The organism is Actinomycetospora succinea (assembly GCF_004363095.1).
Lineage (GTDB): Bacteria > Actinomycetota > Actinomycetes > Mycobacteriales > Pseudonocardiaceae > Actinomycetospora > Actinomycetospora succinea.
On the sequence record NZ_SNYO01000013.1, the window covers coordinates 113,245 to 159,588 of the forward strand.

At 75.0% G+C, this 46,344-nt stretch carries 46 protein-coding genes (1 of these 46 only partly in view); 24 read left to right on the forward strand and 22 right to left on the reverse strand.

The annotated features are described in order from the left end of the window. On the forward strand, window positions 1–737 hold the 3' portion of the coding sequence (locus tag EV188_RS28900; protein ID WP_133829789.1) for an amidase. 820 nt of this gene lie to the left of the window's left edge; 737 of the gene's 1,557 nt are visible here — the last part of the coding sequence; its start codon lies beyond the left edge, outside the window; it ends in the stop codon at window positions 735–737. Window positions 738–1,097: 360 nt separating this feature from the next. Next, a complete protein-coding gene (locus tag EV188_RS28905) occupies window positions 1,098–1,457 on the forward strand; it encodes a nuclear transport factor 2 family protein (RefSeq protein WP_133829790.1) in 360 nt (119 codons plus the stop codon). On the opposite strand, the gene EV188_RS28910 is transcribed toward EV188_RS28905, so the two are convergent. Beyond that, window positions 1,445–1,672: a DUF2630 family protein gene (locus tag EV188_RS28910; protein ID WP_133829791.1), complete on the reverse strand. Its 228-nt coding sequence runs from the start codon at window positions 1,670–1,672 to the stop codon at window positions 1,445–1,447. The genes EV188_RS28905 and EV188_RS28910 overlap by 13 nt on opposite strands. 10 nt (window positions 1,673–1,682) lie before the next feature. Then, complete coding sequence (locus EV188_RS28915; RefSeq protein ID WP_133829792.1) at window positions 1,683–3,854, reverse strand: bifunctional lysylphosphatidylglycerol flippase/synthetase MprF; 2,172 nt, start codon at window positions 3,852–3,854, stop codon at window positions 1,683–1,685. Window positions 3,855–4,013: 159 nt separating this feature from the next. On the opposite strand from EV188_RS28915, the gene EV188_RS28920 reads away from it, so the two are divergent. From EV188_RS28920 to EV188_RS28935, 4 genes are all read left to right on the forward strand, one after another. Then, window positions 4,014–4,952 carry a cation diffusion facilitator family transporter gene (locus EV188_RS28920; protein ID WP_133829793.1) on the forward strand — a complete coding sequence of 313 codons (939 nt, stop codon included), beginning with the start codon at window positions 4,014–4,016 and terminating at the stop codon, window positions 4,950–4,952. Then, window positions 4,949–5,545, forward strand: coding sequence for a hypothetical protein (locus EV188_RS28925; protein ID WP_133829794.1), 597 nt, complete (start codon window positions 4,949–4,951; stop codon window positions 5,543–5,545). The genes EV188_RS28920 and EV188_RS28925 overlap by 4 nt, the downstream gene beginning before the upstream one ends. 62 nt (window positions 5,546–5,607) lie before the next feature. Next, window positions 5,608–6,411: a helix-turn-helix transcriptional regulator gene (locus EV188_RS32840; protein WP_243742076.1), complete on the forward strand. Its 804-nt coding sequence runs from the start codon at window positions 5,608–5,610 to the stop codon at window positions 6,409–6,411. Window positions 6,412–6,447: 36 nt separating this feature from the next. Next, complete coding sequence (locus tag EV188_RS28935; protein ID WP_133829795.1) at window positions 6,448–6,798, forward strand: hypothetical protein; 351 nt, start codon at window positions 6,448–6,450, stop codon at window positions 6,796–6,798. 9 nt (window positions 6,799–6,807) lie between these two features. Here EV188_RS28935 and EV188_RS28940 read toward each other — a convergent pair whose 3' ends face one another. Together EV188_RS28940 and EV188_RS28945 are read right to left on the reverse strand one after the other, a co-directional pair. Continuing rightward, window positions 6,808–8,403: a Na+/H+ antiporter gene (locus EV188_RS28940; RefSeq protein ID WP_133829796.1), complete on the reverse strand. Its 1,596-nt coding sequence runs from the start codon at window positions 8,401–8,403 to the stop codon at window positions 6,808–6,810. Next, on the reverse strand, window positions 8,400–9,029 hold the full coding sequence (locus tag EV188_RS28945; protein ID WP_133829797.1) for a class I SAM-dependent methyltransferase: 630 nt from the start codon (window positions 9,027–9,029) through the stop codon (window positions 8,400–8,402). Before EV188_RS28945 ends, EV188_RS28940 begins: the two co-directional genes overlap by 4 nt. A gap of 101 nt (window positions 9,030–9,130) precedes the next feature. On the opposite strand from EV188_RS28945, the gene EV188_RS28950 reads away from it, so the two are divergent. Further along, a complete protein-coding gene (locus tag EV188_RS28950; protein ID WP_243742077.1) occupies window positions 9,131–10,084 on the forward strand; it encodes a cation diffusion facilitator family transporter in 954 nt (317 codons plus the stop codon). On the opposite strand, the gene EV188_RS28955 is transcribed toward EV188_RS28950, so the two are convergent. Next, entirely contained in the window at window positions 10,071–11,033 is a 963-nt protein-coding gene (locus tag EV188_RS28955) for a GlxA family transcriptional regulator (protein WP_133829798.1), read from the reverse strand. The genes EV188_RS28950 and EV188_RS28955 overlap by 14 nt on opposite strands. Window positions 11,034–11,142: 109 nt before the next feature. Between EV188_RS28955 and EV188_RS28960 the strand changes: the two genes are divergently transcribed. Further along, entirely contained in the window at window positions 11,143–11,715 is a 573-nt protein-coding gene (locus tag EV188_RS28960) for a hypothetical protein (RefSeq protein WP_133829799.1), read from the forward strand. Between the two features lie 8 nt (window positions 11,716–11,723). Continuing rightward, window positions 11,724–12,218 carry a methylated-DNA--[protein]-cysteine S-methyltransferase gene (locus EV188_RS28965; protein ID WP_243742078.1) on the forward strand — a complete coding sequence of 165 codons (495 nt, stop codon included), beginning with the start codon at window positions 11,724–11,726 and terminating at the stop codon, window positions 12,216–12,218. On the opposite strand, the gene EV188_RS32040 is transcribed toward EV188_RS28965, so the two are convergent. Further along, window positions 12,200–13,444, reverse strand: coding sequence for a hypothetical protein (locus EV188_RS32040; protein ID WP_166660147.1), 1,245 nt, complete (start codon window positions 13,442–13,444; stop codon window positions 12,200–12,202). The two genes, EV188_RS28965 and EV188_RS32040, sit on opposite strands and share 19 nt — an antisense overlap. 123 nt (window positions 13,445–13,567) lie before the next feature. On the opposite strand from EV188_RS32040, the gene EV188_RS32045 reads away from it, so the two are divergent. Beyond that, window positions 13,568–14,374, forward strand: a complete 807-nt coding sequence (locus tag EV188_RS32045; protein WP_166660148.1) for a (2Fe-2S)-binding protein — start codon at window positions 13,568–13,570, stop codon at window positions 14,372–14,374. Here the strand turns inward: EV188_RS32045 and EV188_RS28980 are convergent. Then, window positions 14,371–15,105, reverse strand: coding sequence for a M50 family metallopeptidase (locus EV188_RS28980; RefSeq protein ID WP_243742079.1), 735 nt, complete (start codon window positions 15,103–15,105; stop codon window positions 14,371–14,373). The genes EV188_RS32045 and EV188_RS28980 overlap by 4 nt on opposite strands. Before the next feature lie 153 nt (window positions 15,106–15,258). Here EV188_RS28980 and EV188_RS28985 point away from each other — a divergent pair, with 153 nt between their 5' ends. Next, window positions 15,259–16,158 carry a hypothetical protein gene (locus EV188_RS28985; protein WP_133829803.1) on the forward strand — a complete coding sequence of 300 codons (900 nt, stop codon included), beginning with the start codon at window positions 15,259–15,261 and terminating at the stop codon, window positions 16,156–16,158. 48 nt (window positions 16,159–16,206) lie between these two features. Further along, window positions 16,207–17,667 (forward strand): MFS transporter, encoded by a 1,461-nt coding sequence (locus EV188_RS28990; RefSeq protein ID WP_133829852.1) that lies wholly within the window; start codon window positions 16,207–16,209, stop codon window positions 17,665–17,667. Between the two features lie 175 nt (window positions 17,668–17,842). Here EV188_RS28990 and EV188_RS28995 read toward each other — a convergent pair whose 3' ends face one another. Both EV188_RS28995 and EV188_RS29000 read right to left on the reverse strand, forming a co-directional pair. Beyond that, window positions 17,843–18,853, reverse strand: a complete 1,011-nt coding sequence (locus tag EV188_RS28995) for an aminotransferase class V-fold PLP-dependent enzyme (protein ID WP_133829804.1) — start codon at window positions 18,851–18,853, stop codon at window positions 17,843–17,845. Window positions 18,854–18,868: 15 nt separating this feature from the next. After that, complete coding sequence (locus tag EV188_RS29000) at window positions 18,869–21,121, reverse strand: heavy metal translocating P-type ATPase (protein WP_133829805.1); 2,253 nt, start codon at window positions 21,119–21,121, stop codon at window positions 18,869–18,871. A gap of 568 nt (window positions 21,122–21,689) precedes the next feature. On the opposite strand from EV188_RS29000, the gene EV188_RS29005 reads away from it, so the two are divergent. Then, window positions 21,690–22,871 (forward strand): serine hydrolase, encoded by a 1,182-nt coding sequence (locus EV188_RS29005; protein ID WP_133829806.1) that lies wholly within the window; start codon window positions 21,690–21,692, stop codon window positions 22,869–22,871. A 32-nt stretch (window positions 22,872–22,903) separates the two neighbouring features. Then, entirely contained in the window at window positions 22,904–23,185 is a 282-nt protein-coding gene (locus EV188_RS29010; RefSeq protein WP_133829807.1) for a metal-sensitive transcriptional regulator, read from the forward strand. A gap of 1 nt (window position 23,186) precedes the next feature. Here EV188_RS29010 and EV188_RS29015 read toward each other — a convergent pair whose 3' ends face one another. The 3 genes from EV188_RS29015 to EV188_RS29025 are packed head-to-tail and all read right to left on the reverse strand — an operon-like array spanning window position 23,187 to window position 26,000. Beyond that, window positions 23,187–23,549 carry a hypothetical protein gene (locus tag EV188_RS29015; protein ID WP_133829808.1) on the reverse strand — a complete coding sequence of 121 codons (363 nt, stop codon included), beginning with the start codon at window positions 23,547–23,549 and terminating at the stop codon, window positions 23,187–23,189. Between the two features lie 58 nt (window positions 23,550–23,607). After that, window positions 23,608–24,789 (reverse strand): acetyl-CoA hydrolase/transferase C-terminal domain-containing protein, encoded by a 1,182-nt coding sequence (locus EV188_RS29020; RefSeq protein WP_133829809.1) that lies wholly within the window; start codon window positions 24,787–24,789, stop codon window positions 23,608–23,610. Between the two features lie 53 nt (window positions 24,790–24,842). Next, window positions 24,843–26,000 carry an acyl-CoA dehydrogenase family protein gene (locus EV188_RS29025; RefSeq protein ID WP_133829810.1) on the reverse strand — a complete coding sequence of 386 codons (1,158 nt, stop codon included), beginning with the start codon at window positions 25,998–26,000 and terminating at the stop codon, window positions 24,843–24,845. A 69-nt stretch (window positions 26,001–26,069) separates the two neighbouring features. Between EV188_RS29025 and EV188_RS29030 the strand changes: the two genes are divergently transcribed. Further along, the gene (locus EV188_RS29030; RefSeq protein ID WP_133829811.1) at window positions 26,070–26,639 is read left to right on the forward strand and encodes a carboxymuconolactone decarboxylase family protein; all 570 of its coding nucleotides are present in this window, start codon (window positions 26,070–26,072) and stop codon (window positions 26,637–26,639) included. Here EV188_RS29030 and sigJ read toward each other — a convergent pair. After that, entirely contained in the window at window positions 26,629–27,495 is an 867-nt protein-coding gene (gene sigJ, locus EV188_RS29035) for an RNA polymerase sigma factor SigJ (protein WP_133829812.1), read from the reverse strand. The genes EV188_RS29030 and sigJ overlap by 11 nt on opposite strands. 10 nt (window positions 27,496–27,505) lie before the next feature. After that, a complete protein-coding gene (locus EV188_RS29040) occupies window positions 27,506–28,972 on the reverse strand; it encodes a peptide MFS transporter (RefSeq protein ID WP_208114415.1) in 1,467 nt (488 codons plus the stop codon). Between the two features lie 160 nt (window positions 28,973–29,132). Between EV188_RS29040 and EV188_RS29045 the strand changes: the two genes are divergently transcribed. The 3 genes from EV188_RS29045 to EV188_RS29055 all read left to right on the forward strand — a co-directional run bounded on the left by EV188_RS29045 (window position 29,133) and on the right by EV188_RS29055 (window position 32,569). Beyond that, a complete protein-coding gene (locus tag EV188_RS29045; RefSeq protein WP_133829814.1) occupies window positions 29,133–30,839 on the forward strand; it encodes an L-lactate permease in 1,707 nt (568 codons plus the stop codon). A 126-nt stretch (window positions 30,840–30,965) separates the two neighbouring features. Then, entirely contained in the window at window positions 30,966–31,529 is a 564-nt protein-coding gene (locus tag EV188_RS29050) for a hypothetical protein (protein WP_133829815.1), read from the forward strand. Beyond that, window positions 31,526–32,569 (forward strand): protein kinase domain-containing protein, encoded by a 1,044-nt coding sequence (locus EV188_RS29055; RefSeq protein WP_133829816.1) that lies wholly within the window; start codon window positions 31,526–31,528, stop codon window positions 32,567–32,569. The genes EV188_RS29050 and EV188_RS29055 overlap by 4 nt, the downstream gene beginning before the upstream one ends. A gap of 3 nt (window positions 32,570–32,572) precedes the next feature. Here the strand turns inward: EV188_RS29055 and EV188_RS29060 are convergent, their stop codons facing one another. Together EV188_RS29060 and EV188_RS29065 are read right to left on the reverse strand one after the other, a co-directional pair. Then, window positions 32,573–33,415 (reverse strand): hypothetical protein, encoded by an 843-nt coding sequence (locus tag EV188_RS29060; RefSeq protein ID WP_133829817.1) that lies wholly within the window; start codon window positions 33,413–33,415, stop codon window positions 32,573–32,575. Further along, entirely contained in the window at window positions 33,412–33,885 is a 474-nt protein-coding gene (locus EV188_RS29065; protein WP_243742081.1) for a MarR family transcriptional regulator, read from the reverse strand. The genes EV188_RS29060 and EV188_RS29065 overlap by 4 nt, the downstream gene beginning before the upstream one ends. A gap of 84 nt (window positions 33,886–33,969) precedes the next feature. On the opposite strand from EV188_RS29065, the gene EV188_RS32050 reads away from it, so the two are divergent. From EV188_RS32050 to EV188_RS29075, 3 genes are all read left to right on the forward strand, one after another. Next, entirely contained in the window at window positions 33,970–34,758 is a 789-nt protein-coding gene (locus tag EV188_RS32050; protein WP_166660149.1) for a hypothetical protein, read from the forward strand. A 426-nt stretch (window positions 34,759–35,184) separates the two neighbouring features. Beyond that, window positions 35,185–36,285, forward strand: a complete 1,101-nt coding sequence (locus EV188_RS29070; protein WP_166660150.1) for an alpha/beta hydrolase — start codon at window positions 35,185–35,187, stop codon at window positions 36,283–36,285. A gap of 45 nt (window positions 36,286–36,330) precedes the next feature. Then, complete coding sequence (locus tag EV188_RS29075; RefSeq protein ID WP_133829820.1) at window positions 36,331–37,626, forward strand: Nramp family divalent metal transporter; 1,296 nt, start codon at window positions 36,331–36,333, stop codon at window positions 37,624–37,626. A 51-nt stretch (window positions 37,627–37,677) separates the two neighbouring features. Here EV188_RS29075 and EV188_RS29080 read toward each other — a convergent pair whose 3' ends face one another. Continuing rightward, on the reverse strand, window positions 37,678–38,637 hold the full coding sequence (locus EV188_RS29080; protein WP_133829821.1) for an NADP-dependent oxidoreductase: 960 nt from the start codon (window positions 38,635–38,637) through the stop codon (window positions 37,678–37,680). A 35-nt stretch (window positions 38,638–38,672) separates the two neighbouring features. Here EV188_RS29080 and EV188_RS29085 point away from each other — a divergent pair, with 35 nt between their 5' ends. Beyond that, window positions 38,673–39,164 (forward strand): methylated-DNA--[protein]-cysteine S-methyltransferase, encoded by a 492-nt coding sequence (locus EV188_RS29085; protein ID WP_208114416.1) that lies wholly within the window; start codon window positions 38,673–38,675, stop codon window positions 39,162–39,164. Between the two features lie 353 nt (window positions 39,165–39,517). On the opposite strand, the gene EV188_RS29090 is transcribed toward EV188_RS29085, so the two are convergent. The 3 genes from EV188_RS29090 to EV188_RS29100 are packed head-to-tail and all read right to left on the reverse strand — an operon-like array spanning window position 39,518 to window position 42,162. Beyond that, window positions 39,518–40,321 carry an SDR family NAD(P)-dependent oxidoreductase gene (locus EV188_RS29090; protein ID WP_133829823.1) on the reverse strand — a complete coding sequence of 268 codons (804 nt, stop codon included), beginning with the start codon at window positions 40,319–40,321 and terminating at the stop codon, window positions 39,518–39,520. 1 nt (window position 40,322) lies between these two features. Then, window positions 40,323–41,174 (reverse strand): 3-hydroxyacyl-CoA dehydrogenase family protein, encoded by an 852-nt coding sequence (locus EV188_RS29095; RefSeq protein ID WP_133829824.1) that lies wholly within the window; start codon window positions 41,172–41,174, stop codon window positions 40,323–40,325. A 55-nt stretch (window positions 41,175–41,229) separates the two neighbouring features. Then, window positions 41,230–42,162 (reverse strand): LysR family transcriptional regulator, encoded by a 933-nt coding sequence (locus EV188_RS29100; protein ID WP_133829825.1) that lies wholly within the window; start codon window positions 42,160–42,162, stop codon window positions 41,230–41,232. 119 nt (window positions 42,163–42,281) lie between these two features. Here EV188_RS29100 and EV188_RS29105 point away from each other — a divergent pair, with 119 nt between their 5' ends. Further along, a complete protein-coding gene (locus EV188_RS29105; protein WP_166660151.1) occupies window positions 42,282–43,484 on the forward strand; it encodes an MFS transporter in 1,203 nt (400 codons plus the stop codon). 44 nt (window positions 43,485–43,528) lie between these two features. Here EV188_RS29105 and EV188_RS29110 read toward each other — a convergent pair whose 3' ends face one another. Further along, window positions 43,529–44,461, reverse strand: a complete 933-nt coding sequence (locus EV188_RS29110; protein WP_133829826.1) for an AEC family transporter — start codon at window positions 44,459–44,461, stop codon at window positions 43,529–43,531. Between the two features lie 60 nt (window positions 44,462–44,521). Continuing rightward, window positions 44,522–45,439 carry an AEC family transporter gene (locus EV188_RS29115; protein WP_133829827.1) on the reverse strand — a complete coding sequence of 306 codons (918 nt, stop codon included), beginning with the start codon at window positions 45,437–45,439 and terminating at the stop codon, window positions 44,522–44,524. A gap of 55 nt (window positions 45,440–45,494) precedes the next feature. On the opposite strand from EV188_RS29115, the gene EV188_RS29120 reads away from it, so the two are divergent. Further along, on the forward strand, window positions 45,495–46,256 hold the full coding sequence (locus tag EV188_RS29120) for an SDR family NAD(P)-dependent oxidoreductase (protein WP_133829828.1): 762 nt from the start codon (window positions 45,495–45,497) through the stop codon (window positions 46,254–46,256). The last annotated feature ends 88 nt before the right edge of the window (window positions 46,257–46,344 follow it).

Genomic DNA, 46,344 nt, shown 5'->3' on the forward strand with positions numbered 1-46,344 from the left:
AGGGGCTGCGCGTCGGCGTGGTCACCGAGGGGTTCGGGATCGAGGGCCTGTCCGCGCCGGGGGTCGACGCGAGCGTGCGGTCGGCGGTCGACGTGCTCGCCCGCGCGGGCCTGTCCGTCGACGAGATCTCGGTGCCGTGGCACCGGCACGCGTTCGACGTCTGGACGGTCGTCGCCACCGACGGCGTCGTCGCCCAGATGATCGAGGGCAACGGCTACGGGATGAACTGGGACGGGCTCTACGACCCGGACCTCATCGCGCACTACGGGCAGCGCCGCGCCGACGGCGGGCACCTGTTCTCGGACACCGTGAAGATGGTGACGATGGCCGGGCGCCACGCCCTGACCCGCGAGCACGGGCGGCACTACGCGATGGCCCGCAACCTGCTGCCCACGGCCCGCGCCGCCTACGACGCGGCGCTCGCCGACCACGACGTGCTGGTCATGCCGACCGTCCCGATCCTGCCCAGCGTGATCCCGTCGGCCGACGCCCCGCCCGCCGAGGTCGTGGTGCGGGCCCTCGAGATGATCGTCAACACGGCGCCGACCGACGTCACCGGCCACCCCGCGACGTCCGTGCCCTCGGCCTCGGCGGACGGGCTCCCCGTCGGCATGATGATCATCGGTCGGCGCTTCGACGACGCCACCTGCCTGCGCGTCGCCCACGCCTTCGAGCAGGCGGTCGGCGGCTTCCCGTCGCCGCACGTCGCGACGCCGGCGGCGGTGCCGGCGGGCTGAGCGCGTCCCGCGGAACTGAGCGAGGGGCACCTTCGCTCGGATAGGCGGGCGAGGGGCGCCTCTCGCCGGAACCCGCGAGGCGAGGTGTCTTGCGCGGAACTGAGCGAAGGGCACCTTCGCTCGGATAGGCGGGCGAGGGGCGCCACTCGCTGAAACGTGGCCAGCGGGCGATCATGGCGGGCGCTCGCCCGCGACGAGCACGGTGCGCATGATCGACAGGCTTCGTCGCCTGCGCACCGTGCCCCTCGCGGCGCGACGACACCCACGGCTCCCTCGAGAGATCGATCCGGCGAGCTCGCCGGCCTCCGCCCTGCGCGAACACCGCCCCGCGGACGGCGCGGCGGCCCTAGCGTCCGGCGCATGACGAGTCAGGACGACGTCGCGCTGGTCCTCGGCGCCTACGAGGCGTGGGAGCGCGGCGACATCGACGCCGCGGTCGCGCCGATGCACCCCGACATCGTGTGGATCGAGCCCGAGGAGTTCCCGATGCGCGGGGAGCGGCGCGGCCCGGCGGCGGTGCACGAGTACCTCGACGCGTCCCGGAAGGGCTGGCGGGAGATGCGGTCGCAGCGCCGGGCGAGCGTGGTCGGCGACACCGTCGAGATCGCCCACCACCTCGAGGGCGTCCTGCTCGACGGCACGCCGAACACGGTGGACGTCGTCGACGTGTTCACCGTCCGCGACGGGCAGGTGGTGCGGATGGAGGCCTACTGCAGGTAGTCGTGCACCTGCTTCGCGGTCGCCTCGCCCGGGTCGCCGCCGAAGTCGCGGCCGGCGCGGCGGCGGCGCAGCGCGTCCCAGCACTGGTCGAGCTGCTCCTCGACCTGCGCGAGGCGCGCGCGGTCGTCGTCGGTGATCGCCTCGCCGTGCGCCCGCAGGCGGTGCTCCTCGTCGACCAGCGCGTGGATCGTGCCCAGGGTGTCGTCGTCCGCCATGGTCGAGAGCCTAGCTCCGCACGAGGGCGACGAGGTCCCGCACGCCGGCGTCGGGCAGGTAGGCGCGCCCGATGCCGATACCGACGCGCGGGAGGTCCGCCTCGTCGCGGTAGACGAGGAACATCGGCTCGTAGCGCGGCTGGAACTTCGCCTTGAACGTGTGCAGCGAGCGGAAGCCGTAGTAGGGCTCGAGCAGCTCGCCCATCCGGTCGAGGACGCGGTCGAGGACGTGCTCGCCCTCCACGGCGTCGTCCGAGTCGCCGGCCCGCGCCAATGGCGCGCCCGAGAGCGAGAGGAAGCGCGCGCCCTCGGCCTGGAAGGTCAGGCACGCCGAGGCGATGAGGTACTCGACCACGGCGCGGAAGCCGTCCTGGCTGCGGCGCATGACGTCGAGGGTCCAGCCGACGACCACGTCGTCCGGCCCGTACACCGGCAGCCACGAGGTGACGCCGTGGACCCGGCCCTCGGCGTCGACCGCGAGCCCGGTGCGCACCTCGGGGTCGAGCGCCTCCTCGACGCCGCCGAGGGTGAAGCCCATCTCGGGCAGGCCCTTGTCGCCGACCCACTCCTCGGAGATCGCCCGCACCTGCGCGACGACCGAGCGCGGCTCCTCGGCGAGGTTCACCATCCGGTGCTCGATCCCGGCCTTGCCCGCACGGTTGAAGGCGCTGCGCACGTTCTGCCAGGGCTTGCCCTTGAACTCGAGGCCCTCGAGGTCTATCAGCGTGTCCTCGGCGACCTGCAGGGCGCGCCAGCCGTCCGCGCGGGCGGCGTCGGCGAGCGCCTCGGTGGTCGAGAACAGGCACGGCATCCAGCCCGACCGCTCCGCCAGCGCCCGGAAGTCCTCCAGCGCCGCGGTCCGGTCGGCCGGGGCGACGATGGGGTCGCCGAGAGCCACGGCGACGCCCGCGTGCACCCGGTAGGCGGTGACCCCGTCGGCGTGCTCCAGGTACCGGTTCTCCGGCCACGTCGTCATCCACGACAGCGTCGAGCCGCCGTGGCGGTGCAGGGCGTCGCGGGCGACGTCGGGGCCGGTCGCCGCGCCGCCGGCCCGGCGCCGCAGCCGGCGGCGCGAGGGGACGGCGAACGCCTGCCGGCCGAGGACCAGCCACACCAGCAGCGCCGACCACAGCACCGCGTTGGGCACGAACACCGCGAGACCGACGAGCTCGACCTGGTCCATCTGGCCGGTGCTCTGCGCCCAGATGACGACACCGACCACGAACAGCCCGACGAGCAGGTAGAACGCGCCGAGCACGAGGCCCGCGAGCCACGCCAGACGGCGCCCGCGGCGCAGCCCCTCGGCGAGCACCAGCGAGATCACGACCGACACCAGCGTCTCGAGGAGCGTCGAGTCCGACGCCGTGCTGCCCAGCGGTCCGGCCACCGGCACCAGGAGGGTGAGCACGCGGATCACGGCGATGACGACGAGGCCCGCCGCCGCCACGAGCCGCCACTCGCGGCGTCCCGGGCGCCCGTTCGGGGTGGCGGGGGCGAGGTCCGGCCCGGCGATCCGCCTCCCGAGCGGCAGCGCCACCGCGAGCGCGAGCGTGTGGGCGGCGTCGGCGAGGTGGCCGAGGAACAGCAGCCCGACCAGCGCGACGCCGACGAGCACGAGGCGCAGCCGCAGGCGCCACGGCGCGCTGAGCGTGGCCGACGCGACCGCGAGCACCGCGAGCACGCCGGTCGACAGGCCGCCGGTCAGCGCGCCGGCCAGCGCGACCGCCCACACCCAGCCGGTGGCGGCGAGCGCGACGACGACCCCGATCGCCAGGAGCACCGCGGCCAGCTGGGCGACGACGAGCACGGCCGCCGTGCGCCCCGACCCCAGCCGGCCCTCGGCCCAGCCCAGCCCGACGACGGCGAGGACGAACCCCAGCAGCGCGCCGACCGGGTGGGTCCCGGCCAGCGCTGCGGACAGCGGCGTCCACCAGTGGCCCTCGGCGAGTGCGGGCACCCCGGTCGCGATCGACGACGCCCACGTGCGGTCGGCGAGCGGCGTCCAGAACGCGCCGGTGCCGATCCCCGCGACGAGCACGAGGAGCGCCGTCACCGTCGTGACCGGCCGCCAGCGCGCGACCCCCGTGGCCCGGGCCCGCACGGCGCCGAAGCGTTCGCCACCGGGCTCCTCGGACTCCTCCTCCACCGGGTCCGTCGGCTCGGGCGGGGCGGTCGCCGTCATGGGTTCTCCTGGAGTGTCACGCTGCGCTGTCAGGCGACCGCGTCGCGCGGCTGAATGGGTGAGCTTCCGGACGAGTGTCCGACTCGGCGGCCCCGAAGACAATCCTCTGGGTGATCGAAAGTCTCGACGTGGCGCGCCGCGACGGCCACGATCAACGACGTGGAGAGCGAGGACGCCGGAGACGCCGGGGGCACCGCCGACGCCGGCCGCCGCGACCGTCGGCTGCTGCTGCTCTCGGTGTGGGCGTCCGCGGGCTTCGCCGTGCTGTCGTCGGTGTGGGGCGTGCTCAGCGGCTCGTCGATGATCGTCTTCGATGGCCTCTCGTCGTTCGTGAGCATCGGGCTCTCGATGCTGGCGGTCGTGGCGCTGCGGACCTCGCGGCGCGGCCCGGACGAGCGCTACCCGTGGGGTCGCGAGGCCTGGGAGCCGCTCGTCGTGGTGATCAAGGCGGCCGCGCTGGGCGCGCTCTGCGTCTACGCGGTCGTCGGGGGGATCGCCGACCTGCTCGCCGGGGGCCGGGAGGTCTCGACGGGCTGGGCGCTGGCCTACGCGATCGTCGCGACGGTCGCCGGCGCCGTCGTCACGCTGCTGATGCGCCGCGGCGGGCGCTCGGACCTCGTGCGCGCCGAGGCGGCGGAGTGGTTCGGCGACACCCTGCTCTCGATCGGCGTGCTCGTCGGCTTCGTGATCGCCGTGGTCCTGGTGTCGGCGGGCCGGCCGGACCTCGCCGCCTACGTCGACCCGGCGATGGTCGTCGTGGTGTCGCTGCTGTTCCTGCGCATCCCGGCCCGGCTCATCGGGGGCGGGATGCGCGAGATCCTCGCGATGTCGCCGCCCAGGGACACGCAGGCGGAGCTCGACGAGGCGGTCGAGGCGGTACGGGAGCAGTTCGGGCTCGCCGAGGCGTTCCTGCGGGCGTCGAAGGTGGGCGGTCGCGTCGACGTCGAGGTCGACTACGTGGTGGGGGAGGGATCGTCCGTGCACACGGTGGCCGACGGTGACGTCGTCCGGCAGGCGCTGCACGACCGTCTGGAGGTGCTCGGGCACGAGCGCTCGGTGGTCGTCGCGTTCACGACCGATCGGCGGTGGGCGGTGTGAGCGATCTCGTGGTGCACCTCGGCCGGCCCGAGGACCTCGTGACGGTCGAGCCCGCCGACCTGCTCGACGACGACCTCGGGCGGACGATCCCGGGCGCCGAGGAGATGTTCGAGGTGCTCCTGGCCCGCCGCCGTCCCCGGCGCGGGCTCGACCGCATCGTCATGACCCTGCCGCCCGGCGTCGTGGCCGACGGCGACGTCGAGGCCGTCCGGACGCGCCTCGCCGACGGGCTGCGGCGGTGGTGCCTGCGGCGCCTCGAGAGCGTCGCGCGGGACGCCGGGCTGCAGCGGCGCCTGGCGGTCGCCGCGCTGCGCCCGGGCATCCCGCTGTTCCTGATCGGCCTGGCGTTCTCGACCGACTTCCTCGCCCCCGACGTCCCCGAGTTCTTCCAGAACCTCCTCGGCAACGGCGTCTTCCTCGTCATCGCGTGGATCGGGCTCTGGTACCCCCTGGACTCGCTGTTCTTCGCCCGCCTGCCGCTGAAACGGCAGCGCCGGGCGCTGGTGGTGCTGATGGCGCTGCCGGTCGAGGTGCACGCCCGGCCCTGGGCCGAACGAGTGGTTGCGCGCGACGCATCGGGTGACGGCGGGTAGCGACCCGCCCGCCGACCGGAGGACCCTCTCGCGCGCGAGGGTCACGGGGGACGGGGTCGGCGATGGAGACCATCCAGCGCGAGGGGGAGTGGCTCGAGCTCGTCGCGGACCTGATCACCCGCCCGCTGACGCGCTGGCCCGTCGACCGGATCCTGCCGATGCTCGCGTGCTCGTTCGGCGCGCCGGCGGCCACGTTCTACGCGCAGGACCCGGGCGGGCCGATCGACCAGTACCGGTGGCCGGCCGACCTCTACGAGGACCGACTCGAGGAGGCGCTGCGATGGGGCCGCGAGCAGGCGCCCGTCGACCACCCGCTGCTGCGGTACTACCTCGCGACCGGCCGCGCCGAGGCCGTCCAGGTCGCCGACGTGCCCGAGCGGTTCGCCGACCACGGCGTCCACGAGCGCTGGCGGACCGCCTGCCGGGACGTGTTCAGCCCGGACGTCGTCGCCCAGGCGTCCCTGCCGGTCTGCCTGACCGGCGGGTCCAACCGGTCGTTCCTCGTCGGCCGCCCCGATCCCTACTCGCCGTGCGAGATGGACCAGCTGCGCCGCCTGCAGCGCGTGTTCGTCGGGCTCGACCGCCAGATCGCCGCGCACGCCCGGTGGACGACGCGGACCGGGCCGATGGCCGTCCCGACCGCCGAGGAGGTCGGCCTGACGCCCCGCGAGAGCGTCGTGCTCGACATGCTCGCCACCGGAGCCACCGCCCGGGCGATCGCGCGCCGCCTGACGGTGGGGGAGCGGACCGTCCAGAAGCACCTGCAGCGGGTCTACGCGAAGCTCGGCGTCGCCGACCGCCTCGCCGCCGTACAGCGCGCCCAGCTCCTGGGCCTGCTCCCGCCGCCGGTGGTCGTGCGTACGTAGTTCACGCCCTGTCGCGATCGTCACGTTCCGTCGTGAATGGGGTGGCACCACCACCACCAGGCCCGGGAGGCCACCGTGCTCGCGACCACCGACATCCGTGCCCGCCTCGACGACTGCCGCTCCAAGACCGCCACCGCCATGCGTGACACCGAGGGCGACACCGGTGCCTCCGTCGTCACCGTGGCCGTGGTGCGGGAGTTCCTCAGCAAGGCGGACAAGGCGGGCCAGGTCCCCGACGACGAGGCCCGCGACGCGGTGATCGAGCTCGAGCAGGCGGCGGACAGCGCGAAGGCGGCCGCGGCGGCGGACCCGGGCCTCGGCGGGGCGGCCCGGGAATCCGTCGAGGCCGCCCACCTCGCGATCTGCATCCTCAAGACCGAGGTCTAGCCACACCGCTCAGCGGTCCAGCATCGCCTCCTCGTAGTCCAGCTCGCGGAGCATGTCGCGCAGGATGCCCTCGTCGATGCGGCCCATGTCGCGGAAGCGCACGAACGTCTCGCGCTCGGCGCCGAGCATCGCGCGGCGCAGCCGGGTGAACGCGACCGAGGGCGCCTCGCCGATCTCCTCGTCGGGGCGCCCGAGGCGTTCCCACGCGCCGTTGGAGCGGTGCTGGGCCCACGTCCGCAGCTGCTCGGTGACGTGCTGCGGGGTGCCGTCGTCGGTCAGCTCGTCGAGGCGGCCCAGCGCGGCCTCGGCGGCGGCCTGCTTCGCGGCGGCCTCGTCGAGCACGTCGCGCTGGGCGCCCTTGTCGCGCACGTGCAGGCGCCGGATCAGCGTCGGCAGCGTCAGGCCCTGGAGCAGCAGGGTGCCGACCGTGACGACGAACGCCGCGAACACGACGACGTTGTAGCCCGGCATGGCCTGGTCGCCGTTGATGCCGTGCGGGATCGCGAACGCCGCGGCCAGCGTGACCACGCCGCGCATGCCCGCCCAGGAGATGATGAAGGGCACCCGCCAGGGCATGGGTGGTCCGCGCCGTCGCACCTTCGGCAGCACGCGCGGGAGGTAGATCGTCGGGAAGACCCACACGAAGCGGGCGATCACGGTGACCGCGAGCAGGGCCAGCGACACCCCGACGATGCGCAGCTTGTCGTCGCCGAGGCCGTCGTAGACGATCCGCAGCTGCAGCCCGATCAGGGCGAAGACCAGCGCCTCGAGCAGCGTGTCGAGCGCCTTCCAGACGGCCTGGTCCTGCAGGCGCGTGGCGTAGCCGGCCTCGGTCGCCTTGTGCCCGAGGTAGAGCCCGGCGATGACCACCGCGAGCACGCCGGAGGTGTGCAGCTCCTCGGCGAGCAGGTAGATCGCGAACGGGACGAGCAGGCCGACCGAGCTCTCGAGCGCGCCGTCGTTGAGCTTCATCCGCACGCGGTGCAGCAGCCAGCCCGCGGCGCCGCCGATCGCCACGCCGCCGACCGCCGCGAGCGCGAACTCGCCGAGGCCCTCCAGGATCGTCGCGCCGGTGCTGACGGCCATCGGCGCGATCGCGGCCGCGAGCAGGACCCGGAACAGGGTCAGCGCGGTCGCGTCGTTGAGCAGGCTCTCGCCCTCGAGGATCGTCATGATCCGGCGCTGGAGGCCGAGGCGCCGCCCGATCGACGCGGCGGCGACGGCGTCCGGCGGCGCGACCACGGCGCCGAGTACCAGCGCGCTCGCCAGCGGCAGCTCGGGCACCAGGAACCACGCGGCCACGCCGACCAGCGCCGTCGTGAACACGACGAGGCCGACCGCGAGCTGGCCGATCCGCCGGATGTTCTCGCGCAGCCGCAGTGTCGAGCTCTCCAGCGCCGCGGAGTAGAGCAGCGGCGGGAGCACGAGGAAGAGCACGAGGTCGGGGTCCAGCGGCACCGACGGGACGCCGGGCACGAACGAGATCGCGAGCCCGACGACCACGAGGACCAGCGGCGCCGAGAACGAGAAGCGCCGCGCGAGGGCCGTGACGCCGAGCGCGACGACGAAGACGACGAGCAGGGTCGGGCCGAGGTCCTCGGTCATGACGCCGGTCGCCGGTGCACGCTGACGGCGTAGCCGCCGCCGTCGTAGGGCTCGGCGCCGTCCCAGTCGGCGGTGCGCACCTGCAGGTCGAGGCCGGCGGCGGCGCACGCGGCGTCGTAGTCGTCGAGACCCGGGAACGGCACGTCGTCGGGCAGCGTGAACGGCACGTGGTCGGCGTCGAGGCCGAAGCCGGCGACGAGCAGCCCGCCCGGGCGCAGGTGGCCGGCGAGGTGCGCGACCACCGCGGCGTGCGTCCCGGGCGTGAGCAGCGGCCACAGGTTGCCGGCGGCCACCACGGCGTCGAGGGGGTGGTCGAGGTGGAGGGGGTCGGCGAGGTCGGCGAGGCGCCAGTCGAGCTCCGGGGCCGCCGCGCGGGCCTCGGCGAGCATCGAGGCGTCGAGGTCGGCGCCGGTGACCCGGTGCCCGAGCCGGGCGAGGTGGATCGCGACACGCCCGGTGCCGCAGCCGGCGTCGAGGACGTCGGAGGGCCGGCCGTCGAGCAGCGCGTGGACGCGGCGGGCCTCCCCGTGCAGGTCCTCGCCCTGTTCCTCCAGGGCGGCGAAGCGGGCGGCGTAGCCCGGACCGGCGGTGCCGCCGGTGACGGCGAGCCAGGGATTGACGCTCACCGGCACACTCTAGGGCCGGTGTGAGCGCGCCGTGAGGAGACCGGTGAGGTCCGCGGCACGTCCCGTGTCCCATGCGAAACCGTGCATGTATCGTCGGCGGCGTGGGACACGGCCATGGTCACGGCAGCGGCGGCGACGACCGCCGGCGCCTGGGTGTCGCGCTCGGCGTCACCGCCCTCGTCGCGGTCGTGGGCGCGGTCGGCGCGATCGTCACCGGCTCGCTCGCGCTGCTCGCCGACCTGGGCCACGTCGGCACCGACGTCATCGCCCTCGCCACCGCCCTGATCGCCTCCGCCCTCGCCGTGCGCCCGCCGAGCATCCGGCGGACCTTCGGGCTCGGCCGCGCCGAGGTCCTCGGCGCCGCGGTGAACGCGGTGCTGCTGCTCGGGGTCACTGTCTGGGTCGCCGTCGAGGCCGTCGAGCGGATCGCGACGCCGACCGAGGTGCCCGGCGGCGGGCTGCTCTTCTACGGCGTCGTCGGCCTCGTCGGCAACCTCGTGTCGCTGGTCGTGCTCCAGCGCGGCAGCGGCGGGATGAACGTCCGGGGTGCGGCGCTGCACGTGCTCGGCGACGCGCTGGGCTCGGTCGCCGTGCTCGCCGCCGCCGTCGTCACCCTGACCACCGGCTGGGCCTACGCCGACACCGTCGCCTCGTTGGTGATCGTCGCGATCCTCCTGCCGCGCACCGTCTCCCTGCTGCGCGAGACCGGGCACGTCCTGCTCGAGGGTGCCCCGGCGGGCATCGACGTCGACGACGTGCACCGGGAGCTGCTGGCCGTCGAGGGCGTCGCCGAGGTGCACGACCTGCACGTCTGGGCGATCAACGACCGCAGCCCCGCGGTCTCGGCGCACCTCGTCATCTCCGACGACGGCTGCGCCACCGCCGACTGCGGGGAGCACGGCGTGCTCGACCGGGCTTCGACCGTGCTGCGCGACCGCTTCGGCCTGCACCACAGCACGCTGCAGATCGAGGCCGTCGAGCACGCCGACCACGAGGAGGCGTGCACACCCCTCACGATCGACCAGCCGTCCGTCGAGGCCCTCACGGAGCGGTGACGAACGCGCGCCGGTGCTCCGAGGGCGTGCGTCCGTAGACCTCGAGGAACGCGGTTCGCATCGTCTCGGTCGACCGGAAGCCGCAGCGCGCGGCGACCCGCGCCAGCGGGACGTCGGAGGTGGCGACGAGCGCGGCGGCGGCCTCGGTGCGCGCGCGGCGCACGTGCTCGGCGGGGGTGCGCCCGAGGTGGCTGCGGAACAGCCGGGCGAGGTGGCGCTCGCTGACCCCGGCGTGGTCGGCGAGGGCGGCGGCGCCGAGGTCGGCGTCGAGGTGCCCGGCCACGTGGTCCACGGCGCGGCGCACGACGTCGTCGGCGGGCGCCGGGGCGGCGACGTGCACGCTCATCTGCGCCTGGGTCCCCGGCCGCTGCAGGTAGGTGACGAGCGCCCGGGCGACCCGCCGGACGATCACCGGCCCGTGGTCCTCGTCGACGAACGACAGCGCGAGGTCGAGAGCGCTGGTCACCCCCGCCGACGTGGCGATCCGGCCGTCGCGCACGAAGATCGGGTCCGGGTCGACGTCGACGGCGGGGTAGGCGCGGGCGAGGTCGGCGGCGAACACCCAGTGGGTGGTGGCGCGGCGCCCGTCGAGCAGCCCGGCCGCGGCGAGGACGTGTGCGCCGGTGCAGACCGACGCGACCCGGCGGGCGTCACGGGCGAGGCGCCGGACGTGCGCGAGCAGCACCGGGTCGGCGGCGGCGCGCTCGGCACCGAAGCCGCCCGCCACGACGAGGGTGTCGACGGCGCCGGTGTGCTGCTCGAGCGCCCCGTGGGCCGCGAGCTGCAGGCCGGGCCGGCACGTCATCGTCCGGCCGCCCGGCGTGAGGAGGGTGACCGTGTAGGCCGGGTCGGCGCCGACGTCGCGGGCCGCGGCGAGCGTGGAGGTGATGCAGGCGATGTCGAGCAGCTCGGCGTCGTCGTACCCGACCACCACCGTCGCCCGTGCCATGCTCGGACCCTAGCTCCCGGCGTGTCCGTCCGGACCCGTTCCGCAGGAATCCGGACAGGTCTCGCCGGATACCCCCAGGGGGTATTGCTCCTGCGCCACGGTCGTCGCCATGACCACCTCCTCGCACGCCCCCCACACCCACGGCGCGCTCGGCGCGGTCGCCCGGCGCTGGCCCGTGGCGGTCGGCCTGCTCGCCGCCGCCGCGATGGTGCTCGCCGGCCCCGCCACCGCCGCCGACCTCGCGATGGTCGTCGTGCTCGCCGCGTCCTGCTACGTCGCCGCGGCCGCGTTCTCGCGACCGTGGATGGCGTGGGTCTGGGTCGCGGTGGGCTCCGTCCTCGTGGTGGCGTCCCGCCTGCTCGCGATCTCGCCGACCCTGGTCAACGCCGTCGCGGGCGCCGCACTGCTCGTGCTCGGGGTGGTGCGCGGCGTTGCCCGGCCGGCGCTCGCCCGCCAGACGGCGGGGTTCGTGGTCTACGGCCTCCTCGCGCTCGTGGCGCTGGCGCTCCCGCCCGGCCCCGGCCTGGTCCTCGCCGCCCTGACGCTCGTCGGGCACGGCGCCTGGGACCTCTGGCACCTGCGCCGGCACCGCGACCAGGTCTCGCCGTCGCTGGCCGAGGCCTGCGTGGCGCTCGACGTCCCCGCGGGCCTCGCGGTGCTCGTCCTCGCGTTCCTGGTGTGATGGGGGCCGTGACCGTCACGCACACCGTGCTCGAGAGCCCGCTCGGTCCGCTGACCCTGCGAGCGCACGACGGCGTGCTCTCCGGGCTCTACATGACCGAGCACCGGCACGGCCCCGCCGCGGAGACCCTCGGCGCCCGCGACGACGACGGCCTGCCCGCCGCCCGCGAGCAGCTCGCCGCCTACTTCGACGGCGAGCTCACCGACTTCGACCTCGCGACGACGGCCGGCGGCACCCCGTTCCAGCAGCGCGTCTGGGCGGCGCTGCGCGAGATCCCGTACGGCGCGACCGTGACCTACGGCGAGCTGGCCGCGGCGATCGGGCAGCCCACCGCCGTGCGTGCGGTGGGGCTCGCCAACGGCCGCAACCCGATCAGCATCGTCGTGCCGTGCCACCGCGTCATCGGCTCGACGGGCTCGCTCACCGGCTACGGCGGCGGCGTCGAGCGCAAGCGCGCCCTGCTCGACCTCGAGTCCCGGAGCGCTCAGCGCCGCTCGGGCTGAGTCCGGGCGGCCTCGCCGTCGGGGTCGAACCAGGGGTGGCCGCCCGCGGCGCCGTTCCCGGTGGTCGGTGGGGCGACGCCGTTCTGATCGGTCGCGCCGTCGTCGTCCGCGCCAGCGTCGTCGCTCTCGGCGGCGGTGTCGGTCCCGTCGGCGGGCTCCGCGTCCGCGTCGGCCACCGGCTCCTCGTCGACGTCCTCGCCGGGAGGCGTGTCCTCGGCGCCCGGCGTGTCCGGCGTGTCCGGCGCCTCCTCGGCGTCCTCCGGGGCGACCCCCTCGAGGTAGCCCGGGTACTCGGTGGTCGTGTCGTCGGCCTCGTCCTCGTCGGCGGCGCTCTCCGGGGCGTCCTGCAGGTAGCCCGGGTAGCGGTCGTCGTCCGCGACGGGCTCCTCGGCGCTCTCCTCCGCCGCGTCCTCGGGGGTCTCCTCGAGCTCCTCCTCGGCCTCCTCCTGGGCGGGGGTGTCCTGCTCGGGGGCCTCCGGCGCGCGGAGGTCGGTGGCCGCGAAGGTCTCGGTGTCGGCGGGCTCGTCGTCGACGGGGTCCACGCCGTCCTCCCGCTCCGCCGCCCGGACTCCGGGGACGGGCACCGGGATCGGGGGCAGCGGCGAGCTCTCGGGGGAGGAGGGACCCGGCGGCATCCCGCGCGGGGGACCCGACGGCCTCCCGGGCGGGGGTCCCTGCGGGGGACCGTGCGGCGGGCCCTGGGGCGCAGCGTGCGGCGAGCCCGGCGGCGGTCCGGAGGGCGGGCCCGTCACGGGCCGGGGGCCGGTCCGCGGGCCGGCGCCCGCGCCGACCGGCAGGAAGGTGGTGCCCGCCTCCGCGATGACCTGGTCGCCGCGGTCGTCGACGAGGGCGTGGCGGCCGGTCGGGGTGCGGTCCTCCCGCTGCGGCTGGGGCTGCGACGGCTCGGCGGCGGCCGGGAGGCGCCGGAACAGCGCGATGAGCAGCAGCGTCCAGGACACGACCTGCAGCAGGATCACCACGAAGCCGAGCACACTCGAGAGCGGCAGCAGGGTCTCGGGCGACAGGCCGAAGGCGTCGAGCGACGTGGCGGCCACGAGGAACGTCGAGATGAGGACGACCACGAGCTGGACGGCGAGGCCGGCGATCGCCGGGGTCGACACCGCGGGGAGCTCCCGCCGGCGCAGCAACGCCACCACGAGGCCCACCACGACGGGGACACCGACGGGGAGGGAGGCTGCGGCGAGACGAACGCCGGAGTCGAGCATGGCGACGAACCTAACCGAACGGCCCCGAACGGCGGAGGACCGACCTCCCCGAACCCGGCAGACCGGACCGTGCGTCACGGCCGCACGTGCCTCCGGGGGTCATGTCCGTCAGCATGGTCGGCGGTGAGCAGCGAGACGACCGGCCGACGGGGCAACATCACCGGGCCCCGTGCTGCCCCGAACGCCGACGCCGACCGGGTCCGGACGGTCCTCGCGGAGTCCGACGCCGTCGACGGGTTCTTCGCGATCTCCACGCGGGCCGCCGAGGGCGCCGACCCGTCGTGGCGCCCGCTCGCGTCGCTGCTGACGGTGCCGGCGAGCGGTCCCGACCCGATCGAGGAGCGGATCGCGGCCGTAGCCGACGGGCTCGGCGCCGACCGGCGGATCGCCGCGTCCCTGCTCGGCCAGTCGCTGGTCTCCCGCTCGGTGTCCGTGCTGCTCGCCTGCGCCGCGGCCGGGGTCCTGCCCGACCTCTCGCCCGCGTCGGTCCTGCACGCGCGCCCGTGGGCCGGCGGCCCGATCCCGCTCTGGGCCGACCCCGAGCGGCTCACGGGGACCGAGCTCGGCGCGCCCGACGACCCGGAGGCCGCGGCGGCGTTCGCCCGCGCGCTGGCCGACGAGCACGTCGCCCCGGTGGTCGCGGGCCTGCGGGCGCGGGCGTCGGTGTCGGCGCGCGTGCTGTGGGGCAACGCGGCGGGGGCGCTCGGCGGGGCGGTGCGGGTCTTCGGCGCCGCGCGCCCCGATCGCCACGCCGCCGCGCTCTCGCTCGCCCGCGGCGTGCTCACCCAGGAGCCGTTCGCGGGCCTCGGGCGCTTCGTCCCCGAACCCCAGCACCCCAGCGGCCTCGGGTTCCGGCGGACGACCTGCTGCCTCTACTACCGCGTGCCCGGCGGCGGCACGTGCGGGGACTGCGTCCTGCAGGGGCGCTAGACGGGCGGCCAGACCACGAGCAGGCGCCCCGCCCCGAGCAGCGAGAACACGCCGACCAGCAGGAACAGCGCCACCCAGACGCCCGCGGGCACGCCGGTGAGGCGCTCGAGCTGGTCGGCGTCGGAGTCGGGCGCGCGGCGCCGGGAGCGCTTGCGCTGCACCTCGAGCACCGTGCGCAGCCCGCCGATGATGAGGAACCAGGTCACGAAGCACGCGAACCCGTACTGCACGTTCGCCGAGCCGTAGACCGCGACGACCACGAACACCGCGCCGGTCAGCGCCACCGACAGCACGCCGTAGGCGTTGCGGATGAGGATCAGCGTCGCGAGCAGCAGGACCACCGCGATGACGAGCATGGCCGAGATCGCGTCCGCCGCGACCAGGGCCGCCGCGCCGATCCCGAGGACCGGCGGGGTCGCGTACCCCGCGGCGGCGGTCGCGACCATGCCCGGCCCGTCCCGCCGGCCCTTCGACACCGTGACGCCCGAGGTGTCCGAGTGCAGCAGGATCTTCGTGAGCGTCCGCCCCGAGCAGATCGCGACCAGGGCGTGGCCGCCCTCGTGGGCGATCGTGACGACGTTGCGGGCGAGCCGCCAGGTGCCGTGCACACCGACGACGAGCAGGGCCACGAGACCACCCAGGATCACCAGGGTGGCCTGCGTCTGACCCGTGCTGAGCTGATCGAGCCCGTCGAAGGGCAGCGTCAGGGAGGACGGGCGGCCGGTCGTCACGATGGGTGCACGGTAGCCGGGAGCGTGTGTGGTCCCGGGTCCGCCTCCTCGGCGGATCGCCCTGCGCCACAGCGGTCCCTAGCGTCACAGGAGGACTCTTCCGTCCATCCGGTCGCGACCGTCGGGGGATTCGTGCCGCGTTCTCGTCCCTGCGTGCTGATCCTCGCTCTCCTGCTGGCCGTGGCGGGCTGCGCCGCGCCCGCGGCGGGGGAGGAGGAACGGCCCGGACCGGTCCCGCCCGCGCCGGTCGCGGCGCCGTCGCCACCCCCGCGGGAGCTGCCCCGGGGCGGGCGGACGATCTTCCCGCAGCACCGGGTCGTCGCGTTCTACGGCACCGCGGGCACCGACGCGCTCGGCGTGCTGGGGGAGGGCACGCCCGACGAGGCGGGCGAGCGGCTCGAGGAGGTCGCCGCGGCGTTCGCCACCCCGGGGCGCACGGTGCTGCCGGCCATGGAGCTGATCGTCACCGTCGCGAACGCGACGCCCGGTCTCGAGGGCGACTACTCGACCGACATCACGCCCGACGCCGCGCGCACCTACCTCGACGCCGCGCGGACCCGCGGGCAGCTGCTCGTGCTCGACGTCCAGCCCGGGACCAGCGACTTCCTGTCCGCCGTGCGCGTCTGGGAGCCGCTGCTGCGGGAGCCGGACGTGGGGCTCGCCCTCGACCCGGAGTGGCGGATGGCGCCGGGCGAGGTGCCCGGGGAGGTCATCGGCGGGGTGTCGGCGGCCGAGGTCAACGCGGTGTCGGCGTGGCTCTCGGCGATCGTGACCGACGGCGACCTGCCGCAGAAGCTGTTCGTCCTGCACCAGTTCACGGCGTCGATGATCACCGAGCCCGAGCAGCTCGCGACCCCGCCCGGGCTCGCGGTGGTCCAGCACATCGACGGGTTCGGGGCGCCGGAGAACAAGCGCGGCAAGTACGCGCAGCTCCGGCGGCCCGGGCAGCTGCACCCCGGCTTCAAGCTCTTCTACGACGAGGACACCCCGACGCTCTCGCCCGCCGAGACGCTCGGGCTCTCGCCGCCCCCGGATCTCGTCACCTACCAGTGAGGCGGTCATGCTGACCCGGTGAGCGACACCGCCCCCGAGGACGTCCGCATGGGTTCCGCCCGGGGCCGCTGGATCCTGCTGACGACGGTGCTCGGGTCCGGGCTCGCGATGCTCGACTCGACGGTGGTCAACATCGCGCTCGAGCGGATCGGCGCGGAGTTCGACGCGAGCTTCGCGGCGCTGCAGTGGACGATCAACGGCTACACGCTCACGCTCGCCGGCCTGATCCTGCTCGGGGGCTCGCTGGGCGACCGCTTCGGGCGCCGCAAGATCTTCGTCATCGGCGTCGTGTGGTTCGCGCTGGCCTCGGCGCTGTGCGGGCTGGCGCCGTCGGTGGAGTTCCTCATCGCCGGGCGCGCGCTGCAGGGCGTCGGCGGCGCGCTGCTCACCCCGGGCAGCCTCGCGCTGATCTCGGCGTCCTTCCACGGCGGCGACCGCGCGGCGGCGATCGGGGCCTGGTCGGGGCTCGGGGGCGTGGCCGGCGCCGTCGGGCCGTTCCTCGGCGGCTTCCTCGTCGAGTGGACCTGGCGCGCGGTCTTCCTCATCAACCTCCCCCTCGCCGCGATCGTGGTGGTCGTGGCGCTGCGCCACGTGCCCGAGTCCCGCGACCCCCAGGCCACCCAGCACCTCGACGTCCCGGGCACCGTCCTCGCGGTCGCCGGTCTCGGCGCGCTGACCTGGGCGCTCACCGCCGCCGGCGAGGACGGCGTCACGCCCGTGGTGATCGTGACCGGGGCGGTCGGCGTGCTCTCCCTCGTCGCCTTCGTGCTCGCCGAGCGCCGGTCGCGGGCGCCGCTCGTGCCCGGCGAGCTCTTCGCGAACGCCCGGTTCACCGGCGCCAACGTCGTCACCCTGCTCGTCTACGGGGCGCTCGGCGTCAACTTCGTGCTCGTGGTGCTGCAGCTCCAGGTGGTCGCCGGGTTCAGCCCGCTCGCGGCCGGCACGGCGATGCTGCCGATCACCGTGATCATGCTGCTGCTCTCGGCCCGCTCCGGGCGCCTCGCGCAGCGCATCGGGCCGCGCTGGCCGATGACGATCGGGCTCCTGCTCGCCGCGACCGGGATGCTCCTGCTCGGGAGGATCGGGCCCGGCGCGTCGTACCTCGTCGACGTGCTGCCGGCCGTGGCGCTCTTCGGGCTCGGCCTCGCGGGCACCGTCGCCCCGCTCACCGCGACCGTCCTCGACGCCGCCGACGACCGCCACGTCGGCATCGCCTCCGGCGTCAACAACGCGATCGCCCGCGCCGCGGGCCTCCTCGCGGTGGCGCTGATCCCGGCCGTCGCGGGCATCTCCGGGCAGGACTACACCGACCCGCCCGCCTTCTCCGAGGGCTACCGCGCGGCGATGACGATCTCGGCGGGCCTGCTCGTCGCGGGGGCGGTGCTCTCCGCGGTGCTGCTGCGCCCACGCCGGGGCCCGGCGGACCCGCCGACGACCCCGCCCCGCTTCCCGACGGAGTCGTGCACCCACTGCGGCGTCACGGCCCCGCAGCAGTACCCGCGCGACTGAGCAGTCGCGAACGGCACGGTCGGCAGGCCTGCGCCCTGTCGATCATGCGGACCGTGCTGGCCGCACGGGGGAGGGCACAGGAGTGCTCGCCAGTTCGATCTCCCGGGCGTGCCGTCACGGCGGTGCCCTGGATGCACCGTCGAGAGATCGTTCTGGAGAGCTCCGGCCGGACCGGTCAGCTCAGCGCCTCGAGCACCGTGTCCGCGTCGGCGTCGGTGTTGTGCAGGTGGAAGCCCAGGCGGGCGGCGCCGCCCCGGACCGCGCAGCGGACGCCGGCGGCAGCGAGGCGGTCGGCGGCGCCGTGGTGGCGGACGGCGACGATCGCCGACTCGCCGGCGGGCAGGTCGAGACCCCGGCGGACGCGGTTGGCGAGGCCCACGGCGTGGTCGCGGACCTCCTCGGCGTCCAGCGACGCGAGCCACGGCAGGGACACCGCCGCGCCGACCTGGGCGAGCCACACGGGGGAGAGGTCGAAGCGCCGGGCGTCGGGGTGCAGGCGCAGCGGGAGGCCGTAGATCGCGTCCCACCCGCCCGCGTACCAGCCGGACTGCACGGGGGTGACGCGCTCGGCGAGCCGGTCCGAGAGCGCCATCCACGCCGCACCGCGGGGCGCGAGGAGCCACTTGTAGCCGCCGGCGACGACCACGTCGGCCCAGCCGAGGTCGGCGGGCAGCCAGCCCAGCGACTGGGTCGCGTCGAGGACGACGAGGGTGTCGGGGCCGACCTCGGCGCGCAGGGCCTCGAGGTCGACGATGCCGCCGTCGACCGACGCGACCACGCTGACCGCGACGACGTCCGCGGCCCCGGTGCGCTCGGGCAGCTCGTCGAGCGCCACCTCGACGACCTCGTGGCCGGCGGACACGAAGGGGAAGGTCACGCTCGTGAACTCGCGGTCGGCGGTGAGCACCCGCGCCCCCGGCGGCAGCGAGGCAGCCACGAGCCCGAGCAGCCCGGACACCGTGGTGCCCAGCGCCACCGACGACGGCGGGACGCCCACGAGCTGCGCGAACGCGGCGCGGGCGGTCGCGACGGCGCCGTCGAACTGCGGCGCGGTGGTCTGCGCGCGCCCCCACGCGCTGACCGCGGTCGACACCGCCTCGACCACGGGCTGCGGCGGGACGCCGATGGACGGGGTGTTCAGGTAGACGTCGTCGACGTCGAAGGTGGTGCCGAACGCGTGCCGCACGCGCTCCAGGCTAGATCACGTGAAGCGGCGCAGGCGCAGGCTGTTGGCGACCACGAAGACGCTCGAGAAGGCCATCGCGGCACCGGCGATCATGGGGTTGAGCAGGCCGAGCGCGGCCAGCGGCAGCGCGGCGACGTTGTAGGCGAAGGCCCAGAAGAGGTTGCCCTCGATCGTCCGCAGCGTGCGCCGGGCAAGGCGCAGGGCGTCCGGGACGAGGCGCAGGTCGCCGCGGACCAGGGTCAGGTCGCCGGCCTCGATGGCCGCGTCCGACCCGGTGCCCATCGCGAGCCCGAGGTCGGCCCGCGCGAGGGCGGCGGCGTCGTTGACCCCGTCGCCGACCATCGCGACCACGGCGCCGGTGTCCTGCAGGCGCGCGATCTCGTCGGCCTTCCCGTCGGGCAGCACGCCCGCGACGACGGTGTCGATGCCGACGCGGTCGGCGACGGTGCGGGCGACGGTCGCGTGGTCGCCGGTGAGCAGGACCGTGCGCAGACCGAGCGCGTGCAGGGCCGCGACCGCCTCGGCGGAGGTGTCGCGCACCGTGTCGGCGACGGCGAGCACGCCACGGGCCCGCAGGACCCCGAGCTCGTCGGCCCAGGCCACGCACACCGGCGTGGACCCGCCCGCCTCGACCTCGGCGACGGCGTCCGCGAGGGCACCGTCGGACGGCACGCCCCGCTCGTCGAGAAGGCGGCCGCGACCGACGACGACCGCGCGGCCGTCGACGGTCCCCGTCACCCCGAGCCCGTCGCGGCTCACGACGTCGACGGCGGCGGGCAGGTCACCGAGGCGCGCGCGGGCGGCGTCGGCCACGGCGCGGGCGACCGGGTGCGCCGAGGCGTCCTCGAGCGCGCCGGCCCGCAGCAGGAGCTCGTCCTCCTCGACCCCGGGCAGCGCGACGACCCCGGACAGGCTCATCTCCCCGGTGGTCACCGTCCCGGTCTTGTCGAGGACGACGGTGTCGACGCGCCGGGTGGACTCGAGGACCTCGGGCCCGCGCAGCAGGATGCCGAGCTGGGCGCCGCGTCCGGTGCCGACCATCAGCGCCGTCGGCGTCGCGAGGCCCAGCGCGCAGGGACAGGCGATGATGAGGACCGCGACCGCCGCGGTGAACGCCGCCGACGAGCCCGCGCCGGCGAGCAGCCAGACCGCGAGCGTGCCGAGCGAGAGCGCGATGACGACGGGGACGAACACCGCCGAGACGCGGTCGGCGAGGCGCTGGGCGGCGGCCTTGCCGTTCTGGGCCTCGGCGACGCGGCGCGCGATCCGGGCGAGCTGGGTGTCGGCGCCGACCGCGTCCGCACGGACCACCAGGCGCCCGCCGACGGCGACCGTCGCGCCGCTGACCGCGTCCCCGGGGGCGACCTCGACCGGGACGGACTCGCCGGTCATCGCGCTCGCGTCGACGGCGGCGCGACCCTCGACGACGACGCCGTCGGTGGCGACGGTCTCGCCGGGGCGCACGACGAACTCGTCGCCGACGACCAGCCGCTCGACCGGGATGCGCTCCTCGCGCCCGTCGCGGCGCACCGCCACGTCCTTGGCGCCGAGGTCGAGCAGGGCCCGCAGGGCGTCGCCGGCGCGGCGCGTGGCGCGGGCCTCGAACCAGCGCCCGGCCAGCACGAACGTCGTCACCGCGGCGGCGACCTCGAGGTAGAGCGCGTCCGGGCCGGCGTCGGCGGTGAGAGAGAGCGGGTGGGTCATGCCCGGCATCCCGGCGCCGCCGAGGAAGAGGGCGTAGAACGACCAGCCCAGCGCGGCCAGCGTGCCGACCGACACCAGCGTGTCCATCGTCGCCGCGCCGTGGCGCAGGTTCGTCCACGCGGCGCGGTGGATGTCCTGCCCGCCCCAGACGACGACGGGGGCGGCGAGGATCGCCGAGAGCCACTGCCAGTTCGTGAACTGCCACGCGGGCACCATCGCGAGCACCACGACCGGCAGCGTCAGCGCGATGCTGACCAGCAGGCGGTGGCGCAGGACGTCGGCGCGGTCGGGGCCGGGGGCCGCGTCGTCCGGGCGGGCGGACGGCGGGGCCGCGCCGTAGCCGAGCTTCTCGACGGTCGCGACCAGGTCGTCGACACCGACCGAGGCCGGGTGCTCGACCGAGGCCGTGCCGGTGGCGAAGTTGACGCCCGCGCGGACGCCGTCGAGCTTGTTGAGACGCTTCTCGATGCGGGCGGCACACGACGCGCACGTCATCCCGGTGATCGCCAGCTCGACGCGCGACGTGTCGCGGGCCGGCGCGTCCCAGGTGGGCGGTGCACTCATCGGGGCCTCCCTCTCTCTCCTCCGCGTTGGTACCCCTGGGGGGTATGGCTGTCAAACCGTGTCGCCGTTTCGGGCGGGGGGTCGTCGATCACGGGGAGCGAGGTGGTGTGATGCAACCGTGACCTCCTACCGGCCGCCGCCGCGGCCGGGGCCGGACGGACCACCGGGAACCCCTCGTCCAGCCGGCTCCGGCGGCTCCGTCGCCGCGCCGCCGCGCCATCGCGCGCCGGTCGAGCCGACGGGCCCGGCGACGGGTGTGGCCGTGCTCACGGCTCCGCCGGTGCGCCGGGTGCCCGCCCCGACGGCGCACGCCGGTCACGTCGCCCCGCCGCACCGCCGACCGGTGCCGTACGACGCCGGCCCGGCGTCGATGCCGCCGGCACCCTCGCCGGCACCCTCGCCGACACCCTGGCCGCCGTACCCGTCCGCACCACCTCCGCGGGTACCCGGTCCACCGCCCGCCGACCGCCCCGGCGGCCGCCACGCGGGCGGACCCCCCGTCGGCGCCCCCCTGGTCCCGCCGCCCGGAATCGACCCGCGCCCGTCGGGACGCCACGGCCGCCCGGACGTGGCGCCGGCAGAGCCGGTCCAGCCCGCCCGGCCCGCCGCCCCGGCGCCTCGCCGCGCGGAGCCCCCGCGCACCACCGAGCGCCCGGCCGACGCCCCGCCCCGCCGAGGCCGCGCCACCGGGACCTCGCCGGGCCTGCCCGTCGCGCTCCCCGCCGAGGTCCCCGAGACCGTCACGAGCACCGAGCGGCCGTCCCGCCGGACGGGTGGCGCGCACGGGAGCCGGGTCCGCACCCCGCAGCCCACCGCAGCCCCGCGCAAGCGCAAGCGCGGCCTGCCCGTCGGGCTGGGCGCCGCCGTGGTCGGCGCGCTCTGCGCCGGGACGCTGGTCACGGTCGAGACGCTGTCCACCGGCTCGTCGGACCCGCTGGCCTCCACCGACCGCCTGCTGCAGGCCATCCCGGGCGGCGCCGAGCCGGTCGAGTCGGTCGGCCCCGCGACCGCCCCCGAGGCGCCGGAGGTCGACCTCGCCTCGGCGGTCTCGGCCGCGGAGTCGGCGGGGGGACGCGACGGCGCCACGGTCGGCATCGCGGCCGTCGACCTCGCGACCGGCGAGCTGGCCCCGGGCTCGGGCGGCGAGGAGCGCTTCGACACGGCGTCGCTCGCGAAGCTCTTCGTCGTCGTCGACATGCTCCAGCGCCAGCGCGACGGCGAGATGACGCTGACCCCCCGCGACCTGCGCCTGGTCCACGCCGCCCTGACCGTGAGCAGCGACCCGGCGATGAACGCCCTCTGGACCCAGTACGACGGGCCCGGCGCGATCACGCGGGTGGCGCAGTCGCTCGACCTCGAGGACACCAGCACCCCCGAGGACTCCTCGCAGTGGGGCGAGGTGCAGACCTCGGCGCGCGACATGGTCAAGCTGCTGCGCCACATCCAGGTCGACCTGCCCGCGCAGGACCGCGACCTGATGCTCGGCGCGATGGGGCAGGCGGCCCGGACGGCCGGCGACGGGTTCGACCAGGGCTACGGCTTCCTCGACGGCGCCACCCCGGTCAAGCAGGGCTGGATGTGCTGCATCGCCTCGCGGGCCGAGGTGCACTCGGTCGGCATCATCGACGGGCGCTACATGGTCGCCGTGATGTCGAGCCAGCCCCCGGGCTACGACCAGGCGCGCCAGACGGTGTCGGCCGTCGCCCGCGCCGCGCGCGATCACCTCCGGCCGGTCTCGTCCGCCGGGTAGCCTCGACCCGGCACCCCGGCGCGAGGAGGGTCATGCACGGCTACGCGGACAGCAAGGACGACCATCTGCGGCGTCTGCGCCGGATCGAGGGTCAGGTCCGCGGCATCGCGCGGATGATCGAGGACGACAAGTACTGCATCGACGTGCTCACCCAGGTCTCCGCGGCGACGCGGGCCCTGCAGAACGTCGCGCTCGGCCTGCTCGAGGAGCACATGGGCGGCTGCGTCGTCGACGCCGCCAAGGCCGGCGACGAGGAGGCGGCCGAGAAGGTCCAGGAGGCCTCCGCGGCGATCGCCCGCCTCGTGCGCTCCTGATCTACGCCCGCACCGACTCCACGCGGGCGCGCAGCTCGGCCGCGAGTGCCTCCACGCCGCCGAAGCGCCGGTCGACGATCAGCTGGCCGAGCATGGCGAGCAGCACCGAGGGCCACTCGACGAGCCCGAGGATCCCGGCGCCGACGTAGAGCCCGTAGAGCAGCAGGCTCTCCGGCTCGGGGGTGTGCGCGCGGACCCAGGCGTGCACGGCCTCCTCGTCCCCGGCGTCGAGGGCGGCGAGCAGGTCGGGCGCCTCCCACGGCTCGGGGGACGTCTCGGACGGCAGCGGCGGCGTGCGGGTCACCGTCTCGTCGGGCACGGCGGCGAGGTGCGGGCGAGCGGGGGTGGCGGTGCCGTCGGCCATGGGGTGTCCTCCGGGGGTCGGCGGGGTGAACGCGTGCTGTCGTGCAGGCGTACCCACCCTAGGCCGGGAACAGCGGGTCCAGGGCCCGACGACGTTCGTCACGGTCGAGGCCGCGCAGGTCGGCGTGGCCGTGCTCGGTGACGACGACGTCGACGTCGTGCGAGGCCGTGGTGACCGGGCGGGAGAGCCGCTCGACGCGCGTCGAGCGCCCGCGGTGCTCCGCGGCGAGCGCGATCACCGACAGGCTGCGCGCCGACCGGGCCGCGGCCGCCGCGTAGTCGGGGTGCCCGCCGATGCCGCCGACCAGCGCGGTCGCCGTGCCCTCGACGTTGACCTGACCGTCACGGTCGATCTCCACCGCCGTGTTGACCGCGACGAGCGGCGGGTCGGCCGCCAGGCGTCCGGGGTCGTGGGTGTGCTCGATGCGGTGCACGACGGCGCGGCCGGCGCGCCCGCGGGCGTCGGCCCAGGCGTAGAGCTCGCGGGACCCGACGAGGTAGGTGGCGACGGGGTCGCCAATCAGCAGCCCGGCCTTCTCGAGCGCCACGACGCCGTCGCCGAGCAGCCCGGAGTCGGCGCGCACCCGCACCCCGGCCGCCCGCACCCCGTCGACGACCGCCGCGCCGAGCTGGCCGGGCGCCCACTGCAGGCGCACGCCGTCGGTGAGCAGGCCCGCGACGTGACCCCCGATCGCCCGGTGCGCGTCGCTCGGTTCCGCGGGGTCCACGACGTGCGGGCCCTCGGACACCTCGCCGAGCACGAACACCTGCTCGTCCGGCAGCGGGGGACCGGACACGGCGCGGGGGAGCTCGGGGTCGAGGACGACGGCCACCGGCACGCCCAGGTCGATCACCGCGCGCACCCAGGACGCCTCGCTGCCGAGCACCGGGCCGACGGGGCCGGGCGCGGCGGCGACCACGAGCAGGTCGGGGCGCAGGGGGCCGGCGACGAGGGCGGGCACGGCGGACAGGCGCGCCGGCACCGCCCGCACGTGCCCGGCGTCCGCGGCGCGCCGCAGGCCCCAGCCGGGCATCACCGTGCGCGCGTCGGCGAACGCGTCGAGCTCGAGGCCGTCGGCGGGACCCGGCAGCCAGCCGGTGACCAGGCGCAGGTCGCCGCGCTCGCGGGCCAGCGCCGAGAGCAGCGGGTACGCGGCGCGGGGGCTGCCCGTGCCGTCGGCCAGCGCGATCCGCGCACCGGGCCGGACGAGTGCCGCGAGGACGCGGCCGTCGAGCGCCATGATCGGATGCTACGCACGTGAGGGATATGGGTCGCCAGGGCGACCCATATCCCTCACGTGCGCGCAGCGCCTCCCAGGACCCCGCGGGCGATGATCACCTGCTGGATCTGGCTGGTGCCCTCGTAGATCCGGAAGAGGCGCGCGTCGCGGTAGAGCCGCTCCACCGGCACGCCGCGCATGTAGCCCGAGCCGCCGTGGACCTGCACCGCCCGGTCCGCGATGCGCCCGACCGCCTCGGAGCAGAAGTACTTCGCCGTCGACGGGCCCAGCGTCGTGTCCGAGCCGTCGTCGTAGGCCTTCGCGGCCTCGCGGACCAGGGCGCGCCCGGCGTGCCAGTCGGTGACCGAGTCGGCCACCAGGCCCTGGACGAGCTGGTACGCGGCGATCCGGTGCCCGCCCTGCTCGCGCTCCTGGGCGAACCCGGTCATCTCGTGCACCAGCCGCGCCGCCATGCCCATGCACAGGGCCGCGATGTGCAGGCGCCCGTGCGCGAGGCAGCGCATGGCGGTGACGAAGCCGCGGTGCAGGCCCTGCTCACCGCCGACGAGGTTGGCCGCCGGCACCCGGACGTCGTCGAGGTAGACCTCGCACGTCCACGAGCCGCGCTGGCCCATCTTCGCGTCGTGCTCGGAGAACGACACCCCGGCCGCCGACGTGGGCACGAGGAACGTGGAGATGCCCTTGGCGGGCGCAGCGTCCGGGTCGGTGCGGGCGAAGACCATGAGGACGTCCGCGAGCGGGGCGTTGGTGATCCAGCGCTTGGCGCCGGTGATCACGAACTCCTCGCCGTCCCGGACGGCCTTCGTCGTCAGCGACGAGGGGTCGGAGCCGGCGTCGGGCTCGGTGAGCGCGAAGGAGGCGACGACCGCGCCGGACGCCAGCCGCGGCAGCCACTCCTGCTGCTGCTCGGCCGTCCCGCCGGTGAGCAGGACCTGGCCGGCGATGCCGTTGTTGGTGCCGAACAACGAGCGCAGCGACGGCGTGGTCCAGCCGAGCTCCATCGCGAGCTCGACCTCCTCGGCCATCGAGAGCCCGATGCCGCCGAACTCCTCGGGGATCGCGAAACCGTAGAGCCCCATCGCCTTGCACTGCGCGCGCAGCTTCTCGGGGACCTCGTCGGCCGCCTCGATCTCGTCCTCGCGCGGCACCACCTCCTCGCGCACGAACTCGCGGACCGAGGACAGGACATCGGCGAAGTCGGAGGCCTCCATGACCGACACCGTGTCACGTTCCGCGGGGCTGCGCCGTCCTCTGGTCACCCACCGACCCCAGGAGATCCCATGCCCCGCATCCCCCTCGTCCCCGACCGCGACGCCGGCGTCCTCGGCCGCCTCGCCTACGCGTTCGCGCGCCGCCGTTTCGGCGAGGTCCCCGAGCCGTTCGCCGCCCTGCGCCACCACCCGCGCCTGTTCTGGACCGCGGCCGTGAGCGAGTCGCTGCTGGAACGGTCGGCGACGGTCCTGCCCGCGCGGCTGCGCGACCTCGCGGTGTACCGCACGGCCACCCGCGTCGGCTGCTCCTGGTGCGTCGACTTCGGCGAGATGCTCTGGCTCCACGAGGGCCTCGACCTCGACCACCTGCGCCGGGCCACCGCCGACGGCGCGCCCGACGACCCCGCCTTCGACGACGACGAGCGCGCGGTCCTCGCCTACGCCGACGCCATGACCGCGCAGCCGATCACGGTCACCGACGCCCAGGTCGCCGACCTCGACGCCCGCCTCGGGCACGCCGGGCTCGTGGAGCTGACCCAGCACGTGGCCGTCGAGAACCAGCGCGCCCGCGCCAACGCCGCCCTCGGGCTGCACGCGCAGGGCTTCGCCGACGCGTGCGAGGTGCCGGTCAGGAGCTGAGCTTCTCCGGGGTCATCACCACGTGCACGCCGATCGCCCGCCCGTCGACGACCGTGAGGACACCGACCATCGGGGGTGACGACGGCAGGAGCATCCCGACCTCGCCGTTGACGGTCACCGGCCGGATCGACGACAGGGCCCCCGGGTCGACCTCGTCGAGGAGGGCCACGAGCAGGCGCGCGATCTTCTCGGCCCCGTGCACCACCCGGCGTGCGGCCTTGACGACGCCGCCGCCGTCGGTGCGCAGCGCGGCGTCGGGGTGCAGGACGGCGACGAGCGCCGGGACGTCGGCGGCACCGAGGGCGGCGAGGAAGGCGTCGAGCACCCGGCGCTGTTCGGGCGCCCCGACGGGCACCGGCAGCTCGCCCGCCCGCGCCGCCTCGCGCACCCGCCGCCGGCCCCGGTGCGCGATCTGGCGGGCCGCGGACGGGGTGGTGCCGAGCACCGCGCCGACCTCGTCGAACCCGAGCCCGACGGTGTCGTGCAGCACGAGCGCGACGCGCTGGTCGGGGGTGAGGTGCTCGAGCACGAGCATCGTCGCCATCCGGACGTCCGCCGCCGCCACGACCGCGTCGAGGACGTCGTCGGGGCCCGTGGTGAGCAGCGGCTCGGGGAGCCAGGGGCCGACGTAGCTCTCGCGGCGCGCCGGCGCCGAGCGCACCCGGTCCAGGCACAGGCGCGCCACGGTCGTCGCGAGCCAGGCCCGGACGTCGCGCACCGCGTCGCGCCCGTCGGGCCCGAGCCGGTCCCACCGCAGCCACGCGTCCTGCAGCGCGTCCTCGGCGTCGGCCCGCGAGCCCGTCAGCCGGTACCCGACGGCGAGCAGGTGGGCGCGGTGCTCCTCGAGGGGATCCACGAGGACGTCTCTACCGCACGCCCCGCATCGCCCGCCGGATCCACGGGCTCAGGGCGAACAGCGCGAGGCCCAGGACGATCGCCGCACCGCCGACGATGCCGAAGTAGGCACCCTCGGTCTCGGGGGAGTAGAAGCCGGCGAGCGTCCCCGAGAGCGCCGAGCCCAGCGAGACCGACAGGTAGAACAGCGCCACCGTCTGGTTGCGGAACGCGGCCGGTCCGACGCGGGTCGAGAGCGAGAGCCCGACCGGCGAGAGGTTGAGCTCGGCGAGGGTGAACACCAGCAGGATGAACACGATCGCGAGCACCGGCGTCGTGTTGACGCCGCCGCCGGCCCACGGCAGGAACAGCAGGAACGCCACGCCCATCAGGCCGGCGCCGAGGGCGAACTTGACCGCGGTCGACGGGGCCCGGTCGCCGAGCTTGGTCCACAGCAGCGCGAACAGCGGGGCGAGCACGATGACCCAGAAGGGCTGGATCGAGTTCACCCAGGCGATCGGCATCTCCCAGCCGAACAGGTTCCGGTCCAGGCGTGTGTCGGAATACAGGGTGACGACGGTGAACTGCTGCTGGAACAGCGACCAGAACACCACGCTGCCGAGCCACATCGGGATGAACGCCCGCACGCGGCTGCGCTCGTCGTCGTCCACCTTCGGGCTGCTCAGCATGATCGCGAAGATCGCGATCGCGATGAGGGCGACGACGACCGCGACGCTCGTCGAGAGCGTGGCCGCCGAGAGGATGCCGGTGGTGAAGCCGACGGCGACGAGCACGACGACGGCGACCGCGACGAGGGCCGGGCGCACCCAGGCGCCGGCGGGCAGCGGGTTGGGCACGACCGCGGCGCTGGCGGGGAGGCCGCGCCGGCCCAGGGTGTAGATCGTCAGACCGATCGCCATGCCGATCGCGGCGAGCCCGAAGGCCCAGTGGAAGCCGGCGAGCTCCTGGGTCAGGCCGGTGAGCAGCGGTCCGACGAGCGCGCCGATGTTCACGCCCATGTAGAAGATCGAGAAGCCGGCGTCGGCGCGCGGGTCGTTGCGGTCGTAGAGCGAGCCGACGACGGTCGTCGCCGCCGTCTTCACCCCGCCGCTGCCCAGCGCGACCAGCACGAGGCCGACCGCGACGCCGAGGACCCCGGGCAGGATCGCCAGGGCGAGGTGGCCCGCCATCACCAGGACCGCGGAGAAGAAGAGCGTGCGCTCCGCGCCGAGCAGGCGATCGGCGACCCACGCGCCGACCACGGCCGCGAGGTAGACCAGGCCGCCGTAGGCGCCGATGACGCTCGTCGCGGACTCCTCGGGGAACCCGAGCCCGCCCTCGGCCACGGCGTAGTACAGGTAGTACGCCATGACGGCCTGCATCCCGTAGAACGAGAAGCGTTCCCACAGCTCGACCGAGAACACGGTGCCCAGGGCCAGCGGGTGGCCGAAGAAGCGGCGGTCGGTGGAGCCGGTCGTCTCTGTCGGGGTCGTCGTCACGGCGTGCAGGGTGCTCCTCGCGGAGCGCGACCGCCAGAGAACTCACCAAGACTTGACGTTTCCGTTCCCCGAAAGCCCGTCACCGGTTCGTGTCGACACGGGGCGACGGAACGGGCACTCTGCGCCACCAACGCACTGCTGCGTCTCGGAGGTGGGCACCGTGTACGTGCAGAACGACACCCCGCTCGGAGGGTCGCTGGCGCTGAGCTCGCTGGTCGCGGTGCTCCCGCTGCTCACCCTGTTCGTCCTGCTCGGAGGCCTGCGCGTCCGGGCATGGCTGGCGTCGCTGATCGGGCTCGCGGTCGCGCTGCTCGTCGCGGTGATCGCCTACGGGATGCCGGTCGGGCAGGCGCTGCTCGCCGGCACCGAGGGCGCCGTGTTCGGGTTCTTCCCGATCTTGTGGATCGTCATCAACGCGCTCTGGATCTACCAGATGACCGTGGTGACGGGGCACTTCGACGTCCTGCGCCGCTCGTTCGGCTCGGTCTCGGACGACCAGCGGGTCCAAGCGGTGATCATCGCCTTCTGCTTCGGTGCGCTGCTCGAGGCGCTGGCGGGCTTCGGCACCCCGGTCGCCATCTGCACCGTCATGCTCATCGCCCTGCGGTTCAGCCCGCTCAAGGCGGCCGTGGTGGCCCTGGTCGCCAACACCGCGCCCGTCGCCTTCGGGGCGATCGCGGTGCCGATCACGACGCTGGCGTCCGTGACCGGTCTGCCCGAGGACGCCCTGGGTGCCATGGTCGGTCGCCAGACCCCGATCCTCGCCGTGTTCGTGCCCTTCGTGCTCGTGGGGCTCGTCGACGGGTGGAAGGGCATCCGGGAGACCTGGCCGGTGGCGCTGGTCTCGGGACTCGTGTTCGGGATCGCGCAGTTCGCCACGTCGAACTACCTCTCGCTCCCGCTGACCGACATCGTCGCGGCGCTGCTCGCGGCCGGGGCCGTCGTGCTGCTCGTGCGCATCCGCCCGCCGCAGCGGGCCGCGGTCACCACCGCCGCGTCGTCCGACACCCGTGAGACCGTGCCCGTGGGTTCCGGCGGCTCCGGGGGCGCAGCGACGGGCGACGAGCCCGGCACACCACAGGCCCCCGAGGGGGCCGACCACGACGACCACACCCGGGACAGCCGCCGCGACGTGGTCCTCGCCTACATGCCGTACCTGATCATCATCGCGCTGTTCTCGATCCAGCAGATCCCGGTCGTCGACGACGCGCTCGGGGCGACGACGACGAAGTTCAACTGGCCGGGGCTCAACGTGGTCACCGAGGCCGGCAAGCCGGTGTCCACCCAGACCTTCACCCTGAACTGGCTCGAGGCCGCCGGGACGATCCTGCTCATCGCCGGCGTCCTCACCGCCCTGGTGCTGCGGCTGCGCCCGGGCGCGGCGGTCGCCGCCTACGGGCGCACGCTCGTGCAGCTGCGCACGGCGATCGTCACCGTCATGGCGGTGCTCGCGCTGGCCTACGTCATGAACACCTCGGGCCAGACGCTCACGCTCGGCGGGCTGCTCGCGGGCACGGGCGGCTTCTTCGCCGTCCTCTCCCCGGTGCTGGGCTGGCTGGGCGTCGCGGTCACGGGGTCGGACACATCGGCGAACTCGCTGTTCGGCGCGCTGCAGGTCACCGCCGCGCGCGGCGCGGGGCTCGACCCGATCCTGCTCGCGGCGGCGAACAGCTCGGGCGGCGTGCTCGGCAAGATGATCTCGCCGCAGAACCTCGCGATCGCGGCCTCGGCGGTCGCGATGAGCGGGCGCGAGGGCGAGATCCTCCGCCGCGTCCTGCTCTGGAGCATCGTGTTCCTCGCGGGCATGTGCGTGCTCGTGTACCTGCAGTCGACGCCGGTGCTGGGCTGGATGGTCGTCCCCGGCTGAGCGGGCGGAGTAGCGGAGGGGAACCGTTCGGCGACTCGTCACTCGAACGGTGCTCCGCGGCCGGGTCCGGCGGGCACCCGATGGTTTGATCGTCACCAGTCAGAGCAGGTGGCACGGAGGGGTGCAGTGGATCCGATCCTGATCATCGTCGGGGTCGCCGTGGTGGTGCTGATCCTCGGCGTCGTGCTCGTCGTGGTCGCGCGCAGCCGGTCGCGGTCGCGGCGCGCGGCGCTGCGCAGCCAGTTCGGCGACGAGTACGACCGCGTCGTCGAGGAGTACGGCACGCGCGACGGCGAGCGCGAGCTGCGGGCGCGTCTCAAGCGGCGTCGCGCGCTCGAGGTGCGCGAGCTCGACGGCGGCGAGCGCGACCGCTTTGGGCAGGCGTGGGAGACGGCGCAGTCGAGCTTCGTCGAGAACCCGTCGACCGGGCTGCGCGACGCCGACCTGCTCGTGCAGCAGGTGATGCGCGAGCGCGGCTACCCCGTCGAGCAGTTCTCCGAGCGCGCCAAGATGATCTCGGTCGACCACCCGGATCTCGTCGAGCGCTACCGCTCGGCCCACCGCGTGTCGACCGACGTCGAGGACGGCAGCGCCGGCACCGAGGACATGCGCCAGGCGATGGTCGACCAGCGCTACGTCTTCGACGCGCTGCTCGCGGGCGGCGACGCGGCCCGGACGCGGCGGATGTGAGCGCTCCCGAGGGGTCGCGCGTGCTCGCCGACCGGTACGAGCTCCAGGGGCTGATCGGGCGCGGCGGCATGGCCGAGGTGCACCGGGCGGTCGACCGCGAGCTCGGCCGCACGGTCGCGGTCAAGCTCCTGCCCTCGGAGTACCGCGGGGACGCCGAGTACGGCTGGCGGCTGCGCGACGAGGCGCGCGCCGCGGCGGTCATCGACCACCCGCACGTCGTGGCCGTCCACGACGTCGGGGCGGCGGACGGCGGCGAGGTCTTCGTCGTCATGGAGCTCGTCGAGGGCCGCACGCTGCGCGACGAGCTGGCCGACCGGGGCCGGCTCACGCCGGACGAGGCCGCGTCGGTGCTGGTCCCGGTGTGCGAGGCGCTCGCCGCGGCGCACGACCGCGGCGTCGTCCACCGCGACGTCAACCCCGGCAACGTCATGCGCTGCTCCGACGGCACCGTGAAACTGATGGACTTCGGGATCGCCCGCGTCGCGGACGTCGAGGGCTTCACCAACACCGGCGTCGTCGTCGGGACGGCCGCCTACCTCTCGCCGGAGCAGGTCCGCTGCGATCCGCTCGACGGCCGCAGCGACGTCTACGCGGTGGGCTGCACGCTCTACGAGCTGCTCACCGGGCAGGTCCCGTTCCGCGGGCCGAGCTCGGTCGAGGTGGCCTCGCAGCGCCTGCGCGAGTCCCCGGTGCCGCCCCGCCAGGTCAGCGGCGAGATCTCGCCCGACCTCGACGCCGTGGTGCTGCGCGCGCTGGCGCTCGAGCCCGCGATGCGCCACCACGACGCCCGCGAGCTCGCCGACGACCTGCGCCGCTTCGCCGCCCCGGACCCCACCCTGCGCACCGAGGTGATCAACCGGCCCGCCCCGGTGGGCGGCGGTGCGGGCCCCACCGGCACCCGGCCCCAGGACGTCCCCGACGAGGGCCCCGGCCCGGGGGAGCACGAGCCGTGGTCCGCGGTGCGCCGCCTCGGCGTCGCCCTGATCGTGCTCGCCGTCCTCGTGCTCGTCGGCGCGGGCGCGTTCCTGCTGCTGGGGTAGCGCTCAGGGCTGGCCGAGGCGGCGCAGCGACAGCTGCCCGTCGGCGGGACCGGTCTGGTCCCACGTCCCCGCGGCGACCGTCCAGGTCCGCCCGTCGAAGGTGACGCTCTCGAGCGCGAGGCGCTGGGCGTGCGCGACGAGCCAGGTCGCGATGGCCCAGCCCGCCTCGGGCTCCTGCGCGCCGGAGAGGCGCCGGGTGCCGAGCTCGGACGCGGCGAGCTCGGCGACGGCGCCGCTGCCGGGGTCGGCGGCCGGGGTCGTCGAGAGGTCGACGCAGGTCATCGCGGCCGGCGCCTGCCCGAGCAGGGCGACGGCCATGAGGCGCGCCTCGGGCTCGTGGTCGGCGTAGGCCTCGGGGAAGCCGCTGCGCTGGACGGTCTGCGCGGCGACGGTGATGTCCATCGACGACCAGCCGGGCACCTGCAGCAGCGCCTCGTAGAACGCCGTGGTGGCGTAGACCGGGTCGAGGATCTCCTCCTCGCTGCCCCAACCCTGGCTCGGGCGCTGCTGGAACAGGCCGAGCGAGTCGCGGTCGCCGCCGCGGAGGTTCGCCAGGGTCGACTCCTGGATGGCGGTGGCGAGGGCGATCGTCACCGCGCGGTCGGGGACGCCGAGGCGCCGGCCGACCCCGACGATCGTCGCCGCGCTGTCGGCCTGCTCGGGCGAGAGTGTCCAGGTCGCGGGCAGGCCGGGGGAGTCCGGCGGCGCGGTGATCGTGCACCGGGGACGCGCGGCGATCTCGCTGTTCGACAGCACGACGATCAGTGTGATGACCAGGGCCAGCACGGCCACCACGGCGACGGCGACCGCGACGGCCCCGGCGCGGGAGCCGATCGGCGAGCTCATCCCTGCGGGTTCTCCGTGATCATCTCGGCGCGGTGCTCGGCGACCGACGCGACGACGTCGGTGAGGAAACGGTGGACGACGTCCAGTTCGGCGGGCGTGTAGCCGGCGAGCACGGCGTCGAGGCGCGTGGCGAGCGGGCCGAAGAAGGCGCGCCCGACGGCTTCGCCGGCCGGGTCGTGGTGCAGGGTCACGCGGCGCCGGTCGGCGTCGTCGCGGACCCGGTGGAGGTGGCCGAGCCGCTCGAGACGGTCGACCGCGGCCGTCGTGGCGCCCGACGAGAGCCCGACCTCCTCGCCGAGCCGGCCCGGGGTCAGCGCCGCGCCGGCCCGCTCGGCGCGCAGGACGGCGAGCAGCGCGGCGGCGTCGGTGCGGTGCAGGCCCTGCTCGGCGGCGAACACGTGACCGAGCCGCCCGGCCTCGTCGGCGTAGTCCTGCAGGAGCCGAACGAGAGCGTCACGCTCCTCGGCCACGGGCCCACCTCCTTCGCCGTGCATCGTATCGACCCGGCGAGTAATCTCGACGATCGAGAGATTCCACGATGGAGGGATGTTGCCGTGACTGCGGTGATCACGAGGGCGACGGTCGCCGACCGGGTCCGGGCCGGGGCGCTGCTCGCCGGGGCGCTGCTGCAGGTCGTCGCCGGGGGGCTGGGCGGCTCCGGGGCGTTCGGGCTGTCGGTGGGGGTCGTGGCGCGCGAGAACACCACGGTCGTCATGCCCGTCCCGGCGGCGTTCTCGATCTGGGGCCTGGTGTACGCGGGGCTCCTGGTGCTCGCGGTGCGCCAGGTGCTGCCCGGCCAGCCCGAGCGCGCGGTGCACCGGGCGACGGGCTGGTGGCTCGTCGCCTCGACCCTGCTCAACGCGGGCTGGATCCTCGCGTTCTCGGCGCGGGCGGTGGTGCTCGCGCAGGTGATCATCGTCGCCCTGCTCGTGGTCCTCGCGGCGGCCCTGGCGCAGCTCACCCGTCTGCCGGCGGCGGGTGCCGGCGACCGGCTGATGCTCCACGGACCCGTCGCCCTCTACGCGGGGTGGGTGAGCGTCGCGACCGTCGTCGGCGCGGCCACCACCGGCACGTTCCTCGGCGCGCCGGGCGACCTGACCGTGCTGGGCGCGCTCGTCCTGCTCGTGACCGGGGCGATCGCGTCGGCGGTCGTCGCGTTCACGGCGGGCGCCGTGCCCTACGCGGCGTCCGTGGTCTGGGCGCTCGGGGCGATCGTCGCCATGGCGCCGCCGCTCGCCGTCACCGTGGCGGCGGTCGTGGCCCTGCTCGCCGTCGTGGCCGTCGCCGCCCGCCGCGTCCTCACCGCCCCGCCCGGCCGGCGCGTCCCCGCGGCGTTCGGGTGACGGTGTTGTCAGCGTGGCGGCCACGCCGGCGTTGAACGTGAGGAAAGCCCCCACGATCTCGGCTCGGGGCGAGCGAGCCGGCGCCGTGGTCGTGCGAGCGATGCGGCTTTGCTGGCGTGTGACGCCAGGATCGCCACATCCTCGCTGCGCGACACGCCGGGGCTCGTGCCCGCGGAGATCACGAGAGCGCTGTGCACCCCGGGCCGCGTTGCAAGGTGCATACCGCGCTCCTGATCACCGAAGGATCGCCGAGGACCACCCCGCCCGCGTGATCAACGGGGACGTCGAGCGCCCAGAAGCAGCGAACCGCCCGTTCGCTGCCGAGCAGGGTGACCCCGAGGCCCGCGCCACACCCCGCGAACCGCCCGCGAGCGCGGCGCGGAGGTCCCGCGTGGTGAGGTGATCGTCGGCGGGAGGGGACCGAGGGTGCTCGTGTGGCTGGTGCGCACGGTGGGGATCGTGTGGCTGCTCCTCGTGCTCGTCGTCGCCGTCGGCTCGTATGCCCCGCGTCTGCCGGTGATCGGGTTCCTCGGGTCGTTCGTCACCGGCCAGTACCCCGTGCACGCCGCGCTCGCCGCCGCGCTCGGGATCGGGCTCGGCGCCGCGACCTGGGCTCTCGGAGGACGCGACGGGGTGGTCGTCGCCGCCGTCGCGCTCGTCGCCGCCCTCGCGCTGACCGCCGTCGTCAGGGCCCAGGCGGGCGACGAGGAGATCGACTGGTGGGCTGCGCTGACCGTCGTCGGCCAGCCCGACGGGCACCCCGACCGCACCGAGCAGTACGCCGTCGACGAGCTCGGGCGTCCGCTGGACCTCGACCTCTACCGGCCCGCGGGCCCCGGTCCGCACCCCGTGGTCGTCTGGGTGCACGGCGGCAGCTGGGTCCGCGGCGAGCGCGACGACCGCACCGCGCTGAACCGCTGGCTCGCCGACCGCGGGTACGCCGTCGTGTCCGTCGAGTACCGCCTGCCGCCGCCCGGGCCGGTGGGGGAGGGCCAGCGCCACGACGTCGCGGCCGCCGCCGCGTGGGCCGCCACGCACGCCGCCGAGGAGCACCTCGACCCGGACCGGATCGTCCTCGCCGGGCAGTCGGCGGGCGCCACGCTCGCGCTGAGCACGACCGCCGGCATCCTGGCGGGCGAGCTGAGCGCACCCCGCCCCCGCGCCGTCGTCGCCTACTACCCCGCCACCGACCTGCGGATCGTGGACCGCTCGCTCCAGGACGCGGTCCTCGGCGGCCGGGCCACCGAGCGACCGGCCGAGACGGCAGCCGCCTCGCCCGTCGACCTCGTGCGCCCCGACCTGCCGCCGACCCTGCTCGTGCTCGGGTCCGCCGACCACTTCGTCTACCCCGACCGCGTCCACGCCTACGACGGCGCCCTGCGCGCCGCGGGTGTGCCGGGGCGGCTGGTCGAGGTGCCGCACGCCGACCACGTCTTCGACTTCCCCTTCGGCAGCCCCGGCGCGCAGGTGACCCGCCCGCAGGTCGCCGCCTTCCTCGCCGACCACGTCGGAGTGACCGCCCGGTGACGGACGGCTACCGAAAAGCCGTCGCACCGTGGTGAACTGCCCCGTATGACCGATCGGGGCACGGACGACGTCGGTACGAGCGAGGGCCGGCAGACGCGACGCTGGAGCATCGTCGGCCCGGGCATCGTCGTGGCGGCGACGGGCGTGGGCGCGGGCGACCTGGTCGCGACGCTGGTCGCCGGCGCCGAGTACGGCTACACGCTGCTCTGGGCGGTGGTGCTCGGCGTCGTCGTCAAGATCGCGCTGGCCGAGGCGACGGGCCGCTGGCACCTCGCGACCGGCTCGACGATCTTCGCGGGCTGGCGCTCGCTGGGGCCGTGGACGACGGTCTACTTCGTCGTCTACGTCGCGATCTGGGGCTTCGTCTACGGCGCGACGGCGATGACGTCGTCGGCGCTGCCGCTCGCGGCGATGTTCGGCGGGTCGATCCCGGCGTGGGGCATCCCGTGCGGCCTGGTCGGGCTGGTCCTCGTGTGGTTCGGCTCGTACCCGCTCTTCGAGAAGATCATGACCGTGCTCGTCGGCGTCATGTTCGTCGTCGTGGTGGGCCTCGCGATCCTCGTGCTGCCCGACGTCCCGGCGATGCTCGCGGGCCTGATCCCGACGCTGCCGCAGGGCTCGGGGATCTACACGCTCGGGCTGGTCGGCGGCGTCGGCGGCACGGTGACGATGGCGGCGTACGGCTACTGGGTCAACGCCAAGGGCTGGCGCGACAGCTCGTGGATCAAGGTCATGCGCCTCGACAACCGCGTCGCCTACATCACCACCGGCATCTTCGTCGCGGCCATGCTGGTGGTGGGCGCGGAGCTGCTGTACACGGCCAACATCGCGCTGGTCGAGAGCGACCGCGGCCTGCTCGACCTCGACGCGATCCTCGAGCAGCGCTTCGGCCCGGTGATCGCGACGCTGTTCCTCGTCGGGTTCTTCGCGACGTCGTTCTCGTCGCTGCTCGGGGTGTGGCAGGGCGTGAGCCTGATGGTCACCGACTTCGTGCGCACCCGCCGCGAGGCGGTCGCGAAGACCCCCGAGGAGCTCCAGGCCGCCGGCCAGCTCAGCGACGACGCCGAGCGCAGCACCCCGTTCCGGCTCTACCTGCTGTGGCTGACGTTCCCGCCGATCGTGCTGCTGTTCCTCGGCCGGCCGTTCGCGCTGGTCGTGGCGTACGGCGCCCTCGGCGCGTTCTTCATGCCGTTCCTGGCGATCACGCTGCTGTGGCTGCTCAACAGCAGCCGGACGCCGCGCGAGTGGCGCAACGGGTGGCTCTCGACGACGTTGCTCGTCGGCGCGGCCGTGCTCTTCCTGGTCCTCTGCGTGACGGAACTGATGGACACGTTCGGCTAGCCACGTGCGTGATCTTCTGAGTGATAGCTCAGAAGATCACGCACGTAGGGCTCAGAACGTCAGGACCAGACGGCCCCGGACGCCCCCGGCCTCGAGGCGGCGGTGGGCCTCGGGGGCCTTCTCGGCCGGGATCGTGTCGGCGACGCGCAGGGTCAGCACGCCCTCCTCGGCCTGCCGGCGCAGCGCGTCCAGGGCCGCGTGGTCGGTCGCGACGTCGCGCACCAGCACCGGGTGCCACGTGATCCCGCGCTCGTCCGCGCCCCGGTGCCCGCGCACGGTGGCGATGCGACCGCCGTCGCGGACGGCGTCGAGCAGCGCGTCGCCCTGCAGCGACCCGTCGACGACCGCGTCGACGCCGCCGGGCTGGCTCTCGCGGATGCGGGCGGCGACGTCGTCGCCCCGGCGCACGACCACGTCGGCGCCCAGCGACCGCACGAGCGCCTCGTCGGCCTCGGACGCGTCGGCGACGACGGTGAGCCGGTCGGCCTTCGCGAGCTGCACCACGTAGCCGCCGAGGGCGCCCGCCGCGCCCGTCACCGCGACGGTCTGCCCGGGGGCCAGCGCGAGCGTGTCGAGCGCCAGTCGCGCGGTGAGCCCGTTCATCGGCAGCGTGGACGCCTCGACCGCCGACGTCCCCGCCGGCGCGCGCACCACCGACCCCGCGGGCACGACGACGTGCTCGGCGTAGGCCCCGTGGCTGCCGTCGGGCACCACGATCGCCATCGCGGCGTCGCCGACGTGGAGCTCGGTGTCGGTGCCCTCGCCGATCTCGTCGACCTCGCCGGCGGCGTCCATGCCCGGCACGTACGGCGGCGGGTCCTTGCCCCATCGGCGTGCTGTGCTGGATGCGTTCGAGGCGCGGGACCCGTCGCGGGCGAGGGTGTCGGTCGGGTTCACCGCCGCCGCCCGCACCCGCAGGCGGGCCTCGCCGGGCCCGGCGTGGGGCTCGGGCAGCTCGACGACCTCGAGGGCGTCCGGTCCTCCGTAGGTGTTCACTCCGATGGCACGCACGCGTGCTGCCTACCCCGTCGGGTAGACCGGGACGCGTGCGCTGCTTCCGCGTCGTCGAGAGCCCCATCGGCCCGCTCACCCTGACCTGGGACACCGACCGCGACGCCGTCTCCGGCCTGCACGTCCACGACCAGCGGGAACGCGACGCCGACCCGGCCTTCGGCCACCCCGACGGCGGCACGTGCGCCGGGCTCGACGACCTCGAGGGCGAGCTCGGCGAGTACTTCGCCGGTGACCGACGCCGCTTCGACGTGCCCGTCGACCCGCCCGGCACCCCGTTCTCGCGCGCCGTCTGGGCCGCGCTGGGCGACGTGCCCTACGGCGAGGTGACGACGTACGGCGCGCTCGCGGCGGCGATCGGACGGCCGCGGGCGGCCCAGGCCGTCGGCACGGCGAACGCGCGCAATCCGGTCAGCCTGCTCGTTCCGTGTCACCGGGTCGTCAACGCCGCCGGCCGTCCCTCGGGTGGGGGACCCGGCGTCGAACGCAAGCGATTGCTGTTGGCGCTGGAGCGTCGAACCCCTTGACCCCGGGCGCGCGGTGAGTACCGTCGGACGGGTCGCTGTGGTGCCGATCACACGAGCTGAGGGCTGATCCGCACCGCGCCAGCGCATCAGTGGAATGACCGGGAAGAGGTGATGGATTGGACGCAGGGAAGACCCCGCACCGCATCACTGGACCCGGTCGACCCGGCGCCGCACCGCGCACGGGAGCTGATCCACACCAGACTCCACGCCGCTGAGCGCAGACAAGCGGTCGGTGGGACGACCGGGACCGTGCGGGTCCCGAGCTGACACTTCCTCCCAGATCACGAACCGGCGTCCCGATCACGGGGCGCCGGTTCGTGCATGTGTGGGGGGATTCTCCTCGGCGCGACCGGCTAGTAGTGCACGACGCCCCGCTCGCCGCCCGCGGCCGCGACGGCGCCGCCGGTGACCGCGACGGCCCGGGGCGAGGCGAGGAAGACGACGACGTCGGCCACCTCGTCCGCGGTCATGATCCGGCCCAGGCTGGTGCCCTTCGCCAGCTCCCCGCGCACCTCGTCCTCCGAGAGGCCGCTCGCCGCCATCCGGTCGGCGATCATGCCGGCCGTCCGCTCGGTCTCGGTGTAGCCCGGGTGCACGACGACGACGCCGACACCGTGGGGGCCCAGCTCGTCGGCGAGGTTGGCGGTCAGCGCGGCGACGCCGACGTTGCGGATCGTCCCCGCGATCGACCCCGTGCGGCGCGCGTTGAGGCCCGAGACGTTGACGATCCGGCCCCAGCCCTGCGCGGTCATGTGCGGCGCCACGGCGCGCGCGGTGCGCAGGTAGCCGAGGACCTTGGTGTCGACCTCGGAGAGCACCGCGTCGTCGGTGAGCTCGGTCAGCGGGGGGATCGGGGCGCCGCCCGCCGGGCGCGCGGCGGCGTTGACCAGCACGTCGACGCCACCGAGCTCGTCGACGACCCGCGCGACCATGGCCCGCACCGACACGTCGTCGGTGGTGTCCGCGGCGATCGGCAGCACCGTCGACGCCGGCCCGGCCGAGCGCACCCGCCCGGCCGCCGTCTCCAGCGCCTCGGCGTCGCGCGCGACGAGCACGACGTGCGCGCCCTCGGTGGCGAGCTCCCGCGCGCACGACAGGCCGATGCCGCGCGAGGCGCCGGTGACGATCGCGACCCGTCCGGCGAGTCCCAGCTCCACGTCAGCTCCAGTCGTAGAAGCCGCGCCCGGACTTCTGTCCGAGCTCGCCGCGCGCGACCTTGTCCCGCAGCAGCTGGGGCGGCTCGAAGCGCGGGCCCAGCTCGCGGGTCAGGTGCTCGGCGATCGCGAGGCGCACGTCGAGCCCGACGACGTCGGTCAGGCGCAGCGGGCCCATCGGCCAGCGGTAGCCCAGCTGCATGCCGGTGTCGATGTCCTCCGGGCTCGCCACGCCCTCCTCGACCATCCGGATCGCCTCGAGCCCGACGGTCAGGCCGAGCCGCGAGGTGGCGAAGCCGGGGGCGTCGTTGACGACGATCGCGGTCTTGCCCAGCGCCTCGACCCACCCGCGGGTCTCGGCGGTCGTCTCCTCCGACGTCCCCGGGTGCACCACCAGCTCGACGAGCTTCTGGGCGGGCACCGGGTTGAAGAAGTGCATGCCGATGACGCGGTCGCCGGGCAGGTCCGCGGCGATCGCGCCGATCGAGAGCGACGAGGTGTTCGACGCCAGCACCGCGGCCGGGCAGGCGCGCGCGGCCCCGCCCAGCACGGCCTGCTTGATGTCGACGCGCTCGGGCACGGCCTCGACGACGAGCGCGGTGTCGCCGGGCAGCTCGTCGACGCTGGTGGACATCGTCAGGCGCCCCAGCAGGTCGTCGCGCCCCACGCCCTCGGGGAGCTTGCCGCGCTGCGCGGCGCCGTCGAGGCTCGTCTCCACGGCGCGGCGCGAGGCGTCGACCCGGTCCGCGTCCGCCTCCACGAGGGTCACCGGGCTCCCGGCGGCGAGCAGGACGTGGGCGATCCCGGCGCCCATCGTCCCGCCGCCGATGACGGCGCTCGTCGGGCGTGCATCCATGCGGGGTGACCTCCTGGTCGTTCGTGCCGTGACGTTGCGGGGCGGGCAGCCCGTGTCATAGCACGGCGGGCCCGTGCAGCGCCGCCGCGACGTGGTCGGGCAGCAGGACCGCGTGGCGCGCGACGTCGGCGACGAAGCGGTTGGTGAGCGCGTCCGGTTCGGCGCCGGTGTAGGCCGCGAGCTCGCGCTCGACGCGGGGGAGCGGGCGGGCGATGGTGCCCGCGAACTGCGGCGGGACGATCGCCGCCGGCACCAGCGACGGCCCGATCCCCGCCGCGGTCAGCAGCGGGGCGACGGCGGTCTGCTCGGTGCGCACGGCGACCTGCGGGCGGAAGCCGGCCTGCTCGCACGCGTCGAGCAGGACGTCGGCGAGCGCGTGGTCCGGCGCGTACTGGACCCACGGGACGTGCTCGAGGCGGCTGAGCGCGATCTCGCCGGCCGCCGGGGCCATGACGTCGTCGGGACCCAGGTTGGGCGGCAGGAGCACGACCATCTCCTCGTGCCCGAGGGCGCGCAGGCGCCCCCGCCACTGCGCCGGCACCGGCCCGACGCCGATGTCGGCCTGGCCCTCCCGGACGGCGGTGGCGAGCGTGTCGCCGTGGCGGTGCTCGAAGAGCCGCACCGTGACGTCGGGGTTCTCCGCGCGCCAGCGCCGCAGCACCCCCGGCAGCAGGCCGAGGCTCACCGAATAGACGCACGCGATGCGCAGCTCGCCGCCCTCGGAGCCGGTGACCTGCCGGGCCGCGGCGCTGCCGCGCTCGGCCGCGACGACGGCGGCGCGGGCGTGGGGGAGCAGGGCCCGCCCGGTCGGGGTGAGAGACACCGCACGCGGGAGGCGGCTGAACAGTGATCCGCCCAACTCCTTCTCGAGCGCCGCGATCTGCTGGGAGAGGCCCGGCTGGGAGACGAACAGGCGGTCAGCCGCCCGCGTGAACGACCCCTCGTCGACGACGGCGACGAACGACTCGAGCTGGCGCAGCGTCGGCATCAGGTCAGCTTATGCGATCTCGTGCTGAGCTTCTTCGACTTATGGCGCCTGGGCTCGGACGGTGGACGACGTCGGATGAAGACCACTCGTCCCGCAGTCGTTCCCCCTAGGAGCTCCCCGTGCCTCTGGCTCTGCTCGCCCTCGCCCTGGGCACCTTCGGCATCGGCACCACCGAGTTCGTGATCATGGGCTTGCTGCCCGAGGTCGCGGACGGTCTCGGCGTCTCGGTCTCCGAGGCCGGCCACCTCATCTCCGCCTACGCCGCCGGCGTCGTGGTCGGCGCACCCCTGCTCGCCGGCGCGACCGTGAAGCTGCCCCGGCGCACCGTGCTGATGTCGCTGATGGGCGTCTTCGCGCTCGGCAACCTCGCCTCCGCGATCGCCCCCGAGATCGGGTCGCTGATGGCGATCCGCTTCCTGACCGGCCTCCCGCACGGCGCGTTCTTCGGCGCCGCGTCCGTGGCCGCGGCGAGCATGGTCGGCCGCGACCGCCGCGCCACCGCCGTCTCGCGCGTCTTCCTGGGCCTGACCATCGCCAACGTCGTCGGCGTGCCGCTCGGCACCCTGCTCGGCCAGGCCGCCGGCTGGCGCGCCACGTTCGGCGTCGTCGGCGTCATCGGGCTGGTCGCCGTGGCCGGCATCGCCGCGTTCGTCCCCGCCGCCGCCCCCGCCGCGACCGGCAAGGGCGCGCTGCGCTCCGAGGTCGCGACCCTGCGCCACCCGCAGGTCGTGCTCTCGCTGGCCGCCGTGGTCTTCGGCTTCGGCGCGATGTTCGCCTGCTACAGCTACGTGACCCCGATGCTCACCGAGGTCGGCGGCTTCTCCACCGCCACCGTGACGCTGCTGCTCGCCGTGGTCGGGCTCGGCATGACCGCGGGCTCCGTGCTCGGCGGGCGCGCCGCCGACCGGGCGCCCATGGCCACCCTCTACGTCTGCCTGCTGGCGCTGGCCGGCGTGCTCGTGAGCTTCGTGGTCACCGTGCACCACCCGGTGCTCGCGATCCTGTCGCTGTTCGGGGCGGGCATGTTCTCGCTGGCCCTGGGCCCGGCGATCCAGACCCGCATCCTCGACCTCGTCGGCGACGCGCCCACGATGGCCTCGGCGGCGATCCAGTCGGCGTCGAACATCGCCAACTCGCTCGGCGCCTGGCTCGGCGGCATGGTCATCGCCGCGGGCCTGGGCTACCTCGCCCCGACGATCGTCGGCGCCACCCTCGCCGTCGTCGGCCTGGCGGTGCTGATGCTCTCGGGCGGCCTCGAGGTCCGCGGCCGCCGCCGGTCGGCCGCCGTCGAGGCACCCGAACGCGAACTCGTGCCGGCCTGACGGAGTATGTGAGCGAAATTCCCGGCGATAGCCGGGAATTTCGCTCACATCAGGGCCGCCACCCCAAGGACGCCCAGCAGGACCGGGACGCTGACGACCGTCGAGACGAGCGCGCTGTCGCGCGCCAGGCTCGTCCCGGCGCCGTAGCGCACCGCGTACCCGAAGACGTTCTGCGCGGTCGGCAGCGCGGCCATGACGACGACGGCGACCAGCTCGTCGCCGTCGATCCCCAGCAGCATCGCGAGCCCCAGCGCCGCGGCCGGCTGCACGAGGTTCTTCAGCACCACCACCGTCCCGAGCACCACCGGGTCCTCGTCGCGGCCCGGCCGGTGCGCCGAGACCAGCGAGATGCCGAACGCGAACAGCATCGCCGGCACCGCGAAGTCGCCGATCATCTCGACCGGCGCGGTCACGAACTCCGGCAGCTCGACGCCCGTGAGCGCCACGGCGATGCCGAGCGCGGTGGCGATCGCCAGCGGGTTGCGGGCCGGCGCGGTCAGCGTCCAGGCGTACGACGGCCGCCGGCCCTCCGCCCGCGCGCCCTGCACGTCGAGGATCGTCGTGAACACCGGCGTGAGCAGCGCCAGCTGGAAGATCAGCGCCGGGGCCACGTCGGCGGGGCTGGACAGGGCGTAGATCGCGATCGGCAGCCCGAGGTTGCCGGCGTTGACGTAGCCCGCGGCCATCGACCCGACGGTCGTCTCCATCGGGTCGCGGCCCCGCCGGCGGGCGATCGGCACGAACAGCAGGCACATCAGGGCCGCGCTCGCGCCGACGACCACCAGCGACCACGAGAAGATCTCGCCGGGGTCGGCGTCGGCGAGCGTGTGGAACAGCAGCGCCGGCGTCGCGACGAAGAAGGCCGCGCGCGAGAGCACCGACGTCGCGTTCTCGCCGAGCACGTCCCGGCGTCCCAGCACGTAGCCGAGCGCGATCGCGATGCCGATGACGAGGAAGCCCTGCAGTACTCCGGACACGCGGACGAGGCTTGCCCGGTCGCAGCGCACTCAACCGTTCGGCGTAGCGCGCGTCACGCGTCAGAGGGCGACGACGAGCAGCACCGGCACGCTCACGACGGTCGTGATCAGTGCCGCGTCGCGGGCGAGCGGCACCCCCGTCGCGAAGCGCACGGCGTAGCCGAAGACGTTCTGCGCGGTCGGCAGGGCCGCGCTCACCACCACCGCCAGCAGCGCCGGGCCCTCGAGCCCGAACGTCGACCCGATCAGCCAGGCCAGGAACGGGTGCACGAGGTTCTTGAGCACGATCACCGCGCCGAGGCACACCGGGTCGTCGTCGCGCCCGGGCCGCTGGGCGTGCGCGAGCGAGAGCCCGAACGCCAGCAGCATCGCCGGCACGGCCAGGTCGGCGAGCAGCTCGACGGGCTGGAGCAGGCTCTCGGGCACGGAGACCCCGGCCACGTTGAGCAGCAGGCCCGCGACGGTCGCGAGCAGCAGCGGGTTGCGCAGTGGCGCGAGCAGCGCCCCACCGATCCCGGGGTCCTCGCCGCGGCGCCGGGCGGCGACGACGTCGAGCAGCGTCGTGTACGCGGGCGTCAGCACGGCCAGCTGGAAGATCAGCGACGGCGCGATCTCGGCGGCGCTGCCGAGCGCGTAGGTGGCGATCGGGATGCCGAGGTTGCCGGCGTTGAGGTAGCCGCTGGCCATCGAGCCGACGACCGTCTCGCCGCGTGGGCGGCGGCGCAGCACGCCGACCGGGATGTAGAGCAGGCACACCGCGACGGCCGCGAGCGCGGTGACGACCAGCCCCGTCGAGAGCACCCGCGCCACGTCGGCGCGCAGCAGCGTGACGAACAGCAGCGCGGGGCTGGCCACGAAGAACGCGGTGCGCGAGAGCGTCTCGGTGGCCCCCTCGGGCAGCACGCCGAACCGTCCGACGACCACGCCGACGGCGACCACGACGCCGATGACGAGGAAGCCCTCCAGCACTCCGCTCACCCGCACATCACCGCCCGAGCCTAGGGAGCGGACCGTGCCCTACGGTCCTGGGACCATGGGCATCCTCGATCGCTTCCGGCTCGACGACCGCGTCGCCGTGATCACCGGCGCCTCCTCCGGGCTGGGCGTGGTGTTCGCCACCGCCCTGGCCGAGGCGGGCGCCGACGTCGTCCTCGGGGCGCGGCGCACCGAGAAGCTGGAGGACACACGCAAGGCGGTGGAGGAGCGCGGCCGGCGCTGCGTCACCGTGCGCACCGACGTCTCGTCGCCCGAGGACTGCCGGGCGCTCGCCGACGCCGCGGTGAACGAGCTCGGGCGCCTCGACGTGCTGGTCAACAACGCCGGCATCGGCACCGCCTACCCCGCCACCAAGGAGACCCCGGAGCAGTTCCGCGAGGTCATCGACATCAACCTCAACGGCAGCTATTGGATGGCACAGGCCGCGGTACGCCACATGCAGGCCGGCGGCTCCATCATCAACGTCTCGAGCATCCTCGCGCTGACCACGGCGGGCCTGCCGCAGGCCGCGTACGCGTCGTCGAAGGCCGGGGTCATCGGGCTCTCCCGCGACCTGGCCCAGCAGTGGACGCCCCGCAAGGGCATCCGGGTCAACGCGCTCGCCCCGGGGTTCTTCACCTCGGAGATGACCGACAGTTACCACGAGGGCTACCTCGAGACGATGATGCCGCGGGTGCTGACGGGGCGGATCGGCGATCCCGAGGAGCTCGCCGCGGCCCTGGTGTTCCTCGCCTCCGACGCGGGGTCGTACGTCACGGGGACCACGCTCACGGTGGACGGGGGCGTCACGACCACCTAGACATCCCACGGTCGTAGGAGGTCAAGCCGCGGGGGCGTTTGTCTTGTCTGTAGCCGCGGGCCAGGCGGTGGCTTCGTTGTAGGGCTGC

Bases quoted from the DNA above. Each gene is read 5' to 3' on its own strand.
- EV188_RS28910 (WP_133829791.1), bottom strand. From the start codon at position 1,672: ATGGCGGACGACGACACCCTGGGCACGATCCACGCGCTGGTCGACGAG.
- EV188_RS29020 (WP_133829809.1), bottom strand. From the start codon at position 24,789: ATGGCGCTCGACGGCCGCGTCCTCGCGGCACTCGTCCGGCCCGGTGCG.
- EV188_RS29120 (WP_133829828.1), top strand. From the start codon at position 45,495: ATGGGCATCCTCGATCGCTTCCGGCTCGACGACCGCGTCGCCGTGATC.
- EV188_RS28915 (WP_133829792.1), bottom strand. From the start codon at position 3,854: ATGACGGCGACCGCCCCGCCCGAGCCGACGGACCCGGTGGAGGAGGAG.
- EV188_RS29000 (WP_133829805.1), bottom strand. From the start codon at position 21,121: ATGAGTGCACCGCCCACCTGGGACGCGCCGGCCCGCGACACGTCGCGC.
- EV188_RS29015 (WP_133829808.1), bottom strand. From the start codon at position 23,549: ATGGCCGACGGCACCGCCACCCCCGCTCGCCCGCACCTCGCCGCCGTG.
- EV188_RS28935 (WP_133829795.1), top strand. From the start codon at position 6,448: ATGGGGTGGCACCACCACCACCAGGCCCGGGAGGCCACCGTGCTCGCG.
- EV188_RS29030 (WP_133829811.1), top strand. From the start codon at position 26,070: ATGCCCCGCATCCCCCTCGTCCCCGACCGCGACGCCGGCGTCCTCGGC.
- EV188_RS28940 (WP_133829796.1), bottom strand. From the start codon at position 8,403: ATGACCGAGGACCTCGGCCCGACCCTGCTCGTCGTCTTCGTCGTCGCG.
- EV188_RS28990 (WP_133829852.1), top strand. From the start codon at position 16,207: ATGGGTTCCGCCCGGGGCCGCTGGATCCTGCTGACGACGGTGCTCGGG.
- EV188_RS28905 (WP_133829790.1), top strand. From the start codon at position 1,098: ATGACGAGTCAGGACGACGTCGCGCTGGTCCTCGGCGCCTACGAGGCG.
- EV188_RS28955 (WP_133829798.1), bottom strand. From the start codon at position 11,033: ATGGCACGGGCGACGGTGGTGGTCGGGTACGACGACGCCGAGCTGCTC.
- EV188_RS32840 (WP_243742076.1), top strand. From the start codon at position 5,608: ATGGAGACCATCCAGCGCGAGGGGGAGTGGCTCGAGCTCGTCGCGGAC.
- EV188_RS29025 (WP_133829810.1), bottom strand. From the start codon at position 26,000: ATGGAGGCCTCCGACTTCGCCGATGTCCTGTCCTCGGTCCGCGAGTTC.
- EV188_RS29010 (WP_133829807.1), top strand. From the start codon at position 22,904: ATGCACGGCTACGCGGACAGCAAGGACGACCATCTGCGGCGTCTGCGC.
- EV188_RS32040 (WP_166660147.1), bottom strand. From the start codon at position 13,444: ATGCTCGACTCCGGCGTTCGTCTCGCCGCAGCCTCCCTCCCCGTCGGT.
- EV188_RS29075 (WP_133829820.1), top strand. From the start codon at position 36,331: ATGACCGATCGGGGCACGGACGACGTCGGTACGAGCGAGGGCCGGCAG.
- EV188_RS29060 (WP_133829817.1), bottom strand. From the start codon at position 33,415: ATGAGCTCGCCGATCGGCTCCCGCGCCGGGGCCGTCGCGGTCGCCGTC.
- EV188_RS28960 (WP_133829799.1), top strand. From the start codon at position 11,143: ATGACCACCTCCTCGCACGCCCCCCACACCCACGGCGCGCTCGGCGCG.
- EV188_RS29100 (WP_133829825.1), bottom strand. From the start codon at position 42,162: ATGCCGACGCTGCGCCAGCTCGAGTCGTTCGTCGCCGTCGTCGACGAG.
- EV188_RS29095 (WP_133829824.1), bottom strand. From the start codon at position 41,174: ATGGATGCACGCCCGACGAGCGCCGTCATCGGCGGCGGGACGATGGGC.